This is a genomic window from Pantoea sp. (assembly GCF_039594315.1).
Classification (GTDB): domain Bacteria; phylum Pseudomonadota; class Gammaproteobacteria; order Enterobacterales; family Enterobacteriaceae; genus Pantoea.
In genome coordinates this window covers 1-47,927 of sequence record NZ_JBCNNP010000029.1, presented here as the reverse complement: position 1 = coordinate 47,927, position 47,927 = coordinate 1, and the positions used below count along the sequence as shown (strand labels likewise).

Sequence of the window (47,927 nt, the reverse complement as noted above, 5' to 3'; positions counted from 1 at the left end):
TCGAGGGTATCCAGCACTTTAATCACCGTACCGCCGTTATTCTGCGCGCGGAAACAGTAGATATTGACGGTGGTGCCTTCGATACAGGTGTTTTCGAAGAACGGCTGCACGTTGCTGCACATATCGGAAGTGATGGTACTTTTGTTGGTGGTGATATCGGCGGACGCCTGGCCGTTCCACGCGATGCCGCGGATCGAGGTGCGGCGCGCCTTCACCTTAAATACCGTGTTGGCACTTTTGTCGGAAATGATGGTGGTGCGCGGCAGCGAACCCAGCTCGACGTCATCACCTTGCAGGCCAAAGAAGGCGCGCTCAGTGCCGCTGATGTCAATCGGGCTGATCAGGAATCGCCCGCCGGGAAAACGCACCGGCAACGCGGTGATATTGCCGGAGTAATTTTGCGTCCACGCCAGCATGCGGTTAACCGCGTCGGTGTCATTGGCGTAACCATCGCCTTTGGCACCAAAGTGATAGACGTTGATTTCACTGGGATCGTTAATCACACGTTTCCAGTAAAAGCCGTTACCAATCACCAGCGTACCGCCATCTTCCACTGCGGTGGTGGTGCCGATAAAGCCGGTAAAATCGCCGCCGCCGTGGAAGGTGGAGTCAGCGTTGTAACGGCGTAAAAATGCCAGATCGCCGTTTTTGCTTGGTACAGTGGTACGCAGTTCAGCATAAGAGTTAACTTCGATCATCATAGCCTCCTCGGCTCTTCAGGTGGGTCTTGCAGAAATAGCAGGACAGCGTTATTGCGCCGCGTGGCCGCAGTGCTGATCCCAAAGATCGTTGTGATTGTTGATGGCGCGCACGGTGCGAATGTCCATGCGCGCGGCGTCATTGCCGTGGGTGTAAATCGGGGAAAACAGGGTACAAGCGGAATCGATGACGACGGGGGCTTCAGGGCTGGTGGTATTTCGATTGCTGCAACTTGTCACGAGCAGCAGCGTCGTCAAGATTAAGGTTGCTGGCTTCCACACGTTTGGCCTCCTCGCGCAGCTGTTGCTGCTGCTGGTTAACCGCCACCGCTTGCGCCGCGGCTTTGTCGGCGCTTTCGACGGCGGATTGGGATTTTTGCTGCACTTTGCCGATCTTCTTGCCGCCGAAGTAGCTGGCCACCAAAGCGGCAAGAATGCCGCCCAGCGCAGCCAGCCAGTGCCAACTGCCGCCGAGCAATGAAGTGAGAAGAGTCATGGTTTTTCCTCCATGGCGATTTTCTGTTGGTTAAGGCCCTTCTGGCGGACGAACTGCGCCATCACGCCCATCGCCACCATGAAGGCGCCAATCATGCCGAGATAGTTGTGCGGCAGAATGTCTTTCACGTCCTGCGGCAAGCTGTTCCAGGCATCCAGCGCCGACGACGGGAACGATTGCACCCACGCGCTCAGCATTGAGCCAAGCGACGCCAGCCACACCGACCAGGTTTTGAACAGCAGTCGCGCATGTTTCACAAACTCCAGCGTGGTGAAGCGCTGCAATATCAGCAGCACGATGATCGCTACCAGTACCGCAATAAGAAAAATCAGCCATTTCATGTTCATAACAGCCCCCGATAGATGTCGTAGGTGCCGCTGCGCATCACTTCCGCATGGCGACGTGCACGACCTGAAGTCTGCCGCGCCCACAAGCTGTCGAGCATGGCGTTAGCGGCAGAGTTAAAGTCACCTTGGGTAATCGCGGTGAGCATGCCGCGAAACAGCGCTAAGCCATCGACGCCGAGTTGATAGCCCATGCTGATCAGCACGTCACAGCGCGCTTCGTTGCATTTCGCCAACGCCTGATCCACCAGCGGACGCTGATGCATCTGCTGCACCTTGCCCTCAACCAGGCACTGCTTCCACACATCGCCAACTGCACGCGGCACCTGAAAGATGTAGTTGCTGAGCGACGCCCCTTTGGGTCCGATGCGAATACCGCCGGCTACCGTCGGGAAGCCCAACGTATCGAGATAAGGTGCTTCACGGTAACCCTCTTCAAAATTCAAAATGGCAATAATCTGGCTCATAGTGGTTCCTCTTTGACGGGCGCAACAGTCTGAAAAAGTCTGTGCGAAGCGGCAAAAAACATAAACTCCGCTGATCGTTTGCTCACCCAGCAACGTTGACGGATAACCGCAACGCTCAAGGATGATTAAACTGTGAGCAGCAGAGAGTCGTTCCGCTTAAAACTGGGAAAATGGAGAGAAAAATTTAACGCACGGCATACAAATAGACATGGGGCAAACAGCGGTTATCAAAACTGGCTTGCGGCGGCTGAACGCGCACTGGCGCTAACACCGCGCAATCGACGCGTGAATGGGTTTGGCGCTGGCAAATCCGCTCGGCGCTGCGCAGGGTGACGTTTTCGGTTTCGATACCCAATGCGCTATCGATACTGCACTTGAGACGGCTGAGGGATTGGCGTCGCCGATGGCGGCGCGTGCGGGCATTGCCTGAAAATACTGACTTTCCGTACTGGATAATCGCCATAACTCCTCCTGTGAATGAGTCTTTGGCGATGGGATGGCAGGCACGGCGATTCGGCGGGAATCGAAGCGTGCGCGGTTCCACTGAAAACACTGACCCACAACTCGCCCGTCCGTAGTAACGGCCAGAGAGAAGTAGAGGAAGTGATAGCAGAGGGCAACTGACAACGCTGCTAAGTGCGTATCCATCCCATCCCAAAGTTCACTGACTTTGGCTGGACTGTATCGCGCTTGTGCAGCGCCTCAATTGTTTAAGAGCGGGCTCATCCGGGAGCAAATGTTTCGTTCTTCCATGCTCAAATTATTAACATGTTCTAATGCATTGGCAAACACTGATAGTTAATTTTTTATTTACCATCAGTTAAATTTATGATTTCAGCCAACATATTTTTTTGACTGTATCTGGCGTTTTGTGATCAGCCTAGAATTTGGTAATCACGCGCCTGACTCATGATCACCCGCGCCACCACGTGCAATGCCTTGGCTTCATCGAGGGTTAAATACCAGGTTTCGTAGCGCTTGTTATCAGAGATCACCGCTACCTTTTTGTGTTGCAATTGCAGGCGTTTGAGATAGAGCTGATCGTCAAGCGTGAACAGATAAATGCCATCGCCATCAAAGCGATGCACGCTGATATCAAGAAACAGCTGATCGCGCGGCGCAAAGGTGCCAGCCATCGAATCACTGTTGAGCGCGATGAGGCGAATGTTCTCCGCCGGACGGCCATTGAACAGCACGCGTGCCTCTTCCAGCCCGTATTCAATCGCCTGGATGGTCTCAACCAGTTCGTCGCGCGCGCTCGAGCTGCGGATGCTTTGCTGCTCGATATCCAGACTCTCAACGCGAAAGCGCGGTAACGGATTAACAAGATCGTGCTGTGCCAACATCGCAGCCGGTTTTTCCATACCGTATTGCAGCCATTCGACGCGCACGTCTAATAACTGGCTGAGCGCCAGTAAATTATTGCCATCGGGTATCGATTGTCCGTTAAACCATTTCCATACCCCCGGCGTTGAAATTCGACATCCCCTTTCTTGCAGAGCGAGTGCAACCTGTTTGTTTCGTCCATGTCCAGCAATGCCGGCGCTTTCGCATGCGGCAATCAACCTGGCAGTAAAAGCTTGTCTGGTACTCTCTTTTTTAACCATCAGTTAATAATCTGCCTTCAGTAAAAGACTGAATGTTATTTTCATTTTTGCTACCAGTTCATTTTATATTACCGGCAGTTTACTACCCAACCGCTTTTATCAATAAAGCTGGATGATCATTATCTCTTTCAGCGGGGCGTTAACCAGTGATCAATGCCATATCGCTTGTTCTGACAGGGGTTTTCAGGATTGTTCTGGTGCTGTAAGACCAGCATCTACAGCAAAAAATGGGTTAAAAGCCGCCACTGCGCCATAGATGACAGAAATAAATCAAAAAGCTCTGGAAATGGCTGGATCGAAAGCAAAAAAAAAGAGCGCCGTTTCCGGCGCCCTTTTTCAGGCAGGGTAAAAAATTAACGGCGCAGCGTATCGTCGCCCCAACCAATCCATTTGTAGGTGGTTAAAGCTTCTAATCCCATTGGGCCACGCGCATGGAGTTTTTGCGTGCTGACCGCCACTTCGGCACCGAGGCCAAACTGGCCGCCATCAGTGAAGCGGGTACTGGCATTAACGTATACCGCAGAAGAGTCTACCTGGTTGACGAAGCGGTTGGCGTTGCCAATGCTGCGCGTCAGAATGCCATCGGAGTGCTGCGTGCCGTGCTCGCGGATATGTGCGATAGCCTCATCAATATCCGCCACCAGTTTGACGTTGAGATCGTTCGACAACCATTCGTCATCGTAATTTTCAGCCTGCACCGCGACCACAGCAGCCGGACCGTTTTGCAATAACGCCAGGACGTTTTCATCAGCGTGCAGCGCGATGTTCTCCTGCGCCATACGTTGCAGGAAAGCCGGAATAAAACCTTCGGCTTGATCGCGATGAATCAACAAGGTTTCCAGCGAGTTGCAGGCGCTTGGACGCTGCTTCTTGGCGTTGACGATGACGTCCAACGCCGCCGCGGTTTCCATGGTTTCATCAAGATAGAGATGACAGACGCCAATGCCGCCGGTGATCACCGGAATGGTCGAGTTTTCGCGGCACAGCTTATGCAAACCAGCACCGCCGCGCGGGATCAACATATCGACGTAGCGATCGAGCTTCAGCAGTTGATTGACCAACTCGCGATCTGGATTCTCAATCGCCTGCACCGCACCAGCCGGTAAACCGTGCTGCATCAACGCGTTTTGAATCACGCGTACGGTTGCGGCGTTGGTGCGATAAGTCTCTTTGCCGCCGCGCAGAATCGCCGCATTGCCGGTTTTCAGGCACAACGATGCGACATCGACGGTGACATTCGGGCGCGCTTCATAAATCACGCCGATCACACCGAGTGGCACGCGACGACGTTCGATGCGCAGGCCGCTATCCAGCAAGCCGCCATCCATCAGCTGTCCAACCGGATCGGCCAGACGGCACACCTGACGCACATCGTCAGCAATGCCTTTCAGCCGCTGCGGATTGAGCGTAAGGCGATCAAGCAGCGCTTCGCTCATGCCATTCTGCCGCGCGTCGGCGAGATCCTGCTCGTTGGCCGCCAGAATGTCGGCGCTTTCCGCTTCCAGACGATCGGCAATGGTCAGCAGCACCTGATTTTTTTGTTCGGTGGAGAGCTCCGCCAGTTTGTACGACGCTGCGCGCGCCGCTTTACCCATTTGTTCTAACATCATCCGCTCCTTAACTGACGATCATGTCGTCGCGGTGCACCGCTACCGGGCCATATTCGTAACCGAGAATGTCGCCGATTTCCTGACTGTGATGACCAGCAATCATGCGCATCGCATCGCTGTTGTAGCGCGTTACGCCGTGGGCGATATCGCGTCCTTGCAGGCTACGAATGCGGATCACTTCACCGCGCGAGAAGTTGCCTTGCACTTCACGAATCCCTTTCGGCAACAGCGAACTGCCGCGCTCCAGAACCGCTGCCAGCGCGCCATCGTCAATGGTGATTTCACCGGCTGGCGGTGCGCCAAAGATCCAGCGTTTGCGATTTTCCAGCGGCGATTGCTGCGCATGGAAACGCGTGCCGACCGGTTTGCCGTACAGCACATCGCTGATCACGTCTGGACGACTGCCCGCTGCGATGATCACATCAATGCCAGCGCGACAAGCAACATCCGCTGCTTGCAGTTTGGTCGCCATGCCGCCGGTGCCGAGGCCAGAAACGCTACCGCCAGCTAAGGTGCGCAACGCATCGTCAATTTGATGCACATCGCTGATCAATTCCGCTTCCGGATTGGTGCGCGGATCGGCGGTGAACAAGCCTTGCTGATCGGTAAGCAACAGCAGCTTATCTGCGCCGCCGAGCATCGCCGCCAGCGCCGACAGATTGTCATTGTCGCCGACTTTGATTTCCGCGGTGGCGACCGCATCGTTCTCGTTAATCACTGGCACGATGTGGTTGTCGAGCAGCGCGCGCAGCATGTCACGCGCATATAAGAAACGTTCACGATCTTCCATATCGGCGCGCGTTAATAGCATCTGACCGATGTGAATACCGTAAATCGAGAACAGTTGTTCCCACAGCTGGATCAAACGGCTCTGCCCCACCGCAGCCAACAGCTGCTTTGAGGCGATGGTAGGCGGCAGTTCGGGGTAACCAAGGTGTTCGCGTCCCGCGGCAATCGCGCCGGAAGTGACGATAACAATGCGATGACCCGCCGCGTGCAACTGCGCGCACTGACGAACCAACTCCACCATGTGCGCCCGATTCAACCGACGTGAACCGCCGGTAAGGACGCTTGTACCCAACTTGACCACAAGGGTCTGACTGCCACTCATGTTTTTCCTGCCATGTAAGAAAAAAATCTGCGAAGGGACGTTTTATCAGGAGTAAGCGAGGAAGCCAACAACAGCAAGGGGAAAAGCACAAAAATCCCCTGACAATGCGGTAGACCAAAAGTTCGCAATTAACAAGAAATCAGAAAAACTGTCATAAAACTTTCATCAGCAAACGGTAAAAAGTCCCCTGTTTTACAAACCCTTTCTCGGGTACTACAAAAATTTACTCATCGGGATTGATAGCAAATGAAGAAGAGCACACTGGCATTAGTAGTTTCTGCGCTGGCACTGGCTTCCACCGCAAACGCCGCAGAAGTATATAACAAAGACGGTAACAAACTGGACTTCTACGGCCGCGTTAAAGCTGAGCACTATTTCAGTGATCAAGCTTCTAACAACGGTGACAAATCTTACGTTCGTATCGGCTTCAAAGGTCAGACTCAGATCAACGACCTGATGACCGGTTACGGCCAGTGGGAATACCAGTACAACGTCAACAACTCAGAAGGTTCTGACGCTAACGCAGGCAACAAAACCCGTCTGGGCTTTGCTGGCCTGAAATTCGGTCAATACGGTTCATTCGACTACGGTCGTAACTACGGCGTGCTGTACGACGTAGAAGCATGGACTGACGTATTCCCAGAATTCGGTGGTGACGGTACTGCACGTACCGATAACTTCATGACCGCTCGTGCGACTGGCGTTGCCACTTATCGCAACAGCAACTTCTTTGGTCTGGTTGATGGCCTGCGCTTCGCGCTGCAATACCAGGGCAAAAACGACGCTACCAGCGCTAACTCACGCGGCAGCATCACTGATACTTCTCGCCAGAACGGCGACGGTTACGGTGCGTCACTGGGTTACACCATCGCTGACACTGGCATCAGCCTGATGTCTGCAATCACCTCTTCAGACCGTACTAACCAGCAGCAGCTGCAGACCTTCGGTCGTGGTGATAAAGCTGATTCATGGGGCGCAGGTATCAAGTACGATGCTAACAGCATCTACCTGGCTTCTATCTACACCGAAACGCGCAACATGACGCCAATCGGCACCCGCGGTTTTGCTAACAAAGCGCAAAACTTCGAAGTGGTTGCTCAGTACCAGTTCGACTTCGGTCTGCGTCCATCCCTGGGCTATATCCAGACTAAGGGCAAAGACATCGAAGGTATCGGTGACGAAGACCTGGTTAAATACATCGACCTGGGCATGACTTACTACTTCAACAAAAACATGTCTACTTTTGTTGATTACAAAATCAACCAGTTGGACGACAACAACAAACTGGGTCTGAACAATGACGACGTGGTTGCTGTTGGCCTGACTTACCAGTTCTAAGCAGTAAGCTGTACCCTCCCCTGTGTCTATAAAAAAAGAGCCGGCTCATCACCGGCTCTTTCCTTTTTAAACCTTCAACTGAAATCAGGCGCTCAGTTTCACTGGCTCTTCTTTAAATCCTTCCGCCGGGCGCAAATCAAGTTTCTGCTCCAGCAGCATCGCTTTTAAACGCTCATGGAAATTACGCAGCGTACTTTCCACTTTGGCATTGTTCTCTTTGCCTTTAATCGCCACCGCGCCCCAATCACCCGCTTTATCAAACAGGCCAAAATGATATTCGTAGGTGAAGTGATCTTCATAGGCTTCCAGCGTCATCCACCAGCCCCAAAACTCACGCAATTCTGGTGCAGGCTTAACGTTGACGCACGCAGCCAGGCAATCAAAGAAGAAACGTGTCTCTTCACATTTCCCTTCACGGATATACGGCCCCAATTCGGTGAAGCGCTTAAGCAGGCGACTACGGGGGTGACCACTCGGTAATGTCATCTGTTTTCCCTTAACCCATTAAATTGCACTTCCAGCTTTCCATTAAAGGTAAAAATGGAAAATCCCGGATATAAGTAGTAGCAGAGTTTGGGGATTTCGCCAGCTAGCTTTTCAATTGTTTGGCTAACCAATCACAAAGTTGATTGAGCGCTTTATCGAAACTGGCAAAAACCGGCTTGGCGGGGATCGCTAGGGTTTTACCTTGCGCGGAGGAGTTAGCGATCAGTTGCGCATCCTCTTGCGGGCTGAAGATATCATCCGGCCAATAGGCTGCCAGCATTGGCGTTGGCGTACGGCGGCCCAGCAAACCCTGCACTTTCAACGAATAGCGATTGAGTTCGATGCGCAGATTGCTGTCCGAGGTCGATGACATGCCCAAACGGCTGGCCAGCATGTCCATATACATATCCGGCAATTGCTGCTGTTTTTGCGCATCAACAAACACGCTGTGCACCATCGGACCAAGCGTGGCTACCGCGCGTAGACGCGGCACTTCGAGATAGGCCAAACGCGTCGCCACGTTAGCGCCAAAGCGGTAGCCCAACAGCGCCACGCGGGTATGATCGATCCATGGCACATTACTCAACTCACGCAGCACTTGCTGATGCAGCTGGCTGGTGTCCTGATTGAGCGTCCATTTGCTGCTGAATCCCACCGACGGCATATCCAGCGTCAGCATGGCGATGCCGCGCGGCGCGAGGTAATCGTGGAACAAGCGATAGTGATCGCTCTGCAATGAATCGAGGCCGCCGCACAGCAACACCGTTGGATAAGGCGCTTCCGCCTGGGCTGGCATATGTAAGAAACCGGTAACCGGACTGCCGCCGTTCATCGGAAAAGTCAGTGATTTGAGTTCGCCTGGTAAACGCTGCGTGGCTTCTTCATAGGCACGATTCGCCAGCACCTGCGCCTGATCGGCCAGTTCATCACCCTTTATATAAGGATAGGCGGCGAGGCTAAACAGATTGGCGGCATGCAGCCAGTGTTGCCCGGCATCATCGTGATTATCGGATTGCATGGCGCGCTGCTGCCAGATGGCCGCTTGCTTCGACCATTCGTAATTCCAGTTGCCGCCGCGATAGCCAATCACCGTATCCAGCAACGATTCGGTAGTGCGCTCAAAATCGCTGATGGCAATGCGCGCCAATACTTCGCTGATTTCCTGCGGCGACAGGCCGCGCCACGTCCACAGCAGTTTATTCAGCATGCGATACCAGCCGCGTTGCGTGTCACCTTCCAGCGCGTTGTGAACGGGTAGCGTCGTATGATGCTGACGGCGGACTAATGAGGAGGTTTCCGGGTGTTTGAAGCGGGGTTTAAACAGCTCTTCGCTGAGATTTTTATCAGACATCTTCGAGGTTCTCCAGCCAATGTCGCGGCGATGGCTAAGAGTGTACTGCACCCCCAGGATGCGCGCGAGGCGCAGAATGCACAACGCCCGGCATAACCGGGCGTTGTTTGCGATGCATCAATCAGGCGCCTTTGACGATTGGCGGGATATACACCACGCCCATGTCCCACGGCTGTTCGATCCAAGTGTTCTGCGGGATATCGACAATATAGTCGTCCACCAACGCGCGACCAGCAGGCTTGGCGAAGATGGTGCAGAAACGCGCTTTTGGATACATATCGCGGATCGCCTGCGCGGTGCCGCCGGTATCCACCAGATCGTCAATCACGATGAAGCCTTCACCGTCGCCTTCAGCACGCTTCAGCACTTTCATTTCACGCTGATGATCGTGATCGTAGCTGGAGATGCACACGGTATCGACATAGCGAATACCCAATTCACGCGCCAGTAGCGATGCCGGAACCAGACCACCACGGCTGACCGCGATGATGCCTTTCCACTGTTCCACAGGAAGCAGGCGCTGGGCCAGTTTACGGGCATGAATTTGCAACATGTCCCAGGTTACGACGTATTTTTCGCTCATATAAAGAGATCCCGACCAATAAACTTGGCTCAAAAATATGCAAGGGGGAAAAGGTTGCGCGAGATTATAAGGATCTGACGCCTTAAAAACCAGCATCTGTCTTACTGGTTGCAGGTTTTTAGCGCGCCTGATTACGCAACCAGTGAGAAACAGTGATATTCTCAGGCCCATCACGTCAGATGTGCTGACGACGATTTTTACTGGAAACCCGCGTGCGAGCGGTCTGTCCGCCGCGCTGACACAGGAGACGCATGGTGTCTGAATTGTCGCATCTTTCACCCCAACCGCTGTGGGATATTTTTGCCAAAATCTGTTCCATTCCACACCCTTCTTACCACGAAGAAGCCCTGGCCGAGTACGTTGTTGGCTGGGCCAAAGAGCAAGGTTTCTGGGTTGAGCGCGATCAGGTCGGCAACATCCTGATTCGTAAACCTGCTACTGCTGGCATGGAAAAACGCACGCCGGTGGCGCTGCAAGCGCACCTTGATATGGTGCCGCAGAAAAACAATGACACCGTTCACGACTTCACCAAAGATCCAATTCAGCCGTATGTCGATGGCGAATGGGTGAAAGCGCGCGGCACCACGCTGGGTGCAGATAACGGCATCGGCATGGCTTCTGCGCTGGCGGTGTTGGCTGACAACAGCCTGACGCATGGCCCGATTGAAGTGCTGCTGACCATGACCGAAGAATCGGGCATGGACGGCGCGTTTGGTTTGCAGCCGAACTGGTTGCAGGCCGATATCCTGATCAACACCGATTCCGAAGAGGAAGGTGAGATCTATATGGGTTGCGCTGGCGGTATCGACTTCATCACCACCTTGCCGCTGACGCGTGAAGCCGTTCCAGCCGGTTTTGAGACGCTGAAGCTGACGCTGAAAGGCTTGAAAGGCGGCCACTCGGGTGCCGATATCCATCTTGGTCTCGGCAACGCCAACAAACTGCTGGCGCGCTTCCTCGCACTGCACGCGGCGGAACTCGATGTACGTCTGATTGAATTCACCGGCGGCACGCTGCGCAACGCTATCCCGCGTGAAGCCTTCGCCACGCTGGCAATTGATAGCCATAAAGTGGATGCTCTGAAATCTGCTGCGGCACATTTCCAGGCCACGCTGTTGAATGAGCTGGGCATTAAAGAGAAGAACATCGCGGTGGTGACCGAGTCATTGTCGCATCAGGGCCAGGCGCTGAGCAGCGACAGCCGCGATCGCTTCCTGAATCTGCTGAACGCCACGCCAAACGGTGTGATTCGCAATTCAGACGTGGCGAAAGGCGTGGTGGAAACGTCGCTGAACGTCGGCGTGGTGAGCATGGATAACGACAATGCCGAAATCATCTGCCTGATTCGTTCGCTGATCGATACCGGCAAAGATTGGGTGGTCGAAGTACTGACTTCACTGGCCGATCTGGCTGGCGCGAAAAGCGCACCGAAAGGCGGCTACCCAGGCTGGCAGCCGGATGCAGATTCACCAGTGATGGCGTTGACGCGTAAAACTTACGAAGCGCTGTTTGGCAAAACGCCGAACATTCAGGTGATTCACGCCGGTCTGGAGTGTGGTCTGTTCAAGAAGCCGTACCCGAATATGGATATGGTTTCAATTGGACCTACCATCACTGGCCCGCATTCGCCGGATGAGCAGGTGCACATTGAGAGCGTAGGTCTGTATTGGAAACTGCTGACCGCGCTGCTTAACGTGGTGCCGGAAAAAGCGTAAGTTAACGCGATGATGAGAACCAGGCTGCGGCCTGGTTTTTTTATGCCTACGGGTCCAGATTGTTTGGTCACCATTAATGGCGACTCCCGTTTTCGATGCAATGCCAATCACCAGCACATTCCTCTAAGAATTGTCTTTATCACCCATGCATTTCACCAGCGCTGACGCACCCGCCAGTTTTAGCCATCGTTATATCCAGATGTCTGGATGGCTAATAACATTCCGTGCTAGCTTATGCGCTTTCAATCGTTGCCCCGCGTGAGGGTTCAGGAAAAAATGCGCCCAACTCCTTTCATCATAGGTCCAGCCCAATGAGCGCCATCAACCGCCTGGAGATGCGTAATATCTCCATCGCTTTTGGCGGTTTTGCCGCACTGTCGCAGGTGAATTTTCTCACCGAAGGCGGATCGGTGCATGCGCTGACCGGCGCGAATGGCGCAGGAAAATCCACCTTGATGGCGGTGCTGGCGGGTGCTCACCATCATTACAGCGGGGAAATTCGGCTGGATGACGTGCCAGTGACCATTCGCTCACCGCGTGATGCCAAAAAGCTCGGCATTCATCTGGTACAGCAGGAAGTTGACGTGGCGCTGGTGCCGCAACTCAGCGTGGCGGAAAACATTCTGCTCGACCAATTAGCTGAACCCGGCCATGTCTACAACTGGGCAGAGATCCGCCGTCAGGCGCGTGCCTTGCTGGCGCAGCTGGAGGTGCAGATTGACGTCAATCGTCTGGTGGAACGTTGTTCGCTGGCGGAAAAGCAACAAATTCTGCTGGCGCGCGCGCTATCACATCACTGCCGCTTCCTGATTCTCGATGAACCTACCGCCCCGCTCGATCAGCACGAAAGCGAGCGCCTGTTTGCCGTAGTGCGCCGTTTGCAGGCCAGCGGCATTGGCGTGGTATTCATTTCGCACCGCATCCACGAACTCAAAGCCATTTGCGATCAATTGACAGTGCTACGCGATGGTCGGCCGATCGAGAGCTGTGCGATGACAGCGTTAAGCGGCGAACAGATCGTCGAGAAGATGCTGGGCCACCAGCTCAATGATGTTTATCCGGCGCGGCGCGAACGCAGCACTCAACCACTGCTACTGGCGGTTGCTGGCTTACACGACGATGCGCTGCTGCAGGATATCTCGCTGCGTCTGCATAAAGGCGAAATTCTCGGCATCGCCGGTTTAGCCGGTGCTGGCAAAACCGAATTATGCAAAGCGCTGTTTGGTGCCAGCAAAAGTCGGGTGGCGCATGGCGAACTGCACGGCAAAGCGTGGCGACCGCGCTCACCGCATGATTCGGTGGAAAACCGCATGGCTTTGGTGCCGGAAGAGCGGCGCAAAGAAGGTATTTTCATCGATGAACCGGTAAGCATGAATCTGAGCGTCAGCGCCGATAACAGTTTCTCGCGCTGGAGTCTGTTCGGTCATCGTCAGGCGTGGCGCTGGGCGGAAGAGGTGATTCAACGCCTGAATATCCGCACCACCGGACCGGCGCAAACCTTGCGTCGTTTGTCGGGTGGCAATCAGCAAAAAGTGGCGATCGGCAAATGGCTGCGCAATAACGCTGATGTGCTGATTTTTGATGAGCCGACGAAAGGCGTGGATATCAAAGCCAAAACCGAACTGTTTAATTTGATCGACGGCTTAGCGCGCGAAGGCAAAGGCATTATTTATGCCTCGGGCGAGTTTTCTGAATTGGTCGGCTTATGCGACCGCATTTGTGTGCTTTGGGACGGGCGCATTGTGGCTGAGATGGACGGACGTGAGGCCACCGAAGAGACACTTCTGCTTTATTCCACCGGAGGAACCCCTGCGTGAGCAGCAAAGAATTAGCCCTAAACACGCAGCCTGCTCTGCGTCATCAAATCTTCGATTTCCTCTATAAATGGGGCATGTTGTTGACGGTGGTGATTCTGATCGCCGCGTTTGGCCTCGCTTCAGACAGCTTCCTTGAGCCAACCAATATCATCAACATCCTGCGCTCGATTGCCATCGTCACGGTGATTGCGATTGGCGTGTCGATTTCACTGACGGTCGGCGGTTTTGATTTGTCGGTGGGTTCCACCGCCTCGCTGGCGAATGCGCTGGTGATTTCGCTGTTTGTCTGGCACGGCTTTGGTACTACCGAAGCCATCATCATCACCTTGTTGCTGTGTACCTTGGTCGGCTTGTTCAACAGCTTCCTGATTGTGATTCTGCGCATTCCCGACATGCTGGCTACGCTCGCCACGCTGTTTGTGATTCAAGGCGTGGCGATGACCTACAGCTTTGGCGGCTCGATCACCGAGAACATGGTGCTGCCGAGCGGCGACATGGCCGAAGGCACGATTCCAGCGGCATTTGGCTTGCTCGGTCAGGTGCCGACCATCGTGATCATCATGTTGGTGGTGACGATTGTGGCGCAACTGGCGCTGTCGCTGACTAAACACGGTCGTCGAATGTATGCGCTGGGCGGCAATCCAGAAGCGGCGCGTTTGTCGGGGATTCGCACCACGCGTTATCGCGTGCTGGCTTATGTGCTGGCTTCGCTGTTGGCGGGATTGGGCGGCATTTTGCTGGCGTCGCGTATCGGCTCTTCGCAAGTTAATGCCGGCAGCGGCTATTTAATGGATGCGGTGGCTGCCGCGTGGATCGGTTTCTCACTGGCCGGTTCCGGCAAACCTAACGCGCTCGGAACGCTAGTCGGCGCGGTGATTCTTGGTGTGTTGCAAAACGGCTTAGTGATGTTGTCGGTGCCCTATTACGCCATGGACATTATCAAAGGCTTGGTGCTGGCGCTGGCGCTAGCGATTACCTACATTCAGCGCCGCTAAGGCGCGTTTAATCAGAAAGAGATCATAATGAAAAAAATCACCCTTTCGCTGCTGGCTGTTAGCCTGCTTAACGCCAGCGCCGCCTTCGCTGCCGCGGATGTTCCGGCGGTAATCGCTAACCACGACGGCCCGGTACGCATCGCCATCATCCGTAACCTCGGATCCGACGATAACACCACGCAATTTGTCGCGGGTGCGATTCAGGAAGGCCGCAAGCTGGGCTTCAAGGTCAGTACCTTTCTGAGTAACGGTGACGATGCGCGTTTCCAGGATTTCGTCAATCAGGCGATCAGCCAAAAATATGACGGCATCATTCTGTCGCACGGCAAAGATCCGTACGCCACGGCGCTGGTGCAACGTATCGCCGCTGCGGGCATTAAGCTTTCGGTGTTTGATACGCCGGTGAATACGCCAGTTAACGGTGTCACGGTTACCGCGCAAGATGATGCCTCTTTGGCACAAGAATCGCTGGGACAGATCGTTAAGGATTTCAACGGCAAGGCGAATATCGTCAAGCTATGGGTGGCAGGCTTCCCGCCAATGGAACGTCGTCAGGTGGTGTATGAAAAAGTATTGAAAGAGAATCCAGGCATTCACCAGCTGGAATCGATTGGTGCGGTCTCTTCTGACGTGCAAGGCGATACCGCCAACAAGATTGGCGCGATTCTGGCGAAATACCCAAAAGGCAAAATCGATGCGATTTGGGGCGCGTGGGATGCCTTCAGCCAGGGCGCGTATAAAGCGTTGCAGGAGAATGGTCGTACCGAGATCAAATTGTATAGCATCGATGTATCCAACCAGGATTTGCAGTTGATGCATGAGAAAAACAGCCCGTGGGTGCAGACGGTAGCGGTGGATCCGAAAACCATTGGTGCAGTGAATATGCGTCTGGTGGCGAATAAGATTGGCGGCGAAGCGACACCGGCGACGTATCAGTTCAAAGCAGCGGCGATTTCACAGCAACAGCTGAATGCCCAGCAAGGCGCGGTTAACGTGGCGTCGCTGAATAAGATCATCCCAGGCTGGGGCGAGAACAGCGATTTTATCGCGCCGTGGTTTGCGACATTAGAGGCAAAGGTCGGTAAGAAGTAAGGTTTCCCTCACCCTAACCCTCTCCCACAAGTGGGAGAGGGGACCGTTCAGTGCGCTTTTGAACTTAAGCACGCATTTATTACCACTCTCGATCAGCCCCCTCGCCCGCTTGCGGGAGAGGGCTGGGGTGAGGGAATGCGAGCACATTCGCACCACCTCACAACCCCAACAGCAACTGCCGCTCCAACTGCGGATCCACTAGCGTCACATGCAATCCCACTAACCTCACACCACGTCCGCCGCGACGTTCATCCCACGCCTGGCGTGCCACGGCGATCATGTCGTCTTTATTCAAAACCGACCAAACATGCTCCTGGGTGGTTTGCTGGAAGTCGTTGAACTTGAGCTTTACGCCTTGCCGCGCAATCTGCTTATCGGGCTTAATCGCCGTCAGGCGGCGATCCAACTCGGCATAGAGAAAATCGATTATTTCCAGACACTGATCCCAGCTGTGAATGTCCTCCATCAGCGTGCGTTCAACACCGAGTGATTTGCGTTCGCGCTCCACCACCACATCGCGATCGTCAATACCGTTGCTGCGTTCCCACAGCACGCGACCAAACTTGCCAAAGCGCTTGAGTAGCAACGCCAAATCGGCACGCTGTACATCAGCGCAAGTGCGTAAGCCCATCTCTTCCAGTTTTTTAGTGGCCACTTTGCCAACGCCGGGAATTTTGCTGAGTGGCAAGGTGAGTAAAAAATCGGGCATCGCGTGTGGCGTGATAACAAATTGACCGTTGGGTTTGTTGAGATCGGAAGCGATCTTGGCGAGAAACTTGATCGGCGCAATGCCAGCGGAAGCGGTTAAACCGGTTTCACGCAGGATATCGGCACGAATCGCCTGCGCCATCAGCGTCGCCGATCCCTGACAATGCAGGCTGTTGGTGACATCCAGATAAGCTTCATCCAGCGATAGCGGCTCAATTAACGCGGTGTAGCGCGAGAAGATATCGCGAATCTGGCGCGAGGCTTCTTTATAAGCATCGTAGCGGCCAGGCAATAAACGCAGATGTGGGCAGAGTTTCAGCGCCATCGCCGTGGGCATCGCGCTGCGTACGCCATATTTACGCGCCGGATAGTTGGCGGTACTGATCACGCCGCGTTGCACCCGGCTGCCACCAATGGCGATGGGAATGTCACGCAAAGAGGGATCGTCGCGCATCTCAACCGCCGCGAAAAAGCAGTCCATATCGACATGAATAATTTTGCGCATACGCCCTCCGAATACTGGATAAGTATACAGCAGCGAAAAATATCGGCAATAATTGTTGAGAGAGAGATTAAAGTTTACAAATTTCTGGTCGTATTCCCTTTAGGAACGCGCCATTTTCTCGGACACTGGCTTGATTAAAAGCCAGACAATGTTAATGTTGCGCTGCGATAGCGGATATTTCCGATAATGCAATACCCTGACGCTTAGCGTCATCGTTTCTCTTCACATCAAGGTATCTACAGAATGGGCAGAATCGCATTATTGCTTGCGATGATCTTTATGCCGGTCCTAAGCTGGGCAATGAACCCCGAGCCTACGCAACCGCTGGCTCCGGTGAGCAAAGAGCTAAAGAAACAACTGATTGGCACCCCGGTGTTTATTCAGATTTTCAAGGAAGAGCGTACGCTGGAACTGTACGGCAAAATCGGTAATGAATATCGTCTGCTGGACAGCTATCGCATTTGTAATTTCTCTGGCGGTTTAGGTCCTAAACGTCGTCAGGGCGATTTTAAAAGTCCGGAAGGCTTTTATAACGTCAAGCTGAACCAATTAAAACCGGACAGCCGTTTTTATCGCGCCATTAATACCGGTTTCCCAAACCAATACGATCGCGCTAAAGGCTATGACGGCAACTATTTAATGATTCACGGTGATTGCGTATCAATTGGCTGCTACGCGATGACTAATGCGTCAATGGATGAGATCTTCACCTACACCAACGCAGCGTTGCGTAATGGTCAGCAGGAAATTCAGGTGAACATCTATCCGTTCCGCATGACTGACAGCAATATGGAACGTCACAAATACTCGACGTACATTAACTTCTGGCGTGAACTGCAACCAGGTTATGCCTACTTTGCGAAGTACCGCGTGCCGCCAACGGTGAATGTGACGGCAACCGGCCAATATGCGGTGAACAGCACGCCGGTAATTTCCACACCGGATGCTGCCTCGAAATCATTCCTGGCGCTCACCCAGGCAAAATAATGCCCACTCGCCTGGCACTATCCGGTGCCAGGTTTCATTCCCTGTCAGCGGTTGCGTGGCAATCACCGTCACCACATCTTGCGGCGTGGTTTGCTGCTGAAAATCAATCTCCACATCCTGATCGAGCAACGTGGCTTTGCCAAACGGCGCGCGGCGCGTAATCCAGTATAAATTGGTCGAGCAGAACGCCATCAAATAACGTCCATCCGATAGCAACATGTTGAACACGCCCTTCTCACGCATCTCTGCCGCCAATTCGGCGATATAGCGAAATACCGCGGGCCAGTTGCCTGGCGTGCGTGGATAGCGTTCAGCGAGTTTGTGTAGAATCCAGCAGAAGGCTTTTTCGCTGTCGGTTTCACCTACCGGGCGGAATGAACCGGTCTCAAGCTGGCGATAACCTTTCAGCTGCCCGTTGTGGGCGTAAGTCCAGTTGCGGCCCCACAATTCACGCGTGAACGGATGGGTGTTTTCCAGCGACACTTCACCGCGATTCGCCTGGCGAATATGCGCCACCACCGAATGCGATTTGATGGGATATTCCTGCACTAAGCGGGCAATCGGCGAGTTAAAGCTTGGCTGCGGATCTTTAAAAGTGCGGCAGCCTTTGCCTTCATAGAAGGTGATGCCCCAACCATCTTTGTGCGGCCCGGTTCCACCGCCACGCTGCACCAGACCGGTAAAACTGAAACAGATGTCCGTGGGGACATTGGCGCTCATCCCGAGCAATTCGCACATAGCAACCGCCTTAAGTTAGAACCTCCTGCGCATTGCAGGAGGAACACGTCATTACTTAACCATCTCTTTTTCGATCAACAGCATCAGGATGTGGATCACTTTGATGTGGATCTCCTGAATACGATCGGCATAACCGAAGTGTGGCACACGAATTTCGATATCCGCTGTGCCTGCCATTTTGCCGCCATCTTTACCGGTCAAAGTGATCACTTTCATCCCTTTGGCGCGTGCCGCTTCAATCGCTTTGATGATGTTGGCGGAGTTTCCAGAGGTGGATAAGCCCAGCAGCACATCGCCTTCACGGCCTACCGCTTCGATATAGCGTGAGAACACATAGTCATAGCCGAAATCGTTGCTAACGCACGAAAGGTGGCTGACATCAGAAATGGCAATCGCCGGATAGCCAGGACGGTTTTCACGATAGCGCCCAGTCAGCTCTTCAGCAAAATGCATCGCATCGCAATGTGAGCCGCCGTTTCCGCAGGAGAGCACTTTGCCGCCTGCTTTGAAGCTATCGGCCAGCAACACCGCAGCGCGCTGAATGGCATGAATGTTGGCTTCGTCACTCAGGAACTTATTGAGCGTATCGGCGGCTTCATTGAGTTCTGAGCGAATAATGTCCTGATACATAGGGATGTCCTTTAGAGGAAAGATTGACCCCGCAAGTTTAACGGAATGGGGCAATGCCGCAAAGCGCCTGCAAGGTGGAAAAGCGCGACCTTTGGGGAAAGTTTGGCAGACGTTGCGGCGTGTACATCGATTTTGTGAGTTCTGTTGTAATTGCGATGTAAACAGATTGCTAAATTTCGCCCGCTATTCTAAACCTACAGCATAACAGGTCAGACCTCTTACTACTTACGGAGCGCTTCATTATGCTGGTTGCCTCAATCATTGCGACGCTGATTCTGCTTAGCGTCTTGTTCTACCACCAAATTTCCCTGCGTTTGAGCAGCGTGATTCTGCTGCTGTGGACCGGCGCGCTGGCGGCGGCTGGCGTGTGGACGCCGTGGCTGCTGCTGCCGTTGGCGATCATTCTGCTGCCATTCAACCTGCCAGTGATGCGCCGCAGTATGTTCTCTAAACCGGCGCTGCACAGTTTCCAGAAAGTGATGCCGCCGATGTCACGCACCGAAAAAGAGGCGATTGACGCCGGTACCACATGGTGGGAAGGAGATCTGTTCCGCGGCAAACCAGATTGGCAGAAACTGCATAACTATCCGCAACCGCGCCTGACAGAAGAAGAACAAGCCTTTATTGATGGGCCGGTCGAAGAAGCGTGCCGCATGGCAAATGACTTCGAAATCACCCATGAAATGGCCGATTTGCCACCGGAATTGTGGGCGTACCTCAAACAACATCGCTTCTTCGCGATGATCATCAAAAAAGAGTACGGCGGCCTGGAATTCTCCGCTTATGCGCAGGCGCGCGTGCTGCAAAAACTGGCGGGCGTTTCGGGCATTCTGGCGATCACCGTTGGCGTACCGAACTCCCTCGGCCCAGGTGAACTGCTGCAACATTACGGCACCGATGAGCAGAAAGATCACTACTTGCCACGTCTGGCGCGCGGCGATGAGATTCCGTGTTTTGCGCTGACCAGCCCGGAAGCGGGTTCCGATGCTGGTGCCATCCCCGATACTGGCGTGGTGTGCATGGGAGAATGGCAAGGCCAGCAAGTGCTGGGCATGCGCCTCACCTGGAACAAGCGCTACATTACGCTGGCACCGATTGCTACCGTGTTGGGCCTGGCGTTTAAGCTCTCCGATCCCGATCACCTGTTGGGCGATACCGAAGAACTCGGCATCACCTGTGCCTTAATTCCGACGCACACGCCGGGCGTGGAGATCGGTCAGCGCCACTTCCCGCTCAACGTGCCGTTCCAAAACGGTCCAACGCGCGGCAAAGATATCTTCGTACCGATCGATTTCATCATCGGTGGCCCGTCAATGGCCGGTCAAGGCTGGCGCATGTTGGTGGAATGCTTGTCCGTCGGACGCGGTATTACTCTGCCATCCAACTCAACCGGCAGCGTGAAAAGCATTGCGCTGGCGACCGGTGCTTACGCGCACATTCGCCGCCAGTTCAAAGTGTCTATCGGTAAAATGGAAGGGATTGAGGAACCGCTGGCGCGTATTGCCGGTAACGCTTACGTCATGGATGCGGCAGCCACCTTGATCACCAGCGGCATTATGCTTGGCGAAAAACCAGCGGTGCTGTCGGCGATTGTGAAGTATCACTGCACCCATCGCGGTCAACGCGCGATTATCGATGCGATGGATATCGCCGGTGGTAAAGGCATCATGCTGGGCGAAAACAACTTCCTGGCGCGTGCTTATCAAGGCGCACCCATTGCCATCACCGTGGAAGGTGCCAACATTCTGACGCGCAGCATGATCATCTTCGGCCAGGGCGCAATCCGCTGCCATCCTTGGGTGCTGGAAGAGATGAACGCCGCGGCGAAAAACGATTTGGTCAGCTTCGACCGTGCGCTGTTTAGTCATATCGGTCACGTTGGCAGCAACAAAGTGCGCAGCCTGTGGTTGGGCTTAACCGGCGGTCGTACCAGCGCCACGCCAACCCGCGATGTGACGCGCCGCTACTATCAGCACCTCAACCGTTTAAGCGCCAACCTTGCGCTGCTGTCAGATGTATCAATGGCGGTGCTGGGCGGCAGTTTGAAACGCCGCGAGCGCATCTCGGCGCGTCTCGGCGATGTACTGAGCCAGATGTATTTAGCCTCTGCCACCTTGAAACGTTATGACGATGAAGGCCGCAACGAAGCTGATTTGCCGCTGGTGCATTGGGGCGTGCAGGATGCGCTGCATCAGGCCGAAGTGGCAATGGACGATCTGCTGCGTAACTTCCCGAATCGTATGGTGGCCGGTACGCTGCGCATGGTGATTTTCGCCGGTGGCAAACATTGCCCGGCGCCATCTGACAAACTGGATCACAAACTGGCGAAACTGCTGCAACTGCCTTCGGCTACGCGTACTCGTTTAGGTCGCGGACAGTATTTGACGCCAAGCGCACACAACCCGGCAGGTCAGTTAGAGCAAGCGTTGCAGGATGTGATGGCGGCGGAAGTGATCCACGATCGTCTGTGCCAACAGCAGAAAAAACATCTGTCGTTTACCCGCCTGGATGCGCTTGCACAGCGTGCATTGCAGCAAGGTTGGATTGATGAGAGTGAAGCGCAGGTGCTGATTCGTGCTGAAGCCAGCCGCCTGAAAGCGATTAACGTCGATGACTTTGCCCCGGAAGCGCTGTCGGCCCCAAAGCCGCAGATTAAAAGCAATTCCAGAGCGAGTGAAGCAGCATAAATGTAAGGGCGGCCTTTCAGGCCGCCTTTTTAGCCGGTTCCCCTCTTCCGCCATTTCTTAAGCCCCTGCTGAAAAAATATATCCGTCGGATACCAGACATATCTGTACGGCGCATTTCCCCGCCCTGTTTACGATACCGCCCATTATTCCCTCTTAATGGTCAGAAAAATGGAATTCAGCAAAAACCGCCTCAGTCCCTACGGTACCTATCAGGATGAACTGCCGTATCAGCCCGCGGCCCGCAGCGAAGCGCCTGCCGCACCGCCCGCCGCCACTCCGCTGCCGCAGGAAAGCTTCGACGCCGAGCGCATTCAGCGCATCAGCTCCGGCGCACAGCTCGAAACCCAGGCCGGCCTGATTATCCAGAACGACAACAGTCGCCTCGAAATCGCCGAGTTCAACTGGTTCGGCTACAACTCCAAAACCCTGCTGGTCGGTGAAAAAAGCACCATCAACTTCAGCCTCGGCTCGCAGGGCATGAGCGAGTTCAGTTTCGACTACTTTGCCCTGCACAACCGCACCACTGTGATCAACTTTTACGACGCCAGCGGCAACCTGATTGGCAGCGAAAAGCTGCTCTACACCGGCTCCGTCTCCGCGAAGCAGTTTGATATCAAAACCCTCAGCTTCACCGCGCCCGCCGGTAAGCAGATTGCCCGCGCCGAGCTGGTCACCGGCGACGAGCCCGCCGTCGGCGACTACGGCTTCCACATCGACAACGTCAAATGGACCGCCGCCGGCCTGCTGCCGGTGGACTTCACCTTTGACCGCATGGAGCGCGACACCGGCACCAGCGCCACCGACTTCATCACGAAAGACGGCGGCGCCGGGCGTAAAGTTGAGGGCACGCTCAGCCGCACCCTCGCCTCCTCCGAAACGCTGGAGTTCTGGGACGGCTCGAACTGGGTGAGCGCCACGGTAAACGGCCAGAAATGGCAGGCGCAGGACGCCACCGCCCACAGCGCCGACTGGGAATACCGGCTGCGCGTCGTGGATGACGCGGGTAACGTCACGCCCGAACAGAGCCATAAAGTGATTTACGACATCACGCCGCCGCCTGCGCAGATCATATTTGACCAGATGGACAAGGATGACGGCGTCACCAACGACTGGCAAACCACCGACGGCAGCGCCGGGCGCACCGTGACTGGCCACCTCGACCGCGCGCTGGACGCTGGCGACATTATTGAGTTCTCCCTCGACGGCGGCAAAAGCTGGCAGAAACTTATCGTGAACGGCCTGAGCTGGAGCTTTACTGATAACCGCAGCCACGATGAGGACTGGGACTATCAGGTGCGCATCACTGATATCGCCGGCAACGTCACCGCGCCGGTGACACAGGACGTGGTGCTGCTGCCCGGCGCCGTCACCCTCAGCTTTGACCGCATGGAGAAGGACACCGGCGCCAGCGGCACCGACTTCATTACTAAAGACGGCTCCGCCGGCCGCCTGGTGGAAGGGACGCTGAGCCGCGAGCTCAATCCAGGCGAAACGCTGCAGTTCTGGAACGGCAGCACGTGGGTGGCCGCCAGCGCGAACGGCCTGACGTGGCAAGCGCAGGACAGCGCCGCGCACGCCGCCAGCTGGACCTACAAGGTGCGGGTGGTTGACGCCAGCGGCAGCACCCTCGAAGACCAGCATCAGGACGTGGTGCTGACGCCGCCGTCCGACGTGCAAATCACCTTTACGCGCATGAGCAAGGACGACGGCGTGGCCGACGACTGGCGCACCACCGACGGCAGCGCCGGCCGCCGGGTTGAAGGCACGCTGAACAAGGCGCTGCGTGTCGGCGACGTTATCGAATACTCCACCGACGGCGGCAAAACGTGGCAGAACTTAACCGTCAACGGCCTGAACTGGTCCTTTACCGACAGCGGCGCACATGCCGCCGACTGGGACTATCAGATACGCATCACCGATATCGCCGGCAACGTCAATGAGCCTACCGTTCAGGACGTCGTGCTGCTGCCGCTGGTCATCAGCCTGACTTTTGAGCAGATGGAAAAAGACACCGGTGCCAGCGACACCGACTTCATTACCCGGGATGGTTCAGCCGGGCGCTTGGTCGAAGGTACGCTCAGCCGCGCACTCAACACCGGTGAATCCTTACAGTTCTGGAACGGCACCGACTGGGTCACCGCCACTGTCAGCGGCCTCAACTGGCAGGCGCAGGACGCCAGCGCGCACAGCGCCAACTGGACTTATAAAGTCCGCGTGCTGAGCGTCACCGGCGACACTATTGAAGAAGCGTACCAGAACGTCGTGTTGACCTCGTCGTCGCCGGTAAACATCACTTTTGACCACATGGAGAAGGACGACGGTGTCGCCGCCGACTGGCGAACCACCGATGGCTCCGCCAATCGTCAGGTGTACGGGAAGATTGACCGTGCGCTCAATCCCGGTGACGCCGTTGAATATTCGCTGGATGGCGGCATCACCTGGCAAATAGCAAACCTGAACGGGCTTGAGTGGTCATTCAGCGACCCCGCTGCTCACGGTAACAACTGGGAATATCTGGTACGCATCAACGACGTCGCCGGCAACATCACCGCGCCGGTCAGCCAGCCTGTCGTGCTGCTGCCGCCGCCGCCGATTAGCTTCACCTTCGAGCAGATGGAAAAAGACAGCGGCGTCAGCGACAGGGATTTCATCACCAATGACGGCTCCGCCGGACGCAGGGTGAAAGGCACCCTGAGCCGCGCCCTGAATGCCGGCGAGACGCTGGAAATGTGGGACGGCGCCCGCTGGGTCAGCGTTGACGTAAACGGCCTCAACTGGCAGGCGCAGGATAATACCGCGCACAGCGCTGACTGGCAGTATAAGCTTCGCGTCGTCAACGCGGGAGGCGATCCCTTCCATGAGCAAGTGCAAAACGTGGTGCTTGACCTCGCACCACCTGACGCCACTGACCTGTCCGGCATGGGCAAGGACAGCGGATTTGACGTGCAGAACCTGTTCACCAACGACGACCGTGCAGGACGCATTTATTGGGGCACCTTCAGCACCACGGAAACTGGCGTGCGGGTCGAAGTCAGCAGTGACGGGGGCCGCACGTGGCATGACGCCCTGATTGATGGCAATAAGTGGGTTTGGCAGGATAACGCCATACATGCTGCCGACTGGGCGGTGCAGACCCGCATCACCGATAAGGCAGGCAATATCACTGAGGGAAGCGTGCACCAGATTCAGATGGACACCACCCCACCTAACGCACCGGAACTGATTAATCGCGAAGGCGATAGACTGACGGTCAGCCTTAAAAACAGCAATGTAGTGGCTGGCGATAAAGTGATTGTTCATATCGACGGCAAAAATGCTTTTTACACGCTTACCGCTGCCGATATTCAGGCGGGCCAGGCAATTGTTACGCTGCCTGCAAACATCCCTTATTCAGCGGAATATCGTGCCGCGTTTGCTGATGTTCATGGTAATAAGTCGGACTACTTCTCCCGCACCGCATTGTTCTTCGACTTTGAAAAAACGCCGGCGCTTAGTTATCCCGTTGCCAGCAAGCCGTATGATTTTGGTCTATTTCAAATGACTTGGCTGGGTTCTTCGGGTTGGGATGGCGTGACCAGCTATGCCGCAGGGCAAGGCTCGCAATATCCCACGAATACATTAGGGCTAAGTTTTTTTGGTAAGCCAATGAAGCTAGAACTCAATCAGGGAAAAAAAAGCCACAAGGCAACCTTTGAAATAAAAGATTTGGACTACGGCAATATACGCATCGATTTTTATGATGGTTTGAATATCGTGCACACTCATTATGTATATCAAGTTTATGGGAAAAGCCAAAATGTAACCGTCACACTACCAGCAGGAAAAGAGTTCTCAACAATCTGGTTTTATCCAGCATCGACAGGCGATGCGATTACCATTGATAATCTCAATCTCTATCTCTATGACGATAAAATACTGCCAACTGCAACCGTACAAACCGTGGTGAATGGTGATTTAATTTCTGTAGGTGATAACCTCGATAATATCTTTGTGGTTAATAACGTCAGCGATCTGAGTAAAATTCAGATGCTCAACGGTAATGGCGGCATCGACACGCTGAAGTTGTCCGGAGCAAATCAGACGCTCGATCTCACCACCTTCCTCGGCAAAATTCAGTCAGTGGAAGTGATGGATATCACCGGCAGCGGTAATAACACGCTTAACCTGTCGCTGGGCGATGTTTTGCAACAGGGCGGCAAAGATCTGTTCAATATCTCTGGTAACGTGCAGATGATGATTAAGGGCAACACCGGCGACAAAGTGAACCTCTCCGACCTGCTGCCGGATAACGGCGACGTGGGCGACTGGAGCAGCAGCGGCAACGTCACGGTCGGCGGCGTGGTTTACACCGTCTGGCAACACAGCTCCCTTGACGCCGAACTGTTAGTGCAGAACGGCGTCACAACCAACCTGATCAATCAATAATCACACTAAGCGCGCTGCGGAGACCTGTTCCGCAGCACGTGTTTATCTTTTACCTAACTCATCATTTCTTAAGCGAGCGACGTAAAAATATATTTTCCTGATACCAGACATGTCTGTACGGCCTAATTTCTCTGCCTATTTAGGATATCGGCCATTACTTAACTTGAATGGTCAAGAAAAATGGATTTTAACAAAAGTCGCTACAATCCTTACGGTACAGAGCAGGACGAACTGCCGTACCAATCCGTTGCCAGCAGCGAAGCGCCGATAGCCGCTCTTACCACGCAGGCCACCGATCCCACTCCGCTGCCGGAAGAGCGCTTTGACACCGAGCGCATTCAGCGCATCAGCTCCGGCGCACAGCTCGAAACCCAAGCCGGCCTGATTATTCAGAATGACAACAGCCGCCTCGAAATCGCCGAGTTCAACTGGTTCGGCTACAACTCCAAAACCCTGTTGGTCGGCGAGAAAAGCACCATCAACTTCAGCCTCGGCTCGCAGGGCATGAGCGAATTCAGCTTCGACTACTTTGCCCTGCACAACAGCGCCACCGTGATTAACTTTTACGACGCCAGCGGCACGTTAATTGGCAGCGAAAAACTCTTTTATACCGGTTCGGTCACCGCGAAGCAGTTTGATATTAAAACCCTTAGTTTTACCGCCCCCGCAGGTACGTTGATTGCCCGCGCCGAGCTGATCACCGGCGACGAACCCGGTGTCGGCGACTACGGCTTCCACATCGACAACGTCAAATGGACTTCCACCGGTCTGATACCGGTAGGCTTCACTTTTGATCATATGAATAAGGACTCAGGCAGCAGCAGTACCGACTTCATTACCAAAGACGGCACGGCGGGCCGCCAGGTGGAGGGAACGCTTAGCCGCGCACTTTCAGCATCCGAGACGTTGCAGTTTTGGGACGGCAGCAAATGGGTGGACGCCTCCGTCACCGGCATGAGCTGGAAAGCGCAGGACGACACCGCGCACAGCACCGACTGGGCATACAAACTACGCGTTATGGACAGCGCCGGTAACGTGACGCCAGAGCAAAGCCATCAGGTGATGCTCGACACCACGCCGTCCGACGTGCAGGTCAGCTTTATCCGCATGAGCAAAGACGATGACGTCGCGGATGACTGGGAAACCACTGACGGCAGCGCCGGACGTACCGTGCAGGGCACGCTGGATAAAGCGCTGGATACGGGCGACATCATCGAGTATTCGCTGGACGGCGGCAAAACCTGGCTGGCGCTTAGCGTGGATTTTGCCAACAACTGGAGCTTTACCGACAACGGGGCGCACACCGCCAGCTGGGAATACCAGATCCGCATCACTGACATCGCTGGCAACGTTAATACGCCAGTGAAGCAGGCGGTGACGCTGGCAGAAGTTAAACCGGCGATCACCGAAGTGTGGGACAACGTTGGCGGCAACGATTTAGTACCGGATCACGGTTATACCGATGATCTGACGCCAACCCTCAAAGGCACCGGGCAGCCTGGCTCAACACTCGATATTTATGCCTTTTACACAGGAGAACATGCCAGTAACAAAATTGGTGCCGTCGTGGTTAAAGCCGACGGCACATGGGAATGGACGCCATCCGCACCGATGCGTCCGGGTGAGGTGACCTTTGATGTTTTGACGAAAACGTTTCTGATATCCGATCCGATCACAATCAATTTAACCGCCGGCCCGACTATCGATAAAGCCTTTGACGACGTCGGACAGGTTACCGACTGGCTGGCAAACGGCGACGCCACCGACGACAGCACCCCGCGCCTGTTCGGCAGCGCGCTGCCCGGCAGCCTGGTTTACCTCTACGACGACGGCAAACTGATTGCCAGCGTTACCGCCAGCGCCAGCGGCGACTGGGAGTGGGAACACGCCACCGGCATGAGCGTCGGCAGACACAGCATAACGGTAAAAATGGAGCAAGGCGCGTTCATCAGCGACTTCTCAACTCCGTGGGTGTTTGAATACGTCAATATGCAGCCGGTCAGTTTTACCCTCACCAGCATGCAAAAGGACACCGGCAGCAGCCAGACCGACTTCATCACCAAAGATGGCTCCGCCAACCGCGAAGTCACCGGTACGCTCAGCCGCACGCTCGCCGCGTCCGAGACCCTGCAACTGTGGGACGGCAGCAAGTGGGTTAACGCCACCGTCAGCGGTATGAGCTGGAAAGCGCAGGACGGCACCGCGCACAGCGCCGACTGGGAGTACAAGCTGCGCGTGGTGAACAGCCTCGGCGACAGCTCGCCGGAGCAGAATTTCCAGGTGATCCTCGATACCACGCCGTCTGACGTGCGGGTCAGCTTTATCCGCATGAGCAAAGACGATGGCGTGGCTGATGACTGGCAAACCACCGACGGCAGCGCCGGACGTACCGTGCAGGGCACGCTGAGCAAAGCACTGGATACGGGCGATATCATCGAGTATTCGCTGAACGGCGGCAAAACCTGGCTGGCGCTCAACGTGGATGCGTCTAACAACTGGAGCTTCACTGACGGCACAGCGCACACCGCCAGCTGGGAATATCAGATACGCATCACCGACATCGCCGGCAACGTCACTACGCCGGTGAAACAGACGGTGACGCTGGCTGATATTAAAGCAGCGATCACCGAAGTGTGGGACAACGTCGGCGGCAACGATCGGGTGCCAGCCAACGGCTATTCCGACGACCTGACGCCAACGCTCAAAGGCACCGGACAACCTGGCGCCACCCTCATGCTGAGCTACACTGACGAATTTGGTCGCGCCGTTGTGGGCCAGCCCGTTATCGTAAAAGCGGATGGCACCTGGGAATGGACGCCGGGCATTCCGCTGGAACCGGGTCAGTTCACCTTTGAATTGCTCAACAGTGCTTACGAGCTGCAGGATGAGATCACCATTAATCTGGTCGCCGGCCCGACTATCGATAAAGCCTTTGACGACGCCGGGCAGATCAGCGACTGGCTGGCAAACGGCGACGCCACCGATGACAGTACCCCGCGCCTGTACGGCAGCGCGCTGCCCGGCAGCCTGGTTTACCTCTACGACGACGGCAAACTGATTGCCAGCGTTACCGCCAGCGCCAGCGGAGAATGGGAGTGGGAACATGCCACCGGCATGAGCGTTGGCAGACACAGCATCACGGTAAAAATGGAGCAAGGCGCTTTTATCAGCGACTTCTCAACTCCGTGGGTGTTTGAATACGTCAATATGCAGCCGGTCAGTTTTAACCTCACCAGCATGCAAAAGGACACCGGCAGCAGCCAGACCGACCTCATCACCAAAGATGGCTCAGCTAACCGCGAAGTCACCGGTACGCTCAGCCGCGCGCTCGCCGCGTCCGAAACCCTGCAACTGTGGGACGGCAGCAAGTGGGTTAATGCCACCGTCAGCGGTATGAGCTGGAAAGCGCAGGACGGCACCGCGCACAGCGCCGACTGGGAGTACAAGCTGCGCGTGGTGAACAGCCTCGGCGACAGCTCGCCGGAGCAAAATTTCCAGGTGATCCTCGACACCACGCCGTCCGACGTGCAGGTCAGCTTTATCCGCATGAGCAAGGACGACGGCGTGGCGGATGACTGGCAAACCACCGACGGCAGCGCCGGACGCACCGTGCAGGGCACGCTGAGCAATGCGCTGGATACGGGCGATATCATCGAGTATTCGCTGGACGGCGGCAAAACCTGGCTGGCACTCAGCGTGGATGCGTCTAACCACTGGAGCTTTATCGACAACGTGACGCACACTGACGACTGGGAGTACCAGATACGCATCACCGACATCGCTGGCAACGTCACTACGCCGGTGAAGCAGACGGTGACGCTGGCCGATATTGCGCCCGTCATCACTGAAATCTGGGATGACGTCGGTGACATTCGCTTAGTACCAAACAAAGGTTACAGCGATGACCTTACGCCGCGTCTGGTCGGAACCGGCCAGCCAAATTCACAGCTTGAAGTCTGGGCAAAGTATGGCAGTAACAATATTATCAAAGTGGGCACCGTCGATGTCCAAGCCGATGGCAGCTGGACCTGGACCCAACCCACACAAATAACCAGCGGAAGTGTACGCTATGCGGTCATCTCATCGTCAGGTGTTGACTCTAACGTGTATGACCTCACGCTGGTTAAGCCTCCGACCATTGATAAAGCCTTCGATAACGCTGGAGCGATAACAGAGTGGCTGGCCAATGGGGCAAAAACCGACGACAGCGCGCCGCGCCTGTACGGCAGCGCGCTGCCCGGCAGCCTGGTTTACCTTTACGATAACGGCAAACTCATCGCCAGCGTTACCGCCAATGCCAGCGGTGCATGGGAGTGGGAACATGCCAGTGGCCATGCAGAGGGCAAGCACAGCATTACGGTGAAGATGGAGCAAGGAGACTTTAAAAGCGACTTCTCCCAGCCGTGGGAATTCGAATACGTCAGCTTACAGCCAATCAGCTTCACACTGACACGGATGGAAAAAGATACTGGCTTTAGCCAGACTGACTTCATCACCAATGATGGAACAGCCAATCGTGAAGTCATCGGTGCCATCAGCCGCGCGCTGGTCGCTGGTGAAACGTTGCAGTTTTGGAATGGCAGCGCATGGATAAATGCCACCGTCACCGGACAGAACTGGAAGGCGCAAGACGCCACCGCCCACAGCAACAACTGGGTGTATAAGCTACGCGTTGTCGACGGCAACGGCAGTGTGTCGCCAGAGAAAGAATTTACGGTCGTTCTGGACAACACGCCGTCTGACAATACGTTAAAATTCGAATTGATGGAAAAGGATGATGGCGCCCATGCACGCGACTGGATTACCAGCGATGGTAGTAAAAATCGCTTAGTTGAAGGGTCCCTCGCCAGGCGGCTGGAAACAGGTGAAACAATACAATATTCGTTGGATAAAGGAAAAACCTGGCAAACAGCTATATCAGTTGAGCAAAGTTGGAAGTTCACCGATAACAAAGCGCATACCAGCGATTGGGAATATCAGGTTCGAATTATTGATATTGCCGGAAATGCATCTCCAGCATTTAAGCAGACTGTCACGTTAGTAAAACCTTTCACTTATGAGGTTTGGGACTATTTTGGTGGCAGTGACGTAGTTCCCAAGGAAGGCTTTAGTGATGATCGTCAACCTACGCTAAAAGGCACCGGCACGCCCAATCAACAAATTGATTTGGCTTTTGTGAGTAAAAATGGAACCAAGACCTTAGCCTCGAAGACCGTCACCATTTCAAGCGATGGTACATGGGAATGGAAGCCGGATGTTGTCCTGCCATTGGGAGAGGTGAACGTTAGTATATTTGCTTCAACCGGGATTTATTTTCCTATCACCATCGTTGCGCCTCCGACGATTGAAAGTGCATTTGATGACGTTAAAAACATTCCACTGCCTTCTGGCGCAACTAGTGCCGACTATAGCCCAGAATTTGCGGGTAAAGCGCACCCTAAAAGCACTGTGTATATCTATGACGGTGCGAAACTGATTGATAGCGTGAAAGCAGATGCCAGCGGAGCGTGGGAGTGGGAATACGGTGGCGGGCTGAGTGTAGGTTTACACAAAATCAACGTAAAAATGGGGATGGAAGGTTTCCTCAGCTCCTCTTCCGACAATTGGGAATTCATCTATGCTGATCCCCTTGTCATCAAATTTAGCAAAATGGATAAAGACACCGGCGTCAGCCAAACTGATTTTATTACTAACGATGGCACAGCGGGCAGGGATGTCACCGGGACGTTGAGTAAGCCGCTTGAAGTGGGTGAGAAGCTCAGTTTATGGAACGGCAGCAATTGGACGGACGCTACAATCAATGGCCTGACATGGACAGTAAGAGATAACAGCGCTCATTCAAGCAACTGGACTTACAAAATTCAGGTGCTTGATAGTAAATATAAGCTGATTACTGAACTGAGCAAAAACGTAGTTTTAGATAAAGTCGCAGCAGCGCCAGTGATTGATAGGGTATATCGCGATTTTGGTATTGGTGGCGGATACATGCTTTCTGGAGGAAAAACGAAAGATAAAACGCCAATATTTGAAGGCAAAATTGAGAAAGGCGCCGTTATTACCATTGAGTACGGACTCAGTAATGGCTCCTGGTTAGGTTCGGCTACGGTGTCAAATATTTCTCAGGACAACACATGGACATGGCAACCCTCGACGCCATTTTATGATGCAACATGGCATGTTCACATTAGATATACCGATAAAGCCGGCAACGTCAGCGCCTGGTCACCCAACTTCGTCATTACTATTGATAGTAAATCGTCGACCTTTGCCATTGAAAATATTGTTGCTGAGGCTGAATGGGATGGTACGGCGATCAGCGGTGTAACACTGGACGAGCAAGCACCCATTACGCTTGCTACGCTGAACGTCACCGGCAGCCATCAGTCACTGGATTTGACCCAACTACATCAAGGCTTAGCCAGCATTAACACTATCGATTTAACTGGGCAAGGTGATAACCAACTGACTATTAGTGCCGCAGATGTATTGGCACTCGGGCAGCAAACTTTGTTCATTGATGATGATAAAAAACAAATTCAGGTGAAGGGGAATGCAGGAGACAGTGCCATTCTTGCCCGTCAGTTGGAAAATTTTGATGCCGATGAATGGGTGATTGCTGATGGAACCATTACCTCTTCAGGAATCGAATATCACGTTTGGCAAAATCAGCATTCGGACGTAGAGATTCTGATCCAGGCAGGATTAAAGACCGAATTGATGTAAGCGCATTTTTATGTAAGCCCTTCATCAGAAGGGCTTTTTTATTAACTCAACCCGCCTGACGAATCCGCGCAATTAACGCATCCACATCGGAAATATGATCGGCAGCCAAAATCAGTGTGCGTCCCAAAGTAATGCAGTGACGAATGCATTCGGTGCGCATCACCTCATCTTCGATATTCTTGAAATCGGCTACATGCGACATACCAACGGTACGGCGAATTAATTCGGTGCCGCAGTAGCCAATGGTGTCACGCCACACTTTCTGCAGGAAGGTGGCGGCATAACCGGGATACGCCAACGCCACGTCAGTGGTTTTCTCTTGTGCCAGTTCAAGGAAGCGGCTGGAGAATTGATTGACCACATCATGCACATCGCTCAATCGACGCTCGCGCCCTTCTGCGGCTTCACGCGGCGCTAACAGACCCGGCAAGCAGCAGTAGTTGATCAGCAAATTGCCAATCGCGCTGCCAACATCAAAGCCAATCGGGCCAAAGTAACCAAACTCGGCATCAATCACTTTCAGGCTGTTATCGGCGACGAAAATCGAGCCGCTATGTACATCGCCGTGCAGCAAGGCTTCGGCATCAGCAAAGAAGCGATGTTTAAGTCCCGCTACGGCAATTTTCAGCGCATCGTCAGTGCGCAAGCTAACCACCAGCGATTCCAGCGCGGCGGGATATTTATTGCGTTCGTGATCAATAAACGGATCGTTGAAGAACAAATCTTCGGTGATTTCACACATTTCCGGGTTAATGAAACGCGCGACTTCGGCTTTTTTCTTGTGCGGATGCAGGTAGAAATCAGAGGTATGGAACAGCGTCTGTGCCAGATACTCGCCCACCTGACGCCCGGCTTGCGGATAGTACGCGCCCTTGACCAACTCGCCGCGCCAGATTTGATGACTGGAGAGATCTTCCATCACCATCACCGCCAGTTCCGCGTCGTAATGTGTGACGTTAACCGTGTGCTGCGGGCAATGTTGATAATGCGCAATCAAGGTTTGTGCTTCGAGGCGCGCACGATCTAGCGTCAACGGCCAGGATTCGCCAACGCAACGCACGTAAGGCAAGGCTTGTTTCACTACAACGCGGCTGCGGTCTTGATTATCGAAAATCTTGAATACCAGGTTAAGGTTGCCATCGCCAATCTCTTCGGCACGCACCAGCGCAGACGGATCGTCCACACCGCCAAATTGTTTAGCATATTCCACAGCATCGGCAGCGGTGAACGTACGGTATTGCGACATTGCCTGTTCCTCGAAATTCGATAGTAATAAGCCGTTTGGACGTCTATACATCCGTCAAGCATGTTGGCACAATAGCCAGCATTAACGCAACAGGGATTTCACACCATGCAAACACTTCGAACCACCAGCCTTGAGGTCCGCGATAATCAGCTGTGGATCCTTGATCAACAGGCGCTGCCACAACAACAAAACTGGCTGCCTGCGCACAATGTGGCGCAGTTGGTCGATCATATTCATGCATTGCGCGTGCGCGGCGCGCCGCTGATTGGTCTTTCCGCCAGTTTGCTGTTAGCGCTGCTCGGCGAGCAAGGCATGCCACATGCTGAACTGGCGGAGTCGCTGGAAGTGCTGCGTGCGGCGCGCCCAACGGCGGTGAACCTGATGAACAATCTCGATCGCATGAAAGTGGCGTTGGCAGAAAGCGATTTTGTTGCGGCGTTGAGTGCCGAAGCGTTGCGTCTGGTGGCCGAAGATAAGCAGTTATGTGACAACATTGCGCGCGCCGGTTGCGCGTTAGTCAAACCGGGCAGCCAGTTGCTAACGCACTGCAATACCGGCGGTTTAGCGACGGCTGGCGTTGGCACCGCATTGGGTGTGATCGCTCTGGCGCATCAGCAAGGTTTGGTGAAAAACGTTTGGGTGGATGAAACCCGCCCGCTGCTGCAAGGCGGACGTTTAACCGCATGGGAACTTGGCGAGCTGAGTATCCCTTATCAGCTGATCACTGATTCGATGGCCGCCAGTTTAATGGCGCGCGGCGTGGTCGATGCGATTTGGGTCGGAGCGGATCGTATTGCCGCCAATGGTGATGTGGCGAACAAGATTGGTACCTATAGTTTGGCGGTGTTGGCGCATTATCACGGCATTCCGTTCTACGTTGCTGCGCCGCATACCACGCTGGATCGTTTGTGTCCGAATGGCGATGCCATTCCGATTGAGCAACGCGCAGCCAGCGAAGTGACGGGCGTGGCGGGCAGTTTTGGTAGCGTACAGTGGGCGCCGGAAAATGCTGCGGTTTACAACCCGGCGTTTGATGTCACGCCTGCGGCGCTGATTAGCGGTTGGGTATTGGATACCGGCGTGGTGACGCCTGAACAGGTTAAAGAAGGGATTTTTCAGCCTTAGGGTTGGAAGCGCGCTTTCCCTCACCCTACCCCTCTCCCACAAGTGGGAGAGGGAACCGATCGAGCAAATCGGCACGTTCGGTTTCTTCCCTCGCCGCTTACTGTTGAGGGAAAACTCACGCCAAACGCGGATAGGCATCGGCAATCTTATCGCCGGTGAAGTTCGCCACCCAGCCTTCCTGATTGTCGAAAATACGAATGGCGGTAAAGTGCGGTTCAGAACCCATATCAAACCAATGCGCCGTTCCGGCTGGCACAGAAATCAGATCGTTCTTCTCACACAAAATCTGATACACCTCGCCATCCAGATGCAGGCAGAACAACCCTGAACCTTCGACGAAGAAACGCACTTCATCTTCGCTATGGGTATGTTCGTTAAGGAACTTGGTGCGCAGCACGTCTTTTTGTGGATTGTCGGCGCGCATGCTCAACACATCCCAACTCTGATAGCCCTTCTCTTCCACCAAACGATCAATCGCATGCTGATAAGCCTGGATTACCGTTTCAGAATCAGGATTGCTGCCCAGATCGCGGTCGGCCTGCCAACGCTCAAAACGCACGTTTTTGGCGTTGAGGCGATCGCGAATCGCCTCTGCATCGGTGCTGTGCCACACCGGTTGATCGGCTTCGGTATCGGTAAAAATGGTCAATGCACTCATGTTAAATCGACTCCACTTTAATCTGGGAAAAATCGTTTACCTGGTGATGACGACTGACGTTATCCGCCTCGCCACGAATTAACTGCACGGTGCGCCAGCCCGCTTCGGCTGCGGCATCCAGTTCCTGATGAATATCCGACAAGAACAAAATGCTGTTGGCTGCCAGACCGATTTGCTCAGCGATGTTGCGATACGACTGCGTTTCACGCTTCGCGCCGACGCCGGTATCAAAATAGCCGCTAAACAGCGAGGTTAAATCACCTTCATCGCTGTAGCCAAATAACAGTTTTTGCGCGGCGACCGATCCAGAGGAATATACATACAGGCCAATTCCCTTTTGCTGCCAACGCTCAAGAGCAGGCAGTACATCAGGATAGAGATGCCCGGTAAATTGGCCTTCGACATAACCGGCGCGCCAAATCATGCCTTGCAACGCTTTGAGGCCCGGCGACTTGCGATCCGCATCGATATAGCCAATCAGCGTATTAATCAGTTCATCAACCGTAGCCTGCGGCGCCTCAGACTCGGCACGCACCGCGTCAAGTGCAGCAACGACCTTGTCGTCGTTCTGGTTTTCACGCACAAAATCAGCCAGATGCTGGCGCGCATAAGGAAATAACACGTTGTGCACGAACTGGATATCGCTGGTGGTTCCTTCAATATCCGTGACGATGGCGCGAATCATTTGGCCTCCAGCAGGCGTCGTTGCAGTTCACATTCAAACAGAAATTCCAGCCCTTCCAGATGGCGGCGTGCTTCATTGACATCTTTGCCCCAGCACGTCAGGCCGTGGCCGCGCAGCAGAAAACCGTATTGCAGCGGCGTTTGCGCGGCAAAAGCTTCAATGCGCTGCGCCAGCGCATCAATGTCTTGATCGTTATCGAACAGTGGAATGGCAATTGTGTTGAGATGCGAATCCTGACCAGCAAGGGTTTTCTGCATTTCGTAGCCGCTCAGCAGCAACGCAGCGCCCTTCTCAACGCGTGACAACACCGTTGAGTTGACGGTATGGGTGTGCAACACCGCACCCGCCTGCGGGAATAGACGATAAATCAGCGTGTGCAGCCCGGTTTCCGCCGATGGCTTACGCCCGGATGGCACCGCGTTGGTGGCAATCTCCACCTGGATGAAGTCATCACGCGTTAAGCTGCCTTTATCCTTGCCAGACGCGCTAAGCAGACAATATTCCGCGTCCTGACGTACCGACATGTTGCCGCCGGTCGCCGGTGCCCAACCTTTGCCACCAATCCAGTGGCAGGCGGCCACTAAATGTTCCAGTGGGAGAAAATCCGTCATAGCGATGTGTGGCTCCGCAGGTGAGTTTAGACGTCTAAGCGTCTCGATTGCCAAATATTAACATCCTGTTTATAGTGGCAGCAACACAGGGTTACTCCGCATCGACATTCGCGCTTAAGGCCACAAAACAATGACGCAGCACAACCTGATCCCCGAGAGCAAATTACCGGCGCTCGGCACCACCATTTTTACCCAAATGAGCGCGCTGGCGCAGCAGCACAACGCCATTAACCTCTCGCAAGGCTTCCCCGATTTCGACGGTCCACGCTATTTGCAGGATCGTCTGGCGTATCACGTTAGCCAGGGCGCGAACCAATATGCACCGATGATTGGCGCACTGCCACTGCGCGAAGCCATTGTGGCCAAAACCGCTGAGCTTTACGGCCACTCGCCGGACGTAAACAGTGACATTACCGTCACCGCCGGTGCCACCGAAGCGTTATACGCTGCGATCACCGCGCTGGTGCGTCCGGGCGATGAAGTGATCTGCTTTGATCCGAGTTACGACAGTTACGCGCCGGCGGTGCAACTGGCAGGCGGCGTGCTAAAACGTATCGCGCTGCAACCGCCTGGTTTTCGCGTGGATTGGTCTGCATTTCGCAGCCTGCTGAGCGCCAAAACACGCTTGGTGATTCTGAACACGCCGCACAACCCTTCCGCCACCGTATGGCGCAAAAGCGATTATGCCGAGTTGTGGCAGGCGATTGCCGAGCAGGAAATCTATGTGCTGAGCGATGAAGTTTACGAGCACATCTGCTTCGCCGAAGAAGGCCACGCCAGCGTGTTAGCGCATGCCGAACTGCGCCAACGCGCGATTGCGGTGTCATCGTTTGGCAAAACTTTCCACATGACCGGCTGGAAAGTCGGTTATTGCATCGCACCGGCGGCAATCAGCGCGGAAATCCGCAAAGTGCATCAGTATCTGACCTTTTCGGTCAACACGCCGGCGCAATTGGCGATTGCCGACATGCTGCGTCAGGAACCTGAACATTATCGTGAACTCCCGGAATTCTACCGTGCGCGCCGCGACCGCCTAATTCAGGCGTTGGCTAACAGCCGCTTCAAAGTGTTGCCGTGTGAAGGCACTTACTTTTTACTGGCGGATTACAGCGCCATTTCCGATCTCGATGACGTGAGTTTCTGCCAGTGGTTAACTAAAGAAGTCGGCGTGGCGGCGATTCCGCTGTCGGTATTCTGCGCCGATCCGTTCCCACACAAGTTGATTCGCCTGTGCTTCGCCAAACAGGAAGCGACGCTGGACGCTGCTGCGGAGCGTTTATGTCAGCTTTAAAAATTACGCTGCTGCAAGAAACCCTCATTTGGATGGATGGCGCAGCTAACCTGCGTCATTTCGATGGCGTGCTGAAAGGCATTGAAGGCCGCGAATGCTTCCCGGCGTGACGCGATGCAGATAGTTTTACGTTGTAAAAAACGCAGGGAGATACTCCCTGCATTTCAATGCACTAACCCAGTAAATTCAGCGCCATCTTAGCAATGCCATTGCCTTGATTTAACATCGCCTGGCTGCTTTGCATCAGCATATTCATGCGAGTCATCTTGGTCACTTCCATTGCGAAGTCGGCATCAACGATAGTGCCAATATTGATATCGGTGTTGTCACGCATATTGCTCAAGTTAGCATCAGTATATTGCAAGCGATTGATGTTAGAACCAAAATCACTGCGTACTGCCTGAACTTTTTCTAAAGCTGCGCTGACGAAATCAATATTTTCATTGGCGGTGACCGAATCTTCCAACGCGCCAGGATTACCTGGCACGGTCACCAGGTTTAACATTGCATCAACTGATTCTTGCAGTTTGGTGTCCAGATTCACTTTCAGCACTTCATCGCTTGAACTACCAATCTGAAATTGAACCGTTGAAGTGAATTTACCTTTAACTTCTGGTGGGATAACACTTTGCAGCAGCGGCTCAGAACCGTACTGGGTGTTACGCATGATACTGTCCATTTCGCTGAACAAAGCATCATACTCCGATTGCATCGCACTGCGATCTTCAGCGCTAAAGCTGTCATCAGCCGCTTGTGTTGAAAGTTCTTTCATACGCTGTAGTACGTTGGTCACTTCTTCCAGCGCACCTTCACCCATTGACATCATCGCACTCGAACGCGCGATATTATGCTTGGCAACCGTCATGCCATTGGATTGCGATTTCAAACGTGTGGCAATTTGCAGACCTGCCGCGTCATCCGCTGCGCTGTTAATGCGCTTGCCGGTTCCCAAACGCTGCATTGCAACGCTGAGCGCATCCGTCGCTTTGCCAAGCGATCGGGATGACGTCATGCTTATTGCATTGGTAAACATCGTTATTTTCATAAAATTTTAATCCTACTGTTATGGCTCCATTATGGGCCTATTACGCACCTACTTAAGAGCGTCACAGCGGTCGGGTTATTTAATGTATAGCTCGCTAAGTCTCAGCTTTGAGTCAGGTCTTACCATTCTCAAACCTCTTTAAGAAATTAACCGGAGGTTAAATCTTAATATGTGAAATTAAATATTACTGGTTTGTGATTTTTTAGATAAAAAAAAGGCAGCGCTTTGGCTGCCTTTCACTTAATGAGCACTTAACGCCGTTACAGCTCGAAGCGATCCAGATTCATCACTTTGGTCCATGCAGCAACGAAGTCGGCAACGAACTTCTGTTTGGCATCGCTGCTGGCGTAAACTTCAGCCAGCGCACGCAGAATCGCATTCGATCCAAACACTAAGTCGGCACGCGTGGCGCTAAACTTAACTTCGCCGCTTAAACGATCGCGACCTTCAAACAACTCTTCGCTTTCATCGCTGGCTTTCCAAGCGGTGCGCATATCCAGCAGATTGACGAAGAAGTCGTTGCTTAACACGCCCACGCGATCGGTGAACACACCATGTTGCCCGCCGTCAAAGTTGGTGCCTAACACACGCAGGCCGCCAATCAACGCGGTGAGTTCAGGTGCGCTCAGCGTCAGTTGCTGTGCTTTATCCAGCAGCAACGTCTCGGTTGAAGAGCCTTTGGCAACGCGGCGATAGTTGCGGAAACCATCCGCCAGCGGTTGCAGCACCGCAAAGGACTCAACATCGGTTTGATCCTGACGCGCATCAACACGACCCGGCGTGAACGGCACCTGTGTGGTGACGCCCGCAGCCGCAGCCGCCAGCTCAATACCGACACTACCGGCCAGTACAATGACATCAGCCAGTGACGCTTTGCCCGATTCCTGCTGAATCTTCTGCAAGGTTGGCAGCACATCAGCGATGACGCTGGCGTTCACCGCCCAATCTTTCTGCGGCGCCAACGCCAGACGTGCGCCATTGGCGCCACCGCGTTTGTCGCCACCACGGAAGGTGGAAGCCGACGCCCAAGCGACTGAAACCAGTTGGCTAACGCTCAGACCGGAAGCGGCAATGCGCCCTTTCAGATCGCTGATATCAGCAGGCGTTGGCTGATGTGTGGCTTGCGGTAACGGATCCTGCCACAGCAGATCTTCCTTCGGTACTTCCGGGCCGATGTAACGCGCTTTTGGTCCCATATCGCGGTGCGTCAGTTTGAACCACGCACGGGCAAAGGCTTCGTTGAACGCCTGCGGATCGTTGAGGAAGCGGCGCGAGATCTTGCCAAACTCTTCATCGAAGCGCAGCGTCAGGTCGGTCACCAGCATGGTCGGTTTGCGTTTTTTCTCTGGATCGAAGGGATCCGGGATAATCGCTTCGGCATCAGCCGCTTCGAATTGAATCGCGCCCGCTGGGCTGCGCGTCTGTACCCATTCGTATTTGAATAGGTTCTCGAAGAAATAGTTGCTCCACTGCGTTGGCGTTTGCGTCCACACCACTTCCAGGCCGGAAGTAATGGAATCTTTACCCACGCCGCTGCCGTAGCTATTGCTCCAGCCAAGACCTTGCGCTTCAATCGGTGACTCTTCGGGATCGACGCCAACGTGGCTGGCTTCTGCCGCACCGTGGGTTTTACCCAAGGTGTGACCACCGGCGATCAGCGCGACGATCTCTTCGTCATTCATGCCCATATTGCCAAAGGTAGCGCGAATCGCTGGCGCCGCTGATTTCGGATCGCCGCTGGCTTCTGGGCCTTCTGGGTTGACGTAAATCAGGCCCATTTCGGTGGCACCGAGCGGTGCATTCGCCAAAGCTTCCGGATGGCGATGCGCCAACCATTCGGTTTCGTGGCCCCAATCGACATCCATGTCCGGTTCCCACACATCTTCACGACCGGCACCAAAGCCGAAGGTACGGAAACCGGCATTTTCCAGCGATACGTTGCCCGCCAGAATGTAGAGGTCGGCCCAGGAAATTTTCTGACCGTATTTTTGTTTCACCGGCCACAGCAAGCGGCGCGCTTTATCAAGGCTGACGTTATCTGGCCACGAGTTAAGCGGTGCAAAACGTTGCTGACCACGACCCGAACCGCCGCGGCCATCAATGGTGCGATAAGTCCCCGCGCTGTGCCACGCCATGCGAATGAACAGCCCAATATAGCTGCCCCAGTCGGCTGGCCACCAGGATTGCGAATCGGTGAGAATCGCGCGGATATCGGCTTTTAAGGCGGAGTAATCGAGTTTGCTGAATTCGTCGCGGTAATTGAAGGTGTCGCTGAGTGGGTTGGAACGATTGGAGTGCTGATTTAACAGATCGACGCGCAGCATATTCGGCCACCAATCTCGGTTGGATGTACCGTTGCCTGCGCCGCGTTTTAATACACTTTTTTCTTCAGTCGCCCCGTGATGAAAGGGGCATTTTCCTGCTGCATTGTCATTATTATCGTGTGTGCTCATTTTGTCGGCTCCATTGCGTTAGCTTCACATTGTGCAGTTACTATAACGACACATAATGATAGTTTATAAACGGATGAACCGACGGTTTTGATAGTTATTGTCTTTCAAAAACAGGAATGTGATAGGGTGCAAACAATTGAGTAAAGGTTGGTAGTGGTCACCATGAATGGCGACCCTACAGGAAAAGCGAAGATTAACTACCGCGATAGGTGGACCACGACCACGGGGAGATCAGGAATGGCAGATGATAATGGCTGCCGGATGCGCCAATCACGAAATCGATTTGCGCACTAACGTACAGCGCATCGCGCCCTTCAGCGGCAAAGTAATCACCAATCTCAGCCGTTAAGCGATAATGACCGGGCGCCAGCGGTTCCGGCGTGAGATCTTTGATGCGGCCATCGCTGTCGGTTTCCCCTTCAGCCAGCGGCAGCCAACCTTCCGGGCTGTTTTGTTCCAGCGAAATCGCAACGCCAATTGCCGGTTTGCCCAGTGCGGTATCAAGAATATGCGTGGTGATGGTGCTCATGTAATGCTCTCCTTCAACCGTAACAAGGTGATTTCGCTGAGTTGCTTCAGCGCTTCCTGTTGTTCGCTTTCAGCATCATTGTTCAGCCGGCGCTGTAATTCGGCCAGCATCTCTTCACCGCTACGCCCTTTGGCGCGAATCAGAAACACGCGGCCAAAGCGCTGTTCGTAGGTTTGATTGCCCGCCAGCATCGCCAGTTGCAGCGCGCCATCGGCCTGCTGCATCGCCGCCTGCTCACTGCGCGACAATGCCGCTTCTTTACCTGCACCAGCAACTTTGTCGCCAATGCGCGGATGCGCGCTGAGCGCCTGTTCCAGTTCATCAGCTTGCCACAAGGCCGCCAAACGCTCAGCTTCAGCATATAAAGTCGCTAATGTTGCATAAGGGCGTGCGGCCACCAGCGCCGTTTGCCAGCCGGGAATTGCCACACAATGCGCGATGGCGGCGTGCGCTGCTTCAGGGGAAATCTGGTTGAAGCTTACCAAATCCATATTTCGGTTCCTTTACCTGCGCGCTAGATCGCATACCGCTTGTAGATACGCCTGCACACCCAGCGCTACATCAGCGGCCTGCACCGATTCCGCCGGATGATGGCTAATGCCGCGATGATTACGCACGAACAGCATGCCAACCGGCCAGCGTTCGGCGATGGCAATCGCATCGTGACCCGCGCCGCTTGGCAATGACACGCTGCGCCCTTGCACTGTTTCCACCGCGTGGCTCAACGCTTGCTGCAAGCGGGCATCACATCCGGTAGCGGCAATGCGGTAATACTCGTTGGAGCTAAAAGTTAAGCCGCGACGCAGCGCAATCGCCTGCGCCTGCGTCAGCAACGTAGAGAGCAAACGCTCCAGCGGCTCATCCTGCGGACCGCGCACATCAAGCGACAACTGTACTTCGCCCGGAATCACGTTCACCGCACCCGGCAAGCAGCTCAAGGTGCCGACCGTCGCCACCAATTGCGGATCGTGCTCAGCGGTGGTGTGTTCGATAAACACCATCCACTCAGCCGCGGCGGCCAGCGCATCTTTGCGATGCGTCATCGGTACGGTGCCAGCGTGTCCTGCTTCACCGACAAAACTGCAATTCAGGCGGCGTGCGCCGTTGATCGCTGTTACCACGCCGAGCGCCAGGTCTTCCTGCTCCAGACACGGACCTTGTTCGATATGCAGTTCAAGGTAAGCGGCGATGTCATTAACCTCACGCGCCGCGTCGAGAATTTTTGCCGCATCGAAACCGACATCCTGCATCGCTTCCGCCACCGTGATGCCGTTGCCATCAGGATGCGTCACCCAACTTTCCGGCCAACTGCCGGTGATGCCACGGCTACCAAGCAGCGTAATGCCAAAGCGCGTGCCCTCTTCGTCGCCAAAGCCGACAATCTCAATCGCTAGCGGTAAACGTTGCTGATGATCGTGCAGCCACTGCACGGTTTCGATGGCGCTTAACACGCCGAGCATGCCGTCATAGCGGCCGGCATTACGCACCGTATCGAGATGTGAACCAAGCAGCAATGCCTGCGCGCCGGGTTCGGCGGCTTCGTAACGGCCACAAATGTTGCCAACCGCGTCTTGCCACGTGCTCATGCCCGCCGCCTGCATCCACTCACCAACGCGCGCATTAGCGCGCAGCTGTTCCGGCGATAGATATACCCGCGTTAGGCCGCCTTCGCTTTCACTGATCTCAGCCAGCGCATCACAGCGCGCCATGACGCGCGCGGCGGCGGATTGCGCCTCGCTGGCGGTCATCAGGCTTTTATTCATGCGCGGCTCCCATACAGATCCCATGCCGCCTGCATTGCTGCGCCTTGCGTGGTGCGGAAGCCAAGGTGATTGAGTACCGCTTCCAGCGCGCTTAACGTCATCATCACGCAGTCTTTGCGCGCGTTGTAACCCATGGTACCGATGCGCCACACTTTGCCGTGCAGCGGACCAAACGAGGTGCCGATTTCGATACCGAAATCTTCCAGCACCAGCTTGCGCACCTGATCGCCATTGACGCCCGGCGGGATCACCACGCCCAGCACGTTGTTCATCTTGTGGTTGAGATCGCCAAAGGTTTCGAGGCCCATGCCCTGAATGCCTTTCAGCAGCGCATCGCCGTGCAGCTTATGACGCGCGATGCCGTTATCCAATCCTTCCTGCATCATCAGGCGCGCACATTCACGCGCACCAAACAGCGCAGTGGTGGCTTCGGTGTGGTGATTGAGGCGTTCTGGCCCCCAATAATCCATGATCATGCCGAGATCAAAATAGTTGGAGTAGATCATCTCGTCGTCGCCGTCCTGATGATCGGCAGTGCGAATGCCCTCTTCCACGCATTTACGTTTGCGGATCACTGCTTCCATCTGCGGACTCAGGGTGATAGGCGAAGTGCCAGACGGACCGCCGAGGCATTTCTGCATGCCAGCCGATACCGCATCCAATCCCCACGCATCGGTTTCCAGCGCGTTACCGCCGAGTGACGCGGTGGCGTCGGTGTAGAACAGCACGCCATATTTCTGGCAAATTGCGCCGAGTTGTTCCAGCGGTTGCAGCATGGTGGTTGAGGTATCGCCCTGCACCGTCAGCAGCAGGCGCGGCTGCACTTTTTTGATCGCATCTTCGATTTGATCCGGCGTAAACACTTCGCCCCACGGCACTTCGATGGTGTGCACCTCGGCACGGCAACGACGGGCGATTTCACACAGCAGATGACCAAAGCGGCCAAATACTGGCACCAGCACTTTGTCGCCCGGACGGATCGTCGACAGCAAAATGGCTTCGATACCGGCGCGTGAAGTGCCATCGATCAGCATCGTCCAGCGGTTTTCAGTGCGGAATACGCCACGGTACAGCGCCATCACTTCATTCATGTAATGCGTCATCGCCGGATCGTATTGGCCAATCAACTGGCTCGACATGGCGCGCAGCACGCGCGGGTCGGCGTTGATCGGTCCCGGCCCCATCAACAGGCGCTGCGGCGGGTTTATTTGCGAAAACTGGCTGATATCCATGGTGTATTCCTTGTTGTTCGTTTACAGACGCACGGTCGAGATGAACTGCTTCAGTTCGGCGGTTTGCGGATTAGCGAACAGCGTTTTGCTGTCGCCCTGCTCCCACACGCGCCCCTGATGCATAAAGACCACGCGATCGCCCACGTCGCGGGCGAAGTTCATTTCATGGGTGACGAGAATCAACGTCATGCCTTCGGCGGCTAACTGCTCCAGCACTTTCAGCACCTCGCCCACCAGTTCAGGATCGAGCGCCGAGGTGATCTCATCACAGAGTAAAACTTTGGGCTGCATCGCCAGCGCACGCGCAATCGCCACGCGCTGCTGCTGCCCGCCGGACAGATTGGCCGGATAATAATTGATGCGCTCGCCAAGGCCGACTTTCTCCAGCATCTGTGTCGCCAGTTCGCGGCATTCCGCTTCGCTTTTCTTCAGCACGCGACGCGGTGCCAGCATCACGTTTTCCAGCGCGGTCATGTGCGGGAACAGGTTGAAGTTCTGGAACACCATGCCAACAGAGCGGCTGATTTCACGTGCTTGCGATTCGCGATCGGTAATGGTCATGCCGCCGAGTTTGATGCTGCCTTCCTGATAGCCTTCCAGCCCGTTCATGCAGCGCAGCAAGGTACTTTTGCCCGATCCGCTGCGGCCGATAATCGAGATCACTTCGCCGTGGTCGACATCGAGATCGACGCCTTTCAAAACGTGGTTGTCGCCGTAGTACTTCTGTACCTGATTAATGGTGATGAGCGGCATTGAATTTTTTCTCCAGGTACTGGCTGTAACGCGACAGCGGATAACACATCAGGAAGTAACCGAGCGCCACCAGGCCAAACACCTTGAACGGCTCATACGTCACGTTATTCAAAATGGTGCCGGCTTTGGTCAGCTCGACGAAACCGATAATCGAGGCCAGCGCGGTGCCTTTAATCACCTGCACGGCAAACCCAACCGTAGGCGCGATGGCGATACGAATCGCCTGCGGCGCGACCACGCGAAACAGCGTTTGACCAAAGGTCAGGCCGAGACAGCGCGACGCTTCCCACTGCCCTTTTGGCAGGGCGCGAATGCTGCCGTACCAGATATCCACCAGAAACGCGCTGGTGTAGAGCGTTAAGGCCAGCGAGGCGGCGGTCCATGGCGCGACATCGATGCCGAACAAGCCGACACCGAAGAAGGCGAGGAATAGCTGCATCAGCAGCGGCGTGCCCTGAAACAGCTCGGTGTAGGCGCGCACCAGGCGCATCGGCCATTTACGTTTCAGCAGGCGCATAAACAGCAGCGGCAAGGTCACCAGCGTGCCGCCAAAAAACGCCACCAGCGAAAGTAAAATTGTCCAGCGCGCTGCCAGCAGCAGGTTGCGCAGGATGTCCCAGTCGGTAAATTGCGTCATCATGCCGGCTGCGCTCCCAACCATTTACGTCCCAGCGCCAGCAGCAGTTGGCGCATGGCAATCGACAACGCCAGATAGATCAGCGTGGTCACGAAATAGACTTCAAAACTCAAAAAGGTGCGCGACTGAATCAGGTTGGCGGCGAAGGTCAACTCTTCGTACGACACCTGCGACACCACCGACGAGCCGAGCATCACAATGATGCATTGGCTGACCAGCGCCGGATAAATGCGCTGCAGCGACGGCGGCAGCACCACGCGGATAAAGGTTTGCGTGCGGGTCAATCCCAGCACGCGCCCCGCTTCCCACTGGCCGCGCGGCGTCACCTGAATCCCGGCGCGAATAATTTCGGTGCTGTACGCGCCAAGGTTAATCAACATCGCCAGCAGCGCGGCTTCGCCCGCCGTCAGTTTCAGACCCAGATTGGGCAAACCAAAGACGATGAAAAACAGCTGCACCACAAATGGCGTATTACGAATCAATTCGACGTACAGGCCCCAGATGCGGCTCGCCCAGCTCGGTTTGCCGCTGCGCAGCGCCGCGCCGAGAATACCGAGGCTGACACCGCCCACGGTGGCGAGCACGGTGATCTGAATCGTGACCCACAGTCCGGCCAGCAACTCTGGCCAGTGCGGCCAGAGATCGGCGAAGTTAAGTTGCGCCATACTTTATGCGCCGAGGTTCGCTGGCAGCGGCGCTTTCAGCCACTCTTCCGACAGCTTGTTCAGCGTGCCGTCTTTAATACCCTGCTCAATCAGCGCATTCACTTTCTCTTTCAGCGCCGGC

At 54.7% G+C, this 47,927-nt stretch carries 38 protein-coding genes and 2 pseudogenes; 12 read left to right on the top strand and 28 right to left on the bottom strand.

The features are described 5' to 3' along the window. The 8 genes from ABDW13_RS15910 to proB form a co-directional block, all read right to left on the bottom strand. Nucleotides 1-698 (bottom strand): glycosyl hydrolase family 28-related protein (locus tag ABDW13_RS15910; RefSeq protein WP_343553524.1); only part of this gene is annotated, 698 nt, incomplete at its 3' end. Between the two features lie 202 nt (nt 699-900). After that, nucleotides 901-1,194: a hypothetical protein gene (locus ABDW13_RS15905; RefSeq protein WP_343553523.1), complete on the bottom strand. Its 294-nt coding sequence runs from the start codon at nt 1,192-1,194 to the stop codon at nt 901-903. Further along, entirely contained in the window at nt 1,191-1,535 is a 345-nt protein-coding gene (locus tag ABDW13_RS15900) for a hypothetical protein (protein WP_343553526.1), read from the bottom strand. Before ABDW13_RS15900 ends, ABDW13_RS15905 begins: the two co-directional genes overlap by 4 nt. 2 nt (nt 1,536-1,537) lie before the next feature. After that, nucleotides 1,538-2,005 carry a hypothetical protein gene (locus ABDW13_RS15895; RefSeq protein WP_343553522.1) on the bottom strand — a complete coding sequence of 156 codons (468 nt, stop codon included), beginning with the start codon at nt 2,003-2,005 and terminating at the stop codon, nt 1,538-1,540. A 184-nt stretch (nt 2,006-2,189) separates the two neighbouring features. Then, nucleotides 2,190-2,468 carry a hypothetical protein gene (locus ABDW13_RS15890; RefSeq protein ID WP_343553521.1) on the bottom strand — a complete coding sequence of 93 codons (279 nt, stop codon included), beginning with the start codon at nt 2,466-2,468 and terminating at the stop codon, nt 2,190-2,192. 412 nt (nt 2,469-2,880) lie between these two features. Then, the gene (locus ABDW13_RS15885) at nt 2,881-3,612 is read right to left on the bottom strand and encodes a S24 family peptidase (protein ID WP_343553520.1); all 732 of its coding nucleotides are present in this window, start codon (nt 3,610-3,612) and stop codon (nt 2,881-2,883) included. A 353-nt stretch (nt 3,613-3,965) separates the two neighbouring features. Beyond that, nucleotides 3,966-5,219: a glutamate-5-semialdehyde dehydrogenase gene (gene proA, locus ABDW13_RS15880; protein ID WP_343553519.1), complete on the bottom strand. Its 1,254-nt coding sequence runs from the start codon at nt 5,217-5,219 to the stop codon at nt 3,966-3,968. A 10-nt stretch (nt 5,220-5,229) separates the two neighbouring features. Next, on the bottom strand, nt 5,230-6,333 hold the full coding sequence (gene proB / locus ABDW13_RS15875; RefSeq protein WP_039333147.1) for a glutamate 5-kinase: 1,104 nt from the start codon (nt 6,331-6,333) through the stop codon (nt 5,230-5,232). A gap of 246 nt (nt 6,334-6,579) precedes the next feature. Here proB and ompC point away from each other — a divergent pair, with 246 nt between their 5' ends. Then, complete coding sequence (gene ompC, locus ABDW13_RS15870; RefSeq protein ID WP_343553518.1) at nt 6,580-7,671, top strand: porin OmpC; 1,092 nt, start codon at nt 6,580-6,582, stop codon at nt 7,669-7,671. Nucleotides 7,672-7,755: 84 nt separating this feature from the next. On the opposite strand, the gene crl is transcribed toward ompC, so the two are convergent. From crl to gpt, 3 genes are all read right to left on the bottom strand, one after another. Beyond that, nucleotides 7,756-8,157 (bottom strand): sigma factor-binding protein Crl, encoded by a 402-nt coding sequence (crl, locus tag ABDW13_RS15865; RefSeq protein WP_343553517.1) that lies wholly within the window; start codon nt 8,155-8,157, stop codon nt 7,756-7,758. Nucleotides 8,158-8,260: 103 nt separating this feature from the next. Further along, on the bottom strand, nt 8,261-9,508 hold the full coding sequence (gene frsA, locus ABDW13_RS15860; protein WP_343553516.1) for an esterase FrsA: 1,248 nt from the start codon (nt 9,506-9,508) through the stop codon (nt 8,261-8,263). Nucleotides 9,509-9,629: 121 nt separating this feature from the next. Beyond that, a complete protein-coding gene (gene gpt, locus ABDW13_RS15855; protein ID WP_008108942.1) occupies nt 9,630-10,091 on the bottom strand; it encodes a xanthine phosphoribosyltransferase in 462 nt (153 codons plus the stop codon). 254 nt (nt 10,092-10,345) lie between these two features. Between gpt and pepD the strand changes: the two genes are divergently transcribed. The 4 genes from pepD (at nt 10,346) to ABDW13_RS15835 (ending at nt 15,710) form a co-directional block, all read left to right on the top strand. Beyond that, complete coding sequence (gene pepD, locus ABDW13_RS15850) at nt 10,346-11,806, top strand: beta-Ala-His dipeptidase (RefSeq protein ID WP_343553515.1); 1,461 nt, start codon at nt 10,346-10,348, stop codon at nt 11,804-11,806. Nucleotides 11,807-12,117: 311 nt separating this feature from the next. Continuing rightward, on the top strand, nt 12,118-13,623 hold the full coding sequence (locus tag ABDW13_RS15845; protein ID WP_343553514.1) for a sugar ABC transporter ATP-binding protein: 1,506 nt from the start codon (nt 12,118-12,120) through the stop codon (nt 13,621-13,623). Beyond that, on the top strand, nt 13,620-14,618 hold the full coding sequence (locus tag ABDW13_RS15840; RefSeq protein ID WP_343553513.1) for an ABC transporter permease: 999 nt from the start codon (nt 13,620-13,622) through the stop codon (nt 14,616-14,618). Before ABDW13_RS15845 ends, ABDW13_RS15840 begins: the two co-directional genes overlap by 4 nt. 27 nt (nt 14,619-14,645) lie before the next feature. Next, on the top strand, nt 14,646-15,710 hold the full coding sequence (locus ABDW13_RS15835) for a sugar ABC transporter substrate-binding protein (RefSeq protein ID WP_343553512.1): 1,065 nt from the start codon (nt 14,646-14,648) through the stop codon (nt 15,708-15,710). A gap of 157 nt (nt 15,711-15,867) precedes the next feature. On the opposite strand, the gene dinB is transcribed toward ABDW13_RS15835, so the two are convergent. After that, the gene (dinB, locus tag ABDW13_RS15830; protein WP_343553511.1) at nt 15,868-16,923 is read right to left on the bottom strand and encodes a DNA polymerase IV; all 1,056 of its coding nucleotides are present in this window, start codon (nt 16,921-16,923) and stop codon (nt 15,868-15,870) included. A 243-nt stretch (nt 16,924-17,166) separates the two neighbouring features. On the opposite strand from dinB, the gene dpaA reads away from it, so the two are divergent. Beyond that, nucleotides 17,167-17,910, top strand: a complete 744-nt coding sequence (gene dpaA / locus ABDW13_RS15825) for a peptidoglycan meso-diaminopimelic acid protein amidase (RefSeq protein ID WP_343553510.1) — start codon at nt 17,167-17,169, stop codon at nt 17,908-17,910. Here dpaA and ABDW13_RS15820 read toward each other — a convergent pair. Both ABDW13_RS15820 and lpcA read right to left on the bottom strand, forming a co-directional pair. Beyond that, on the bottom strand, nt 17,881-18,648 hold the full coding sequence (locus ABDW13_RS15820; protein WP_343553509.1) for a class II glutamine amidotransferase: 768 nt from the start codon (nt 18,646-18,648) through the stop codon (nt 17,881-17,883). The genes dpaA and ABDW13_RS15820 overlap by 30 nt on opposite strands. A 51-nt stretch (nt 18,649-18,699) precedes the next feature. Then, on the bottom strand, nt 18,700-19,278 hold the full coding sequence (gene lpcA / locus ABDW13_RS15815; RefSeq protein WP_343553508.1) for a D-sedoheptulose 7-phosphate isomerase: 579 nt from the start codon (nt 19,276-19,278) through the stop codon (nt 18,700-18,702). Between the two features lie 242 nt (nt 19,279-19,520). Here lpcA and fadE point away from each other — a divergent pair, with 242 nt between their 5' ends. The 3 genes from fadE (at nt 19,521) to ABDW13_RS15800 (ending at nt 33,113) form a co-directional block, all read left to right on the top strand. Then, nucleotides 19,521-21,965 carry an acyl-CoA dehydrogenase FadE gene (gene fadE, locus ABDW13_RS15810; RefSeq protein ID WP_343553507.1) on the top strand — a complete coding sequence of 815 codons (2,445 nt, stop codon included), beginning with the start codon at nt 19,521-19,523 and terminating at the stop codon, nt 21,963-21,965. A gap of 168 nt (nt 21,966-22,133) precedes the next feature. Continuing rightward, nucleotides 22,134-26,390 (top strand): hypothetical protein, encoded by a 4,257-nt coding sequence (locus tag ABDW13_RS15805; RefSeq protein WP_343553506.1) that lies wholly within the window; start codon nt 22,134-22,136, stop codon nt 26,388-26,390. Nucleotides 26,391-26,570: 180 nt separating this feature from the next. Then, complete coding sequence (locus tag ABDW13_RS15800) at nt 26,571-33,113, top strand: Ig-like domain-containing protein (RefSeq protein ID WP_343553505.1); 6,543 nt, start codon at nt 26,571-26,573, stop codon at nt 33,111-33,113. 46 nt (nt 33,114-33,159) lie between these two features. Here ABDW13_RS15800 and mtnK read toward each other — a convergent pair whose 3' ends face one another. Further along, on the bottom strand, nt 33,160-34,359 hold the full coding sequence (gene mtnK / locus ABDW13_RS15795) for an S-methyl-5-thioribose kinase (RefSeq protein ID WP_343553504.1): 1,200 nt from the start codon (nt 34,357-34,359) through the stop codon (nt 33,160-33,162). A gap of 105 nt (nt 34,360-34,464) precedes the next feature. Here mtnK and mtnA point away from each other — a divergent pair, with 105 nt between their 5' ends. Beyond that, a complete protein-coding gene (mtnA, locus tag ABDW13_RS15790) occupies nt 34,465-35,484 on the top strand; it encodes an S-methyl-5-thioribose-1-phosphate isomerase (RefSeq protein WP_343553503.1) in 1,020 nt (339 codons plus the stop codon). Nucleotides 35,485-35,599: 115 nt separating this feature from the next. Here the strand turns inward: mtnA and ABDW13_RS15785 are convergent, their stop codons facing one another. From ABDW13_RS15785 to ABDW13_RS15775, 3 genes are read right to left on the bottom strand one after another with little or no spacing between them, the layout of a single operon-like run. Continuing rightward, on the bottom strand, nt 35,600-36,142 hold the full coding sequence (locus ABDW13_RS15785; RefSeq protein WP_343553502.1) for an acireductone dioxygenase: 543 nt from the start codon (nt 36,140-36,142) through the stop codon (nt 35,600-35,602). A 1-nt stretch (nt 36,143) separates the two neighbouring features. Beyond that, the gene (mtnC, locus tag ABDW13_RS15780; RefSeq protein WP_343553501.1) at nt 36,144-36,827 is read right to left on the bottom strand and encodes an acireductone synthase; all 684 of its coding nucleotides are present in this window, start codon (nt 36,825-36,827) and stop codon (nt 36,144-36,146) included. After that, nucleotides 36,824-37,438 (bottom strand): methylthioribulose 1-phosphate dehydratase, encoded by a 615-nt coding sequence (locus ABDW13_RS15775; protein WP_343553500.1) that lies wholly within the window; start codon nt 37,436-37,438, stop codon nt 36,824-36,826. Before ABDW13_RS15775 ends, mtnC begins: the two co-directional genes overlap by 4 nt. A 130-nt stretch (nt 37,439-37,568) precedes the next feature. Between ABDW13_RS15775 and ABDW13_RS15770 the strand changes: the two genes are divergently transcribed. Continuing rightward, on the top strand, nt 37,569-38,729 hold the full coding sequence (locus tag ABDW13_RS15770; RefSeq protein ID WP_343553499.1) for a pyridoxal phosphate-dependent aminotransferase: 1,161 nt from the start codon (nt 37,569-37,571) through the stop codon (nt 38,727-38,729). Next, a pseudogene (locus ABDW13_RS15765) lies at nt 38,717-38,821 on the top strand (amidohydrolase); the annotation flags it as partial. The gene ABDW13_RS15770 and the pseudogene ABDW13_RS15765, both read left to right, overlap by 13 nt. Before the next feature lie 80 nt (nt 38,822-38,901). Here ABDW13_RS15765 and ABDW13_RS15760 read toward each other — a convergent pair. From ABDW13_RS15760 to ABDW13_RS15715, 10 genes and pseudogenes are all read right to left on the bottom strand, one after another. Then, nucleotides 38,902-39,762: a flagellin gene (locus tag ABDW13_RS15760; RefSeq protein ID WP_343553525.1), complete on the bottom strand. Its 861-nt coding sequence runs from the start codon at nt 39,760-39,762 to the stop codon at nt 38,902-38,904. 272 nt (nt 39,763-40,034) lie between these two features. Continuing rightward, nucleotides 40,035-42,227 carry a catalase/peroxidase HPI gene (gene katG, locus ABDW13_RS15755; RefSeq protein ID WP_343553498.1) on the bottom strand — a complete coding sequence of 731 codons (2,193 nt, stop codon included), beginning with the start codon at nt 42,225-42,227 and terminating at the stop codon, nt 40,035-40,037. 193 nt (nt 42,228-42,420) lie between these two features. Further along, the gene (gene uraH / locus ABDW13_RS15750) at nt 42,421-42,756 is read right to left on the bottom strand and encodes a hydroxyisourate hydrolase (RefSeq protein WP_343553497.1); all 336 of its coding nucleotides are present in this window, start codon (nt 42,754-42,756) and stop codon (nt 42,421-42,423) included. Continuing rightward, on the bottom strand, nt 42,753-43,247 hold the full coding sequence (uraD, locus tag ABDW13_RS15745; RefSeq protein ID WP_343553496.1) for a 2-oxo-4-hydroxy-4-carboxy-5-ureidoimidazoline decarboxylase: 495 nt from the start codon (nt 43,245-43,247) through the stop codon (nt 42,753-42,755). Before uraD ends, uraH begins: the two co-directional genes overlap by 4 nt. A 12-nt stretch (nt 43,248-43,259) precedes the next feature. Then, nucleotides 43,260-44,519, bottom strand: coding sequence for an allantoate amidohydrolase (gene hpxK / locus ABDW13_RS15740; RefSeq protein ID WP_343553495.1), 1,260 nt, complete (start codon nt 44,517-44,519; stop codon nt 43,260-43,262). Continuing rightward, nucleotides 44,516-45,751 carry an alanine--glyoxylate aminotransferase family protein gene (locus ABDW13_RS15735; RefSeq protein WP_343553494.1) on the bottom strand — a complete coding sequence of 412 codons (1,236 nt, stop codon included), beginning with the start codon at nt 45,749-45,751 and terminating at the stop codon, nt 44,516-44,518. The genes hpxK and ABDW13_RS15735 overlap by 4 nt, the downstream gene beginning before the upstream one ends. Nucleotides 45,752-45,772: 21 nt before the next feature. Next, nucleotides 45,773-46,504 carry an amino acid ABC transporter ATP-binding protein gene (locus ABDW13_RS15730; RefSeq protein ID WP_007887180.1) on the bottom strand — a complete coding sequence of 244 codons (732 nt, stop codon included), beginning with the start codon at nt 46,502-46,504 and terminating at the stop codon, nt 45,773-45,775. Beyond that, the gene (locus ABDW13_RS15725; RefSeq protein ID WP_097097590.1) at nt 46,485-47,141 is read right to left on the bottom strand and encodes an amino acid ABC transporter permease; all 657 of its coding nucleotides are present in this window, start codon (nt 47,139-47,141) and stop codon (nt 46,485-46,487) included. Before ABDW13_RS15725 ends, ABDW13_RS15730 begins: the two co-directional genes overlap by 20 nt. Continuing rightward, nucleotides 47,141-47,806 (bottom strand): amino acid ABC transporter permease, encoded by a 666-nt coding sequence (locus ABDW13_RS15720; RefSeq protein ID WP_061717544.1) that lies wholly within the window; start codon nt 47,804-47,806, stop codon nt 47,141-47,143. Before ABDW13_RS15720 ends, ABDW13_RS15725 begins: the two co-directional genes overlap by 1 nt. Before the next feature lie 3 nt (nt 47,807-47,809). Further along, a pseudogene (locus ABDW13_RS15715) lies at nt 47,810-47,927 on the bottom strand (amino acid ABC transporter substrate-binding protein); the annotation flags it as partial.

Coding starts and splice junctions, on each gene's coding strand:
- hpxK (WP_343553495.1), bottom strand. CDS start 44,519: ATGAATAAAAGCCTGATGACCGCCAGCGAGGCGCAATCCGCCGCCGCG.
- ABDW13_RS15885 (WP_343553520.1), bottom strand. CDS start 3,612: ATGGTTAAAAAAGAGAGTACCAGACAAGCTTTTACTGCCAGGTTGATT.
- ABDW13_RS15845 (WP_343553514.1), top strand. CDS start 12,118: ATGAGCGCCATCAACCGCCTGGAGATGCGTAATATCTCCATCGCTTTT.
- ABDW13_RS15900 (WP_343553526.1), bottom strand. CDS start 1,535: ATGAAATGGCTGATTTTTCTTATTGCGGTACTGGTAGCGATCATCGTG.
- ABDW13_RS15730 (WP_007887180.1), bottom strand. CDS start 46,504: ATGCCGCTCATCACCATTAATCAGGTACAGAAGTACTACGGCGACAAC.
- ABDW13_RS15720 (WP_061717544.1), bottom strand. CDS start 47,806: ATGGCGCAACTTAACTTCGCCGATCTCTGGCCGCACTGGCCAGAGTTG.
- mtnA (WP_343553503.1), top strand. CDS start 34,465: ATGCAAACACTTCGAACCACCAGCCTTGAGGTCCGCGATAATCAGCTG.
- ompC (WP_343553518.1), top strand. CDS start 6,580: ATGAAGAAGAGCACACTGGCATTAGTAGTTTCTGCGCTGGCACTGGCT.
- ABDW13_RS15785 (WP_343553502.1), bottom strand. CDS start 36,142: ATGAGTGCATTGACCATTTTTACCGATACCGAAGCCGATCAACCGGTG.
- ABDW13_RS15735 (WP_343553494.1), bottom strand. CDS start 45,751: ATGGATATCAGCCAGTTTTCGCAAATAAACCCGCCGCAGCGCCTGTTG.
- ABDW13_RS15775 (WP_343553500.1), bottom strand. CDS start 37,438: ATGACGGATTTTCTCCCACTGGAACATTTAGTGGCCGCCTGCCACTGG.
- uraD (WP_343553496.1), bottom strand. CDS start 43,247: ATGGATTTGGTAAGCTTCAACCAGATTTCCCCTGAAGCAGCGCACGCC.
- lpcA (WP_343553508.1), bottom strand. CDS start 19,278: ATGTATCAGGACATTATTCGCTCAGAACTCAATGAAGCCGCCGATACG.
- ABDW13_RS15905 (WP_343553523.1), bottom strand. CDS start 1,194: ATGACTCTTCTCACTTCATTGCTCGGCGGCAGTTGGCACTGGCTGGCT.
- ABDW13_RS15890 (WP_343553521.1), bottom strand. CDS start 2,468: ATGGCGATTATCCAGTACGGAAAGTCAGTATTTTCAGGCAATGCCCGC.
- frsA (WP_343553516.1), bottom strand. CDS start 9,508: ATGTCTGATAAAAATCTCAGCGAAGAGCTGTTTAAACCCCGCTTCAAA.
- ABDW13_RS15805 (WP_343553506.1), top strand. CDS start 22,134: ATGGAATTCAGCAAAAACCGCCTCAGTCCCTACGGTACCTATCAGGAT.
- dpaA (WP_343553510.1), top strand. CDS start 17,167: ATGGGCAGAATCGCATTATTGCTTGCGATGATCTTTATGCCGGTCCTA.
- katG (WP_343553498.1), bottom strand. CDS start 42,227: ATGAGCACACACGATAATAATGACAATGCAGCAGGAAAATGCCCCTTT.
- crl (WP_343553517.1), bottom strand. CDS start 8,157: ATGACATTACCGAGTGGTCACCCCCGTAGTCGCCTGCTTAAGCGCTTC.
- ABDW13_RS15800 (WP_343553505.1), top strand. CDS start 26,571: ATGGATTTTAACAAAAGTCGCTACAATCCTTACGGTACAGAGCAGGAC.
- ABDW13_RS15770 (WP_343553499.1), top strand. CDS start 37,569: ATGACGCAGCACAACCTGATCCCCGAGAGCAAATTACCGGCGCTCGGC.
- ABDW13_RS15725 (WP_097097590.1), bottom strand. CDS start 47,141: ATGACGCAATTTACCGACTGGGACATCCTGCGCAACCTGCTGCTGGCA.
- uraH (WP_343553497.1), bottom strand. CDS start 42,756: ATGAGCACCATCACCACGCATATTCTTGATACCGCACTGGGCAAACCG.
- gpt (WP_008108942.1), bottom strand. CDS start 10,091: ATGAGCGAAAAATACGTCGTAACCTGGGACATGTTGCAAATTCATGCC.
- mtnC (WP_343553501.1), bottom strand. CDS start 36,827: ATGATTCGCGCCATCGTCACGGATATTGAAGGAACCACCAGCGATATC.
- mtnK (WP_343553504.1), bottom strand. CDS start 34,359: ATGTCGCAATACCGTACGTTCACCGCTGCCGATGCTGTGGAATATGCT.
- proB (WP_039333147.1), bottom strand. CDS start 6,333: ATGAGTGGCAGTCAGACCCTTGTGGTCAAGTTGGGTACAAGCGTCCTT.
- dinB (WP_343553511.1), bottom strand. CDS start 16,923: ATGCGCAAAATTATTCATGTCGATATGGACTGCTTTTTCGCGGCGGTT.
- ABDW13_RS15760 (WP_343553525.1), bottom strand. CDS start 39,762: ATGTTTACCAATGCAATAAGCATGACGTCATCCCGATCGCTTGGCAAA.
- ABDW13_RS15895 (WP_343553522.1), bottom strand. CDS start 2,005: ATGAGCCAGATTATTGCCATTTTGAATTTTGAAGAGGGTTACCGTGAA.
- ABDW13_RS15820 (WP_343553509.1), bottom strand. CDS start 18,648: ATGTGCGAATTGCTCGGGATGAGCGCCAATGTCCCCACGGACATCTGT.
- ABDW13_RS15835 (WP_343553512.1), top strand. CDS start 14,646: ATGAAAAAAATCACCCTTTCGCTGCTGGCTGTTAGCCTGCTTAACGCC.
- fadE (WP_343553507.1), top strand. CDS start 19,521: ATGCTGGTTGCCTCAATCATTGCGACGCTGATTCTGCTTAGCGTCTTG.
- proA (WP_343553519.1), bottom strand. CDS start 5,219: ATGTTAGAACAAATGGGTAAAGCGGCGCGCGCAGCGTCGTACAAACTG.